This window comes from Streptomyces sp. NPDC030862 (genome assembly GCF_055571835.1).
The window spans coordinates 681,099-737,448 of sequence record NZ_JBVIEN010000002.1; the positions used below are offsets into that span (position 1 = coordinate 681,099).

The 56,350-nt window shown below is 71.9% G+C and carries 56 protein-coding genes, 5 tRNA genes and 1 pseudogene (2 of these 62 only partly in view); 51 read left to right on the forward strand and 11 right to left on the reverse strand.

The features are described 5' to 3' along the window. The 8 genes from ACZ42X_RS07305 to ACZ42X_RS07340 form a co-directional block, all read left to right on the forward strand. Positions 1–140: the 3' portion of a fumarylacetoacetate hydrolase family protein gene (locus ACZ42X_RS07305; RefSeq protein WP_468285217.1), read on the forward strand. The gene continues 649 nt to the left of window position 1, outside the view; only the last 140 of its 789 coding nucleotides appear in the window; its start codon lies off the left edge, out of view; it ends in the stop codon at positions 138–140. After that, positions 133–1,605: a glutamate--tRNA ligase gene (gene gltX, locus ACZ42X_RS07310; RefSeq protein ID WP_468285220.1), complete on the forward strand. Its 1,473-nt coding sequence runs from the start codon at positions 133–135 to the stop codon at positions 1,603–1,605. The genes ACZ42X_RS07305 and gltX overlap by 8 nt, the downstream gene beginning before the upstream one ends. A gap of 26 nt (positions 1,606–1,631) precedes the next feature. After that, positions 1,632–2,360, forward strand: coding sequence for an HAD family hydrolase (locus tag ACZ42X_RS07315; protein ID WP_468285222.1), 729 nt, complete (start codon positions 1,632–1,634; stop codon positions 2,358–2,360). Positions 2,361–2,451: 91 nt separating this feature from the next. Beyond that, positions 2,452–2,523 (forward strand) — tRNA-Gln (locus ACZ42X_RS07320). 21 nt (positions 2,524–2,544) lie between these two features. Then, a tRNA-Glu gene (locus tag ACZ42X_RS07325) sits at positions 2,545–2,617 on the forward strand. Positions 2,618–2,677: 60 nt separating this feature from the next. Beyond that, positions 2,678–2,753 (forward strand) — tRNA-Glu (locus ACZ42X_RS07330). 18 nt (positions 2,754–2,771) lie between these two features. Further along, positions 2,772–2,843, forward strand: a tRNA-Gln gene (locus tag ACZ42X_RS07335). A 24-nt stretch (positions 2,844–2,867) separates the two neighbouring features. Then, a tRNA-Glu gene (locus ACZ42X_RS07340) sits at positions 2,868–2,940 on the forward strand. A 116-nt stretch (positions 2,941–3,056) separates the two neighbouring features. Here ACZ42X_RS07340 and ndgR read toward each other — a convergent pair. Next, positions 3,057–3,773 carry an IclR family transcriptional regulator NdgR gene (ndgR, locus tag ACZ42X_RS07345; protein ID WP_355356330.1) on the reverse strand — a complete coding sequence of 239 codons (717 nt, stop codon included), beginning with the start codon at positions 3,771–3,773 and terminating at the stop codon, positions 3,057–3,059. Positions 3,774–3,959: 186 nt separating this feature from the next. Between ndgR and leuC the strand changes: the two genes are divergently transcribed. The 4 genes from leuC to ACZ42X_RS07365 all read left to right on the forward strand — a co-directional run bounded on the left by leuC (position 3,960) and on the right by ACZ42X_RS07365 (position 7,354). Continuing rightward, positions 3,960–5,384, forward strand: coding sequence for a 3-isopropylmalate dehydratase large subunit (leuC, locus tag ACZ42X_RS07350; protein ID WP_468285225.1), 1,425 nt, complete (start codon positions 3,960–3,962; stop codon positions 5,382–5,384). Positions 5,385–5,390: 6 nt separating this feature from the next. Then, positions 5,391–5,984 carry a 3-isopropylmalate dehydratase small subunit gene (gene leuD / locus ACZ42X_RS07355; RefSeq protein ID WP_468285228.1) on the forward strand — a complete coding sequence of 198 codons (594 nt, stop codon included), beginning with the start codon at positions 5,391–5,393 and terminating at the stop codon, positions 5,982–5,984. Between the two features lie 343 nt (positions 5,985–6,327). Then, positions 6,328–6,555 (forward strand): SCO5555 family protein, encoded by a 228-nt coding sequence (locus ACZ42X_RS07360; RefSeq protein WP_361428138.1) that lies wholly within the window; start codon positions 6,328–6,330, stop codon positions 6,553–6,555. Positions 6,556–6,697: 142 nt separating this feature from the next. Then, positions 6,698–7,354 carry an HU family DNA-binding protein gene (locus tag ACZ42X_RS07365; RefSeq protein WP_468285231.1) on the forward strand — a complete coding sequence of 219 codons (657 nt, stop codon included), beginning with the start codon at positions 6,698–6,700 and terminating at the stop codon, positions 7,352–7,354. A gap of 117 nt (positions 7,355–7,471) precedes the next feature. Here ACZ42X_RS07365 and ACZ42X_RS07370 read toward each other — a convergent pair whose 3' ends face one another. Beyond that, entirely contained in the window at positions 7,472–7,675 is a 204-nt protein-coding gene (locus ACZ42X_RS07370; RefSeq protein ID WP_361428134.1) for a hypothetical protein, read from the reverse strand. Between the two features lie 10 nt (positions 7,676–7,685). Then, complete coding sequence (gene cofC / locus ACZ42X_RS07375; RefSeq protein ID WP_468285234.1) at positions 7,686–8,396, reverse strand: 2-phospho-L-lactate guanylyltransferase; 711 nt, start codon at positions 8,394–8,396, stop codon at positions 7,686–7,688. 123 nt (positions 8,397–8,519) lie between these two features. On the opposite strand from cofC, the gene ACZ42X_RS07380 reads away from it, so the two are divergent. From ACZ42X_RS07380 to ACZ42X_RS07390, 3 genes are all read left to right on the forward strand, one after another. Further along, on the forward strand, positions 8,520–9,272 hold the full coding sequence (locus ACZ42X_RS07380) for a lysophospholipid acyltransferase family protein (protein ID WP_361428130.1): 753 nt from the start codon (positions 8,520–8,522) through the stop codon (positions 9,270–9,272). Then, positions 9,269–10,336, forward strand: a complete 1,068-nt coding sequence (locus ACZ42X_RS07385; RefSeq protein ID WP_468285237.1) for an NAD(P)H-dependent glycerol-3-phosphate dehydrogenase — start codon at positions 9,269–9,271, stop codon at positions 10,334–10,336. Before ACZ42X_RS07380 ends, ACZ42X_RS07385 begins: the two co-directional genes overlap by 4 nt. A gap of 62 nt (positions 10,337–10,398) precedes the next feature. Further along, the gene (locus ACZ42X_RS07390; RefSeq protein ID WP_361428126.1) at positions 10,399–11,547 is read left to right on the forward strand and encodes a D-alanine--D-alanine ligase family protein; all 1,149 of its coding nucleotides are present in this window, start codon (positions 10,399–10,401) and stop codon (positions 11,545–11,547) included. A 57-nt stretch (positions 11,548–11,604) separates the two neighbouring features. Here the strand turns inward: ACZ42X_RS07390 and ACZ42X_RS07395 are convergent, their stop codons facing one another. Both ACZ42X_RS07395 and ACZ42X_RS07400 read right to left on the reverse strand, forming a co-directional pair. Next, entirely contained in the window at positions 11,605–12,117 is a 513-nt protein-coding gene (locus tag ACZ42X_RS07395; protein WP_468285239.1) for a DUF3515 domain-containing protein, read from the reverse strand. A gap of 23 nt (positions 12,118–12,140) precedes the next feature. Then, complete coding sequence (locus ACZ42X_RS07400) at positions 12,141–12,374, reverse strand: Lrp/AsnC family transcriptional regulator (RefSeq protein ID WP_360979368.1); 234 nt, start codon at positions 12,372–12,374, stop codon at positions 12,141–12,143. A 227-nt stretch (positions 12,375–12,601) separates the two neighbouring features. On the opposite strand from ACZ42X_RS07400, the gene ACZ42X_RS07405 reads away from it, so the two are divergent. Then, entirely contained in the window at positions 12,602–13,564 is a 963-nt protein-coding gene (locus tag ACZ42X_RS07405; protein ID WP_064070329.1) for a thiamine-phosphate kinase, read from the forward strand. After that, positions 13,561–14,355 carry a bifunctional hydroxymethylpyrimidine kinase/phosphomethylpyrimidine kinase gene (thiD, locus tag ACZ42X_RS07410; protein WP_468285243.1) on the forward strand — a complete coding sequence of 265 codons (795 nt, stop codon included), beginning with the start codon at positions 13,561–13,563 and terminating at the stop codon, positions 14,353–14,355. The genes ACZ42X_RS07405 and thiD overlap by 4 nt, the downstream gene beginning before the upstream one ends. 118 nt (positions 14,356–14,473) lie before the next feature. On the opposite strand, the gene rpmB is transcribed toward thiD, so the two are convergent. Continuing rightward, positions 14,474–14,659 (reverse strand): 50S ribosomal protein L28, encoded by a 186-nt coding sequence (rpmB, locus tag ACZ42X_RS07415; RefSeq protein WP_064070327.1) that lies wholly within the window; start codon positions 14,657–14,659, stop codon positions 14,474–14,476. Positions 14,660–14,906: 247 nt separating this feature from the next. Here rpmB and ACZ42X_RS07420 point away from each other — a divergent pair, with 247 nt between their 5' ends. From ACZ42X_RS07420 to mutM, 9 genes are all read left to right on the forward strand, one after another. Then, positions 14,907–16,508, forward strand: a complete 1,602-nt coding sequence (locus ACZ42X_RS07420; protein ID WP_468285246.1) for a DAK2 domain-containing protein — start codon at positions 14,907–14,909, stop codon at positions 16,506–16,508. A gap of 78 nt (positions 16,509–16,586) precedes the next feature. After that, positions 16,587–18,785, forward strand: coding sequence for an ATP-dependent DNA helicase RecG (recG, locus tag ACZ42X_RS07425; RefSeq protein WP_468285248.1), 2,199 nt, complete (start codon positions 16,587–16,589; stop codon positions 18,783–18,785). A gap of 69 nt (positions 18,786–18,854) precedes the next feature. Beyond that, complete coding sequence (gene rsmD / locus ACZ42X_RS07430) at positions 18,855–19,439, forward strand: 16S rRNA (guanine(966)-N(2))-methyltransferase RsmD (RefSeq protein WP_468285251.1); 585 nt, start codon at positions 18,855–18,857, stop codon at positions 19,437–19,439. 26 nt (positions 19,440–19,465) lie between these two features. After that, on the forward strand, positions 19,466–19,945 hold the full coding sequence (coaD, locus tag ACZ42X_RS07435; RefSeq protein WP_361428116.1) for a pantetheine-phosphate adenylyltransferase: 480 nt from the start codon (positions 19,466–19,468) through the stop codon (positions 19,943–19,945). A 99-nt stretch (positions 19,946–20,044) separates the two neighbouring features. After that, on the forward strand, positions 20,045–21,130 hold the full coding sequence (locus ACZ42X_RS07440) for an ATP synthase F0 subunit B (RefSeq protein ID WP_468285254.1): 1,086 nt from the start codon (positions 20,045–20,047) through the stop codon (positions 21,128–21,130). Positions 21,131–21,295: 165 nt separating this feature from the next. Next, the gene (locus tag ACZ42X_RS07445; RefSeq protein ID WP_468285675.1) at positions 21,296–21,934 is read left to right on the forward strand and encodes a YceD family protein; all 639 of its coding nucleotides are present in this window, start codon (positions 21,296–21,298) and stop codon (positions 21,932–21,934) included. A gap of 2 nt (positions 21,935–21,936) precedes the next feature. After that, a complete protein-coding gene (rpmF, locus tag ACZ42X_RS07450; protein WP_030496967.1) occupies positions 21,937–22,110 on the forward strand; it encodes a 50S ribosomal protein L32 in 174 nt (57 codons plus the stop codon). 8 nt (positions 22,111–22,118) lie between these two features. Then, a complete protein-coding gene (gene rnc, locus ACZ42X_RS07455) occupies positions 22,119–23,036 on the forward strand; it encodes a ribonuclease III (RefSeq protein WP_468285257.1) in 918 nt (305 codons plus the stop codon). Positions 23,037–23,128: 92 nt separating this feature from the next. Continuing rightward, positions 23,129–24,016, forward strand: coding sequence for a bifunctional DNA-formamidopyrimidine glycosylase/DNA-(apurinic or apyrimidinic site) lyase (mutM, locus tag ACZ42X_RS07460; protein WP_468285260.1), 888 nt, complete (start codon positions 23,129–23,131; stop codon positions 24,014–24,016). 4 nt (positions 24,017–24,020) lie between these two features. On the opposite strand, the gene ACZ42X_RS07465 is transcribed toward mutM, so the two are convergent. Beyond that, positions 24,021–24,866 (reverse strand): CAP domain-containing protein, encoded by an 846-nt coding sequence (locus tag ACZ42X_RS07465; RefSeq protein WP_468285263.1) that lies wholly within the window; start codon positions 24,864–24,866, stop codon positions 24,021–24,023. A 121-nt stretch (positions 24,867–24,987) separates the two neighbouring features. Between ACZ42X_RS07465 and ACZ42X_RS07470 the strand changes: the two genes are divergently transcribed. The 4 genes from ACZ42X_RS07470 (at position 24,988) to ACZ42X_RS07485 (ending at position 31,307) form a co-directional block, all read left to right on the forward strand. Then, positions 24,988–25,269 carry an acylphosphatase gene (locus ACZ42X_RS07470; RefSeq protein ID WP_361428104.1) on the forward strand — a complete coding sequence of 94 codons (282 nt, stop codon included), beginning with the start codon at positions 24,988–24,990 and terminating at the stop codon, positions 25,267–25,269. Between the two features lie 405 nt (positions 25,270–25,674). Continuing rightward, positions 25,675–25,890, forward strand: coding sequence for a hypothetical protein (locus ACZ42X_RS07475; protein WP_361428102.1), 216 nt, complete (start codon positions 25,675–25,677; stop codon positions 25,888–25,890). A 219-nt stretch (positions 25,891–26,109) separates the two neighbouring features. After that, positions 26,110–29,676: a chromosome segregation protein SMC gene (smc, locus tag ACZ42X_RS07480; RefSeq protein ID WP_468285267.1), complete on the forward strand. Its 3,567-nt coding sequence runs from the start codon at positions 26,110–26,112 to the stop codon at positions 29,674–29,676. A gap of 197 nt (positions 29,677–29,873) precedes the next feature. Continuing rightward, positions 29,874–31,307, forward strand: coding sequence for a sugar porter family MFS transporter (locus tag ACZ42X_RS07485; RefSeq protein ID WP_468285269.1), 1,434 nt, complete (start codon positions 29,874–29,876; stop codon positions 31,305–31,307). A gap of 121 nt (positions 31,308–31,428) precedes the next feature. On the opposite strand, the gene ACZ42X_RS07490 is transcribed toward ACZ42X_RS07485, so the two are convergent. Continuing rightward, positions 31,429–31,743 (reverse strand): hypothetical protein, encoded by a 315-nt coding sequence (locus tag ACZ42X_RS07490; RefSeq protein WP_468285272.1) that lies wholly within the window; start codon positions 31,741–31,743, stop codon positions 31,429–31,431. Between the two features lie 145 nt (positions 31,744–31,888). After that, complete coding sequence (locus tag ACZ42X_RS07495) at positions 31,889–33,334, reverse strand: cytosine permease (RefSeq protein ID WP_468285275.1); 1,446 nt, start codon at positions 33,332–33,334, stop codon at positions 31,889–31,891. A 100-nt stretch (positions 33,335–33,434) separates the two neighbouring features. Here ACZ42X_RS07495 and ftsY point away from each other — a divergent pair, with 100 nt between their 5' ends. Further along, positions 33,435–34,661, forward strand: a complete 1,227-nt coding sequence (ftsY, locus tag ACZ42X_RS07500; protein ID WP_468285278.1) for a signal recognition particle-docking protein FtsY — start codon at positions 33,435–33,437, stop codon at positions 34,659–34,661. Positions 34,662–34,718: 57 nt separating this feature from the next. On the opposite strand, the gene ACZ42X_RS07505 is transcribed toward ftsY, so the two are convergent. After that, positions 34,719–35,378 carry a bifunctional DNA primase/polymerase gene (locus ACZ42X_RS07505; protein WP_468285280.1) on the reverse strand — a complete coding sequence of 220 codons (660 nt, stop codon included), beginning with the start codon at positions 35,376–35,378 and terminating at the stop codon, positions 34,719–34,721. Between the two features lie 416 nt (positions 35,379–35,794). On the opposite strand from ACZ42X_RS07505, the gene nsdA reads away from it, so the two are divergent. The 6 genes from nsdA (at position 35,795) to ftsH (ending at position 45,475) form a co-directional block, all read left to right on the forward strand. Then, positions 35,795–37,273, forward strand: a complete 1,479-nt coding sequence (gene nsdA / locus ACZ42X_RS07510) for a transcriptional repressor NsdA (protein WP_468285283.1) — start codon at positions 35,795–35,797, stop codon at positions 37,271–37,273. 341 nt (positions 37,274–37,614) lie between these two features. Continuing rightward, positions 37,615–38,967 (forward strand): ammonium transporter, encoded by a 1,353-nt coding sequence (locus tag ACZ42X_RS07515; protein WP_468285286.1) that lies wholly within the window; start codon positions 37,615–37,617, stop codon positions 38,965–38,967. After that, positions 38,964–39,302, forward strand: coding sequence for a P-II family nitrogen regulator (locus tag ACZ42X_RS07520; protein WP_468285289.1), 339 nt, complete (start codon positions 38,964–38,966; stop codon positions 39,300–39,302). The genes ACZ42X_RS07515 and ACZ42X_RS07520 overlap by 4 nt, the downstream gene beginning before the upstream one ends. A 25-nt stretch (positions 39,303–39,327) precedes the next feature. Further along, positions 39,328–41,757, forward strand: a complete 2,430-nt coding sequence (locus ACZ42X_RS07525) for a [protein-PII] uridylyltransferase (RefSeq protein ID WP_468285292.1) — start codon at positions 39,328–39,330, stop codon at positions 41,755–41,757. Positions 41,758–41,874: 117 nt separating this feature from the next. Then, a complete protein-coding gene (gene ffh, locus ACZ42X_RS07530) occupies positions 41,875–43,428 on the forward strand; it encodes a signal recognition particle protein (RefSeq protein ID WP_468285295.1) in 1,554 nt (517 codons plus the stop codon). Between the two features lie 145 nt (positions 43,429–43,573). Further along, the gene (ftsH, locus tag ACZ42X_RS07535) at positions 43,574–45,475 is read left to right on the forward strand and encodes an ATP-dependent zinc metalloprotease FtsH (RefSeq protein ID WP_468285298.1); all 1,902 of its coding nucleotides are present in this window, start codon (positions 43,574–43,576) and stop codon (positions 45,473–45,475) included. 4 nt (positions 45,476–45,479) lie between these two features. Here the strand turns inward: ftsH and ACZ42X_RS07540 are convergent, their stop codons facing one another. Continuing rightward, positions 45,480–46,355 carry a methyltransferase domain-containing protein gene (locus ACZ42X_RS07540; RefSeq protein WP_468285301.1) on the reverse strand — a complete coding sequence of 292 codons (876 nt, stop codon included), beginning with the start codon at positions 46,353–46,355 and terminating at the stop codon, positions 45,480–45,482. Between the two features lie 441 nt (positions 46,356–46,796). Here ACZ42X_RS07540 and ACZ42X_RS07545 point away from each other — a divergent pair, with 441 nt between their 5' ends. From ACZ42X_RS07545 to ACZ42X_RS07610, 14 genes and pseudogenes are all read left to right on the forward strand, one after another. After that, positions 46,797–47,426: a hypothetical protein gene (locus ACZ42X_RS07545; protein ID WP_361428076.1), complete on the forward strand. Its 630-nt coding sequence runs from the start codon at positions 46,797–46,799 to the stop codon at positions 47,424–47,426. A 155-nt stretch (positions 47,427–47,581) separates the two neighbouring features. Next, positions 47,582–48,025, forward strand: a complete 444-nt coding sequence (gene rpsP, locus ACZ42X_RS07550) for a 30S ribosomal protein S16 (RefSeq protein ID WP_468285304.1) — start codon at positions 47,582–47,584, stop codon at positions 48,023–48,025. Between the two features lie 2 nt (positions 48,026–48,027). Further along, positions 48,028–48,267 carry an RNA-binding protein gene (locus tag ACZ42X_RS07555; RefSeq protein WP_030267150.1) on the forward strand — a complete coding sequence of 80 codons (240 nt, stop codon included), beginning with the start codon at positions 48,028–48,030 and terminating at the stop codon, positions 48,265–48,267. A gap of 113 nt (positions 48,268–48,380) precedes the next feature. Next, a complete protein-coding gene (rimM, locus tag ACZ42X_RS07560; protein ID WP_468285306.1) occupies positions 48,381–48,950 on the forward strand; it encodes a ribosome maturation factor RimM in 570 nt (189 codons plus the stop codon). Beyond that, positions 48,950–49,771: a tRNA (guanosine(37)-N1)-methyltransferase TrmD gene (trmD, locus tag ACZ42X_RS07565; RefSeq protein WP_468285308.1), complete on the forward strand. Its 822-nt coding sequence runs from the start codon at positions 48,950–48,952 to the stop codon at positions 49,769–49,771. The genes rimM and trmD overlap by 1 nt, the downstream gene beginning before the upstream one ends. Before the next feature lie 128 nt (positions 49,772–49,899). After that, positions 49,900–50,250 (forward strand): 50S ribosomal protein L19, encoded by a 351-nt coding sequence (gene rplS, locus ACZ42X_RS07570; protein WP_023586326.1) that lies wholly within the window; start codon positions 49,900–49,902, stop codon positions 50,248–50,250. A gap of 60 nt (positions 50,251–50,310) precedes the next feature. Further along, on the forward strand, positions 50,311–51,084 hold the full coding sequence (gene lepB / locus ACZ42X_RS07575; protein ID WP_468285311.1) for a signal peptidase I: 774 nt from the start codon (positions 50,311–50,313) through the stop codon (positions 51,082–51,084). Continuing rightward, positions 51,077–52,205 (forward strand): annotated as a pseudogene (lepB, locus tag ACZ42X_RS07580) (signal peptidase I); the annotation flags it as partial. The gene lepB (ACZ42X_RS07575) and the pseudogene lepB (ACZ42X_RS07580), both read left to right, overlap by 8 nt. Then, positions 52,168–53,103, forward strand: coding sequence for a signal peptidase I (gene lepB / locus ACZ42X_RS07585; protein ID WP_468285677.1), 936 nt, complete (start codon positions 52,168–52,170; stop codon positions 53,101–53,103). The pseudogene lepB (ACZ42X_RS07580) and the gene lepB (ACZ42X_RS07585), both read left to right, overlap by 38 nt. Before the next feature lie 90 nt (positions 53,104–53,193). Further along, positions 53,194–53,937, forward strand: coding sequence for a signal peptidase I (lepB, locus tag ACZ42X_RS07590; RefSeq protein WP_468285313.1), 744 nt, complete (start codon positions 53,194–53,196; stop codon positions 53,935–53,937). Next, entirely contained in the window at positions 53,930–54,424 is a 495-nt protein-coding gene (locus ACZ42X_RS07595) for an NUDIX hydrolase (RefSeq protein WP_468285315.1), read from the forward strand. Before lepB (ACZ42X_RS07590) ends, ACZ42X_RS07595 begins: the two co-directional genes overlap by 8 nt. A gap of 55 nt (positions 54,425–54,479) precedes the next feature. Beyond that, positions 54,480–54,788 carry a DUF2469 domain-containing protein gene (locus tag ACZ42X_RS07600; protein WP_005311352.1) on the forward strand — a complete coding sequence of 103 codons (309 nt, stop codon included), beginning with the start codon at positions 54,480–54,482 and terminating at the stop codon, positions 54,786–54,788. Between the two features lie 119 nt (positions 54,789–54,907). Continuing rightward, positions 54,908–55,270: a YraN family protein gene (locus ACZ42X_RS07605; RefSeq protein WP_468285317.1), complete on the forward strand. Its 363-nt coding sequence runs from the start codon at positions 54,908–54,910 to the stop codon at positions 55,268–55,270. Position 55,271: 1 nt separating this feature from the next. After that, a protein-coding gene (locus ACZ42X_RS07610; protein WP_468285318.1) for a YifB family Mg chelatase-like AAA ATPase crosses the window boundary here: on the forward strand, positions 55,272–56,350 show its 5' portion. Its footprint extends 535 nt past the window's final position; 1,079 of the gene's 1,614 nt are visible here — the first part of the coding sequence; the start codon lies at positions 55,272–55,274; the stop codon falls past the right edge of the window.

Genomic DNA, 56,350 nt, shown 5'->3' on the forward strand with positions numbered 1-56,350 from the left:
AGGCCATGACGCTGCTCCCCGGCGACGTCATCCTCACGGGCACCCCGGCCGGAGTCGGACCGCTCAACGTCGGCGACGAGGTCGCCGTCACCATCGAAGGCATCGGCACTCTCACCAACAAGGTGATCAAGCGTGGCTAACGCGATCCGCGTACGTTTCTGTCCCTCGCCGACCGGCAACCCCCACGTGGGCCTGGTCCGCACCGCCCTGTTCAACTGGGCCTTCGCCCGGCACCACCAGGGCACCATGGTCTTCCGCATCGAGGACACCGACGCGGCCCGCGACTCGGAGGAGTCCTACCACCAGCTCCTCGACTCGCTGCGCTGGCTCGGCCTCGACTGGGACGAGGGCCCCGAGGTCGGCGGCCCCCACGCGCCGTACCGCCAGTCGCAGCGCATGGAGATCTACCGGGAGATCGCCGACAAGCTGCTCGCCGGCGGCTACGCGTACCGCTGCTACTGCACCGCCACCGAGCTCGACGAGCGCCGCGAGGCCGCCCGCGCCGCCGGCAGGCCCTCCGGCTACGACGGCACGTGCCGCGACCTCACCGCCGAGCAGAAGGCGGCGTACGAGGCGGAGGGCCGCGAGTCGATCGTCCGCTTCCGGATGCCCGACGAGCCGATCACCTTCACCGACCTGGTCCGCGGCGAGCTCACCTTCACCCCGGAGAACGTCCCGGACTACGGCATCGTCCGCGCCAACGGCGCCCCCCTCTACACGCTCGTCAACCCCGTCGACGACGCGCTGATGGAGATCACCCACGTCCTGCGCGGCGAGGACCTGCTCTCCTCCACCCCGCGCCAGATCGCCCTCTACAAGGCGCTGATGGAACTGGGCGTCGCCAAGACCATCCCCGCCTTCGGCCACCTGCCGTACGTCATGGGCGAGGGCAACAAGAAGCTCTCCAAGCGCGACCCACAGGCCTCGCTGAACCTCTACCGGGAGCGCGGGTTCCTCCCCGAGGGCCTGCTGAACTACCTCTCGCTCCTCGGCTGGTCCTTCTCCGCCGACCAGGACGTCTTCACCATCCCCGAGATGGTCGAGAAGTTCGACATCGCGGACGTCAACGCCAACCCGGCCCGCTTCGACCTGAAGAAGGCCGAGGCGATCAACGCCGACCACATCCGCCGCCTGGACGTGAAGGCGTTCGCCGAGGCCTGCGAGCCCTGGCTGCGCGCCCCGCACGCCCCCTGGGCCCCGGAGGACTTCGACCGCGCGGCCTGGGAGGCCATCGCGCCGCACGCCCAGACCCGTCTGACCGTGCTCTCCGAGATCACGCAGAACGTCGACTTCCTCTTCCTCCCGGAGCCCGTCGAGGACGAGGCGTCCTGGCAGAAGGCCATGAAGGAGGGCTCCGACGCCCTGCTGCGCACGGCCCGCGCCAAGCTGGAGGCGGCGGACTGGACCAGCCCCGAGTCCCTCAAGGAGGCCGTCCTCGCCGCCGGCGAGGAGCACGGCCTCAAGCTCGGCAAGGCCCAGGCCCCGGTCCGCGTCGCGGTCACCGGCCGCACGGTCGGCCTGCCGCTCTTCGAGTCCCTGGAGATCCTCGGCAAGGACCGCACGCTGGCCCGCATCGACGCGGCCCTGGCGAAGCTCGGCGCCTGACCCCGTCCCGGCGGTACCGTCGGGACATGCCGATCCGCGCGGTCCTCTGGGACATCGACGACACGATCTTCGACTACGCCAGCGCCGACCGCGCCGGAATGCTGCACCATCTGAAGGCCGAGGGCCTGGTGGACGGATACGACTCCGTCGACCAGGCCCTCGGTCGTTGGAAGGAGCTCACCACGCACCACTGGCGCCGCTTCGAGGCCGGTGGCGTGGCCTTCGAGGACCAGCGCCGGGACCGGGTGCGCGACTTCGTGGGGCGGCCGCTGAGCGACGCCGAGGCCGACGAGTGGTTCCAGCGGTACCTGCGGCACTACGAGGCCGCCTGGGTGCTCTTCCCGGACACCCTGCCCGTGCTGGACGTCCTGGCGGCCGACTACCGCCACGCCGTCCTGTCGAACTCCAGCATCCACAACCAGGACCGCAAGCTGCGGGCCCTGGGCGTGCGCGACCGGTTCGAGGCACTGCTGTGCGCGGTCGAGCTGGGCGTCGCCAAGCCCGCGCCGGAGGCGTTCCACGCCGCCTGCGACGTCATGAACCTGCCGCCCGAGGAGGTGGCGTACGTGGGGGACCAGCCCGACATCGACGCCCGGGGCGCCGTCGAGGCGGGCCTGAAGGGCATATGGCTGGATCGCACGGGGGTCGGCGGGCGGCCCGAGCTGATCAGGATCACCGGCCTCGACCAGCTCCCCGGGCTGCTCCGCAGGCTGCGCGGCGATACCCGTTTTGGAGCCCAGGACACCTTCGGGTAATGTTCTTCCTGCGCCGAGGGGAGCGGGCCGAAAAGCCCGAAACTCCAGAGCGTAACCCGAACAAAACCCTCGCAAGGGGGTTGAGTTTTGGTGGCCTATGGTGTAATTGGCAGCACGACTGATTCTGGTTCAGTTAGTCTTGGTTCGAGTCCAGGTAGGCCAGCTCGCAGAGCTCATCTGCAAAGCCCCCGTTGTGTAGCGGCCTAGCACGCTGCCCTCTCAAGGCAGTAGCGCCGGTTCGAATCCGGTCGGGGGTACAGATCCTTCCCGCGTGACCGCCTGGGTAGCTCCCATGGTCACGATGCAGGATCGCTAGGGCCCCCGTTGTGTAGCGGCCTAGCACGCCGCCCTCTCAAGGCGGTAGCGCCGGTTCGAATCCGGTCGGGGGTACCAACTGGTCTAAACCACCAGTGGCCTATGGTGTAATTGGCAGCACGACTGATTCTGGTTCAGTTAGTCTTGGTTCGAGTCCAGGTAGGCCAGCGGATCGTACAGCGTACAGATCTTGCCCCCGTTGTGTAGCGGCCTAGCACGCCGCCCTCTCAAGGCGGTAGCGCCGGTTCGAATCCGGTCGGGGGTACGCACAGAAGAAGCCCTCCCCAGCAGGGGAGGGCTTCTTCGCGTTCCTGGTGAGAAGGGACAACTCCACCCCACCGCTGCGGCGTTGAAGCGGCGGGGTCGGAGAGGGAAGCAGGATCAGCCGGAGCGGCGCAGCGCCTCGGTCAGGCGGGCGGCCGCGTCGATGACCGCCTGGGCGTGCATACGCCCCGGGTGGCGCGTCAGACGCTCGATCGGGCCCGACACGGACACGGCGGCCACCACGCGGTTCGACGGGCCCCGGACGGGCGCCGAGACGGACGCCACGCCCGGCTCGCGCTCGCCGATCGACTGGGCCCAGCCGCGGCGCCGTACGCCCGACAGGGCCGTCGCCGTGAAGCGGGCGCCCTGGAGGCCGCGGTGCAGCCGCTCCGGCTCCTCCCAGGCCATGAGGATCTGGGCCGAGGAGCCGGCCTTCATGGTGAGCGTGGAGCCGACCGGCACGGTGTCCCGCAGACCGGACAGCCGCTCCGCCGCGGCGACGCAGATGCGCATGTCGCCCTGGCGCCGGTAGAGCTGCGCGCTCTCCCCGGTCACGTCACGCAGATGAGTCAGTACCGGTCCGGCCGTGGCCAGCAGGCGGTCCTCACCGGCCGCGGCGGCGAGCTCCGCCAGCCGCGGTCCGAGGATGAACCGGCCCTGCATGTCCCTCGCCACCATCCGGTGGTGTTCCAGTGCCACGGCAAGGCGATGTGCCGTGGGTCGTGCGAGCCCGGTCGCCGCGACCAGCCCGGCGAGGGTGGCCGGACCGGACTCCAGGGCGCTCAGAACCAGAGCTGCCTTGTCGAGAACGCCGACGCCGCTAGAGTTGTCCATGCAACGATATTCACGTCTCACTCTGTGAAACGCAAGTTCAATTTTCCAGGGAACTTGCGACCCTGTACTCACGGCCCGCGGACCAACGGGTCCCAAGCCGGCGTCCGGCACGTGGAACGGGGTACGGACGCGGGCCCCACAGATCTCTAGAGGTGCCGGCCCAAGACGCCGGCCGGAGGGAAAGCGATGGGTAGGACTCTCGCGGAGAAGGTCTGGGACGACCACGTCGTCCGGCGCGCCGAAGGCGAGCCCGACCTCCTCTACATCGATCTGCACCTGCTGCACGAGGTGACCAGCCCCCAGGCCTTCGAGGGGCTCCGCCAGGCGGGCCGGCAGGTGCGGCGGCTCGACCTCACCATCGCCACCGAGGACCACAACACGCCGACCCTCGACATCGACAAGCCCATCGCCGACCCGGTCTCCCGGGCGCAGCTGGAGACCCTGCGCAAGAACTGCGCCGAGTTCGGGGTCCGCCTGCACCCGCTGGGCGACGTCGAGCAGGGCGTCGTCCACGTCGTGGGACCGCAGCTGGGCCTGACCCAGCCGGGCACCACCGTGGTCTGCGGTGACTCCCACACCTCCACGCACGGCGCCTTCGGCGCTCTGGCGTTCGGCATCGGCACCTCCCAGGTCGAGCACGTGCTGGCCACCCAGACGCTGCCCATGGCCCGCCCGAAGACCATGGCGATCACCGTGGAGGGCGAGCTGCCCGAGGGCGTCACCGCCAAGGACCTGATCCTGGCGATCATCGCCCGGATCGGCACCGGCGGCGGCCAGGGCTACGTCCTGGAGTACCGCGGTTCCGCCATCGAGAAGCTCTCGATGGAGGCCCGGATGACCATCTGCAACATGTCGATCGAGGCCGGCGCCCGCGCGGGCATGATCGCCCCGGACGAGACCACCTTCGCCTACCTGAAGGGCCGCCCGCACGCCCCGCAGGGCGAGGACTGGGACGCGGCGGTCGCGTACTGGAAGACGCTGAAGACCGACGACGACGCCGTCTTCGACGCCGAGGTCGTCATCGACGCCGCCGCGCTGTCCCCGTTCGTCACCTGGGGCACCAACCCCGGCCAGGGCGCCCCGCTTTCGGCGAACGTCCCCGACCCCGCTTCGTACGAAGACGCTTCGGAGCGGCTGGCGGCGGAGAAGGCCCTGGAGTACATGGGGCTGACCGCCGGGCAGGCGCTGCGCGACATCAAGGTCGACACCGTCTTCGTGGGCTCCTGCACCAACGGCCGCATCGAGGACCTGCGCGCCGCGGCGGGCATCCTGGACGGCCGCAAAGTCGCCGACGGCGTACGGATGCTGGTGGTCCCCGGCTCGGTCCGGGTGGCCCTGCAGGCCGTCGAGGAGGGCCTGGACAAGGTCTTCAAGGAGGCCGGCGCCGAATGGCGGCACGCGGGCTGCTCCATGTGCCTGGGCATGAACCCCGACCAACTGGCGCCCGGTGAGCGTTCCGCGTCCACCTCCAACCGCAACTTCGAGGGCAGGCAGGGCAAGGGCGGCCGCACCCACCTGGTGTCGCCGCAGGTCGCCGCCGCCACCGCGGTGCTGGGCCATCTGGCCTCGCCCGCCGACCTGTCCGAAGCCCCCGCGACCGCCGGAGTCTGAGCAACCATGGAAGCCTTCACCACCCACACCGGCCGGGCCGTTCCGCTGCGTCGCAGCAACGTCGACACCGACCAGATCATCCCGGCGCACTGGCTGAAGAAGATCACCCGTGACGGGTTCGAGGACGGGCTGTTCGAGGCCTGGCGCAAGGACCCCGAGTTCGTCCTCAACCGCCCCGAGCGGCAGGGCGCCACCGTCCTGGTGGCCGGCCCCGACTTCGGCACCGGCTCCTCGCGCGAGCACGCCGTCTGGGCGCTGCAGAACTACGGTTTCAAGACCGTCATCTCGTCCCGCTTCGCGGACATCTTTCGCGGCAACTCGCTGAAGAACGGCCTGCTCACGGTCGTCCTCGACCAGAAGGTCGTGGACGCGCTGTGGGAGCTCACCGAGGCCGACCCGCAGGCCGAGATCACCGTCGACCTGCAGGACCGCCAGGTGCGCGCCGAGGGCATCGTCGCCGACTTCGAGCTCGACGAGAACGCCCGCTGGCGACTGCTGAACGGCCTGGACGACATCAGCATCACCCTGCGGGAAGAGTCCGACATCGCGGCGTACGAGGCGAAGCGCCCCGCGTACAAGCCGCGGACCCTCCCGGTCTGACCCACCACGCCCCCTTCCGGTGCCCCCGGCCGATCGACGGCCGGGGGCACCGGTGTGTGCGCCCTCCGGCGGCCCCTCCAGGTTGGCGTGAAAGTGACCTTGCCGGGCAGTGGAATGACGTGCGCGGGGCCATCCGGCTGACACCTCCCGCGTGTGTCGCGGCTTCTCCGGCGCCGCCTTTCCGGTGCGGCGCGGCGCACCCCAACTCCCCCCGTACAAAGGGGGTTTGGCGTCCGGCCCGGGGGTACCCGAATGCCGTCCGGGCAAGCGGTGAAAGGCCGTTGGGGCATGACAGTTACCCCCTACGGAGGCGACAACTCGCCCCAGATGGCACAATCGGTGCATGGAACGCGACAGCCAACTCCAGCTCTACGAGGCGGTCGCAGCCCGACTGAAAGAAGCGCACACCCGCGTGCGCGCACTGCAAGTCCCGGAGGGCGTAAGGATGGCGCTGTCCCGGAAGCTGTTGGCCATCACGGCGGCGGCGAAGCACGATCTCGCAGGCGCCGCACAGCGCCTGGACCGGTTGATGAAGGACCTCGACGAGGGCCGATTCCCTGAAGGTGACTAACACTCCGAACTCCGCAGCCGCCTACTTCGTTGCGGCACTAGGGTGATTAGCCCGTTTCGTGTTTGATTTGCGGTATATATCTGCCTAACGTGCGAAAAAGCTTGAACACTTTCGTTCCGGCAATGTCTCCGAAGGGGAAGACGTGAACAAGGCGCAGCTCGTAGAAGCGATTGCCGACAAGATGGGCGGTCGCCAGCAGGCCGCCGATGCCGTCGACGCGGTGCTCGACGCGATCGTGCGTGCCGTGGTCGCCGGTGACCGTGTCTCGGTCACCGGCTTCGGCTCGTTCGAGAAGGTGGACCGTCCGGCCCGCTACGCCCGCAACCCGCAGACCGGTGAGCGCGTACGGGTGAAGAAGACCTCGGTTCCCCGCTTCCGCGCAGGTCAGGGCTTCAAGGACCTGGTGAGCGGCTCCAAGAAGCTGCCCAAGGGCGGCGAGGTGGCGGTCAAGAAGGCGCCCAAGGGCAGCCTTTCCGGCGCGCCGCCCACCATCGCCAAGGCCGTGGGCAAGAAGGCCGCCGCCAAGAAGACCACCGCCGCCGCGGCGAAGAAGACGGCGGCCGCCAAGAAGGCGACCCCGGCGAAGAAGACCACGGCCACCGCCGCGAAGAAGACCACCGCGAAGAAGGCCCCCGCCAAGAAGACCACCACGGCGGCGGCCAAGAAGGCGACCCCGGCGAAGACCACCGCCGCCAAGAAGACCGCGCCGGCGAAGAAGGCCACCGCGAAGAAGGCCCCCGCCAAGAAGACGACGGCCCGCAAGACCACCGCCAAGAAGACCACCGCCGCGCGCAAGTAAGCGCCGCAGGCCCACCGGGCCCCTCACGCGCCGGGCCGGGCTCCCAGAAGGGGAGCCCGGCCCGCGGTGCGTCGTCGAAGGCCCGGTCGGCCAGGCCCGGACGTCAGGTCCGGTCGGTCAGAACGTCTGCAGTGTGATCAGCGTGATGCGGAGGGAGTCGCCCTCGCCCTCCGTCTCGATCCGTACCCGCTGCCCCGGACGCAGCAGCCGCAGACCGCCGGCGTCGAAGGCCGGGGCGGCGAAGGGCACCGGCGTACCGTCGTCGAGGAGGACGCTGCCGCTGCGGGATTCGGGGTCGTACGTGTACGCGGTGGCCTGCATGGACCGCAGCCTATCCGCCCGCTCGCACGACGCGGGCCGGAGGTTCGCCCACGGGCCAGCGTTCGGCGGTACGCGGGCCCACGCCGAGCTCCAGGGCGGCCCGCAGATCCGCGCCGGTGTCCACGTCCCGGCGTACGGACACCACGCCGGCCGGCGGAATTTCCACCGCGCCCGTCGACAAATGGCGGAGCCTGGACGCGCCGCCGAAAGCCGGGCGCAATTCCATTCCGGGCGCGGCCGCCAGCAATGTCGTACCGATTTCGGCGGCATCCGTCAGAAATGCCCGCGGGAATTGCCCCGCCATTCCCAGGACCCGGCCCAGCTCCGCCGGGCGCAGCGCCGGCAGATCCGCGCTGAGGGCCGCGACCGGAGCGCCGGGGCGCCGCGCGCGGGCCACGTCCGCTCCGTACGCCAGTGCGGCGTTCAGGCCCGCGGCCGGGGTGTCCGGCACCACGGCGGCCCCCAGCGCACCCAGCGCCTCCGCCGCCAGCGGATCGTCCGTGACGACCACCACATCCCGCACCGCCGGACAGGACAGCGCCGCGGCCACCGTGTCCTGCGCGAACGCCAGCGCGAGCCGGGGCCTGAGCAGGGGGCCGACGGCGTCGGCGAGCCTGCTCTTGGCCAGCGGCAGGGGTTTCAGGGGTACGACCAGGGACCAGGGGCCGGTCGGACCGGCCGGTCCGGTGGTGTTCGCGGGGAGCTCTCCGTCCTTGCGCATCGCGCCCATTGTCCACAGCCCGGACGGTCGCTGTCCGAGGCGGGGCGTACGGTGTTCTCGACAGACCAGGGGCCTGGGGCGACACTTGACCCCCGGCAAAGCAGCCCAGAGGAAGGTGTCCGAGTGTCCCGCCGCAGAATCGGCTTCTGGTACCGCCTGGCGGCGGTCATCGCAAAACCACCACTGGTGGTTCTGTTCAAGCGGGACTGGCGGGGAATGGAGCACATTCCGGCCGAGGGCGGATTCATCACCGCGGTCAACCACAACTCCTATCTGGACCCGCTGTCGTACGCCCACTACCAGTACAACACCGGACGGGTCCCGCGTTTCCTGGCGAAAGCCGGGCTCTTCAAGGGCTCCTTCGTCGGCATGATGCTGACCAACACCGGACAGATCCCCGTCTACCGCGAGACGACCAACGCCCTGGACGCCTTCCGCGCCGCCGTCGCCGCCATCGAGCGCGGCGAGTGCGTCGCCTTCTACCCCGAGGGCACCCTGACCCGCGACCCCGACATGTGGCCGATGGCCGGCAAGACCGGCGCCGCGCGCGTCGCCCTGCTGACCAAGGTGCCCGTCATCCCGGTCGCCCAGTGGGGCGCCAACTTGGCGATGCCGCCGTACGCCAAGGAGAAGAAGCTCCGCCTCTTCCCGCGCAAGACGCTGATCGTGCAGGCCGGGCCGCCCGTCGACCTCGACCGGTTCTACGACAAGGAACCCACGCCCGAGGTACTGCGCGAGGCGACCGAGGCCATCATGGCGGCGATCACCTCCCTGCTGGAGGAGGTCCGCGGGGAGAAGGCCCCCGACCAGCCGTACGACCACCGCAAGGCCCGCCTGGAACAGCGGCGCAGGGCCGCAGGGGAGGAAGCGAAGTGACACACCCCGACTCGGCAGGCCCGGCCCCGCGGCAGGCACCCGCCGGTGCGCCGGAGAAGGCGCCCGTCAAGGCGGCCGTCTTCGGAACCGGCTCCTGGGGCACGGCTTTCGGCATGGTCCTCGCCGATGCCGGCTGCGAGGTGACCCTGTGGGGCCGCCGCCGGGAGATCGCCGACGCGATCAACACCACCCGCACCAACCCGGACTACTTCCCGGGCGCCCGGCTCCCCGACTCCGTACGCGCCACCACCGACCCCGCCGAAGCGGCGCACGGCGCCGACTTCGCGGTCCTGGCCATCCCCTCCCAGACCCTCCGCGGCAACCTCGCCGACTGGGCCCCCAAGCTGGCCCCCGGCACGGTCCTGGTCTCCCTGATGAAGGGCATCGAACTGGGCACGGCCAAGCGGATGAGCGAGGTCATCGAGGAGGTCGCCGACGTCTCCCCGGACCGCATCGCCGTGGTCACCGGCCCCAACCTCGCCAAGGAGATCGTCGCCCGGATGCCGGCCGCCGCCGTGGTCGCCTGCCGCGACGAAGCGGTCGCCCGCCGCCTCCAGGCCGCCTGCCACACCCCGTACTTCCGCCCGTACACCAACACCGACGTCATCGGCTGCGAACTCGGCGGCGCCGTGAAGAACGTCATCGGGCTGGCCGTCGGCATCGCCGACGGCATGGGCCTCGGTGACAACGCCAAGGGTTCCCTCATCACCCGGGGCCTCGCCGAGACCACCCGGCTCGGCATGGCCATGGGCGCCGACCCGCTCACCTTCTCCGGCCTCGCCGGCCTCGGCGACCTCGTCGCCACCTGCTCCTCCTCCCTCTCCCGGAACCACACCTTCGGCTTCAACCTCGGCAAGGGCATGACCCTCGAGGAGGCCGCCGCGGCCACCAAGCAGACCGCCGAAGGCGTCAAGTCCTGTGAGTCCGTGCTGGATCTGGCCCGGCGCCACGGCGTCGACATGCCCATCACCGAGACCGTCGTCGGCATCGTCCACGAGGGCAAGCCGCCGATCGTCGCCCTCAAGGAGCTGATGTCGCGCGCCGCCAAGCCCGAGCGGCGCTGACCCGAACAGACGGCCACTCGGTCGCTGACGCGGGGGGAGGGAGCAGGTACGCTCATCGCGATATGAGCAGCGAGAACCTCCCCACCAGCCCCGGGCGCAAGCCGCGCGTGGCCGTCGTCTTCGGCGGCCGCAGCTCCGAGCACGCCATCTCCGTCGTCACCGCCGGCGCCATCCTGCGCGCCATCGACCGGAGCAAGTACGACGTGCTGCCCATCGGCATCACCACGGACGGCCGCTGGGCGCTGACCGCCGACGAGCCGGAGCGGATGGCCATCGCCGACCGCGCGCTGCCGAGCGTCGCCGACCTCACCGAGTCGGCCGAGGGCACGGTCGTCCTCCCGGTCGACCCCGGCAGCCGCGAGGTCGTCTACAGCGAGCCGGGCGCCGTGCCCAAGGCGCTCGGCGACGTCGACGTGGTCTTCCCGATGCTCCACGGCCCGTACGGCGAGGACGGCACGCTCCAGGGCATGCTGGAGCTCTCCGGGGTGCCCTACGTCGGCGCCGGCGTGCTCGCCTCGGCCGTCGGCCAGGACAAGGAGTACATGAAGCGGGTGTTCCAGTCGTACGGGCTGCCCGTCGGCCCGTACGAGGTGATCCGCCCCCGCGAGTGGGCGCAGGACCCCTCCGCCGCCCGCGACAGGATCCTCCGCTTCGCCGACGAGCACGGCTGGCCGCTGTTCGTGAAGCCCGCCCGGGCCGGCTCCTCCTTCGGCATCACCAAGGTCGACGACCCCTCCCGGCTCGACGAGGCCATCGAGGAGGCGCGGCGCCACGACCCCAAGATCCTCGTGGAGGCGCTGCTCACCGGCCGCGAGATCGAGTGCGGCGTGCTGGAGTTCGAGGACGGCCCGCGCGCCAGCGCGCCCGCCTGGATCCCGCCGGTCACCGACCACGAGTTCTACGACTTCGAGGCCAAGTACATCGACTCGGCCTCCGGTGTGGTGCCCGCCCCGATCACCCCGGAGCAGACCGCCGAGGTGCAGCGGCTCGCGATCGCCGCGTTCGAGGCGGTCTCCTGCGAAGGCCTGGTCCGCGCGGACTTCTTCCTCACCGACGACGGCGAGTTCGTCATCAACGAGATCAACACGATGCCCGGCTTCACGCCGATCTCGATGTACCCGCGCATGTGGGAGGCGAGCGGCGTGGGCTACCAGGAGCTGATCGACCGGCTGATCCAGGCCGCGCTGAACCGCTCGACCGGCCTGCGCTGACCGTTCCGCGTGAGCGGGCCACGCTGACCGGCCCGGGGCAGGAGCCCGCCGGGCGCCTCACAGGCTCGGCGGGACGGCCTTCTTCACCGGCGCGGCGAAAGCCGCCAGCGGGCCGGCGTCGTGCACGTACCGCTCGTCCAGCGACACCTCCACGTACGCCTTGCGGTACGTGGAGGTGAAGCGCGGCCCGGTGCCCTCGCGCGACTCCAGCAGCCAGTTCACGCCGTCCGCCTCGACCCCCTGCGCCTTGTAGTCGCTCATCCTGGCGGGCCGCGGGACGCCGCAGCGCAGTACGATCGCCCCGTCCCCCCATCCGGCGGTCAGCTCCGAATCCGGCTCCGGATCACTCCGGTCGAGTCCGGCGACGGTCGCGGGCAGCTCCTTGTCCAGCGCCCGGCAGACGGCCGCCTCCTCCGCCGACGGGCGGGGAACCGCGACCGACGGCCCGGCGTCGTCGCCGAAGGCGGAACAGCCCGCGGAGGCCAGCAGGACTGCGGCGGCGGCGACGGCCGCCAGGGCGCCGCGGACGGCGGTGACGGACGGGGAGGGCGAGGACCGGTGTCGAGACATCACCGGCCAAGGGTAGACGGGGGCTAGAGATGCACGACCGGACAGGTCAGAGTGCGGGTGATGCCCTCGACTTGCTGGACCTTCGCGACGACCATGCGGCCGAGCTCGTCGACCGTGTCGGCCTGGGCGCGCACGATCACGTCGTACGGGCCCGTCACGTCCTCGGCCTGGATCACCCCCGGGATCTTGGAGATGGTCTCGGCGACCGTCGACGCCTTGCCCACCTCGGTCTGAATAAGGATGTACGCCTGAACCACGGAACCTCCAGGGCGGCCACGAGGATCTTGTGGAAAGAGAAAGGGACGCCACGGTACCGCGTCGCCGCGGGCCGCGGGGAGACCTGCGCGGCCGGTGGCGTGCACGGTCGGCGTACAGGCACGGAACAGTTGACGGTCTACTTGACCTACGTGACGGTACCGAGAGCGACGACGGGCCGCGACCCGTCGCACGGTGCGTCCACGACGACATGGAGAGGTGAACCTCGGTGAAGGGCACTGTCGGAGAGCTCGGCGAGTTCGGGCTCATCAGGGAGCTCACCTCCCGGCTCACCTCCACCCCGGCGGTACGGATCGGGCCGGGCGACGACGCCGCGGTCGTGGCCGCGCCCGACCGGCGCGTGGTGGCCAGCACGGACATCCTGCTGGAGGGACGGCACTTCCGCCGCGACTGGTCCACCGCCTACGACGTCGGCCGCAAGGCCGCCGCGCAGAATCTGGCGGACATCGCAGCCATGGGCGCCGTACCGACCGCGCTGCTGCTCGGCCTGGTCGTGCCCGCCGAACTCCCGGTGACCTGGCCCACCGAGCTCATGGACGGCCTGCGCGACGAGTGCCAGGTGGCGGGCGCGGCGGTGGTCGGCGGCGACGTCGTCCGCGGCGACACCATCACCGTCTCCATCACCGCCCTCGGCGACCTGCGCAACCACGAGCCGGTCACCCGCGGCGGCGCGCAGCCCGGGGACGTCGTCGCGTACACCGGCTGGCTCGGCTGGTCGGCGGCCGGCTACGCGGTCCTCTCGCGCGGCTTCCGTTCGCCGCGCGCCTTCGTCGAGGCGCACCGGCGGCCCGAACCGCCCTACCACGCGGGCCCCGCGGCGGCCGGGCTCGGCGCCACCGCCATGTGCGACGTCAGCGACGGTCTGATCGCCGACCTCGGTCACATCGCCGAGGCCAGCAAGGTCCGCATCGACCTGCGCTCCGGGCTCATCGACATCCCGACCCAGATGAACGACATCGGGCAGGCCGTCGGCGTCGACCCCATGCAGTGGGTCCTCACCGGGGGCGAGGACCACGCCATCGTCGCCACCTTCCCGCCGGACGTGAAGCTGCCCGCGCGTTGGAAGGTGATCGGCGAGGTGCTCAACCCGTCCGCCCTGCCCCAGGTGACCGTCGACGGCGCCCCGTGGCACACCCAGGGCGGCTGGGACCACTTCGGGGAGGGCGAGTGACCCGCCGCGCCCTCCCGAACGTCCTGACCGTCGCCGGCTCCGACTCCGGCGGCGGCGCCGGCATCCAGGCCGACCTGAAGACCATGCTGGCGCTCGGCGTCCACGGCATGAGCGTGATCACCGCCGTCACCGCGCAGAACTCCCTGGGCGTGCAGGGCGCCTGGGAGCTGCCCGTGGAGGCGGTCCGCGCCCAGTACCGCAGCGTCGTGGACGACATCGGTGTCCAGGCCGTGAAGACCGGCATGCTGGCGTCCGCGCCCCTGGTGGACGCGGTGGCGGAGCTGCTGGCCGGGACGGACGCGCCCGTGGTGGTCGACCCGGTGGGGGTCTCCAAGCACGGGGACTCCCTGCTGGCGGCCTCCGCGCTCGATTCCGTACGGACGAGGCTGCTGCCCGTCGCGACGGTGGCGACGCCGAACCTGGACGAGGTCGCCCAGCTCACCGGCGTGACCGTGGAGGGCGAGGACGACCTGCGGCGGGCCGCCGCGGCGGTACTGGAGTACGGGCCGCGCTGGGCGCTGATCAAGGGCGGTCACCTCTCCGGTGACGCCGTGGACCTGCTCACGGACGGCTCCGAGGAGCACTGGCTGCGCGCGCCCCGGCACGACAACCGGCACACCCACGGCACGGGCTGCACGCTCGCCTCGGCGGTGGCGGCGGGCCTGGGCAAGGGCCTCGCGGTGCCGGAGGCCGTACGGGCCGCGAAGGAGTACGTGACCGGCGCCATCGCGGCCGGGTTCGCGCTGGGCGGCGGCATCGGCCCGGTCGACCACGGGTGGCGCCTGCGCTGACGTCCCGCGGGTACGGCAGCGGGTACGGCAGCGGGTACGGCAAAAAGCCGGTCCACCGAGGTGGACCGGCTTTTCAAGGCAACCGCAGAGGCTGCGCTACGACGACACGTCGCCGGTATTAGCGCGAGACCTTGCCGGCCTTGATGCACGAGGTGCAGGCGTTGAGCCGCTTCGGCGTCCCACTGACCACGGCACGCACGCGCTGGATGTTCGGGTTCCAGCGACGGGACGTACGGCGGTGCGAGTGCGAGATGTTGTTGCCGAAGCCCGGCCCCTTGCCGCAGACGTCGCAGTTGGCAGCCACGGGTCACTCCAAAGACTTCAGATGCACTTACAGTGAAATCCGGCGAGCCGGAATCAGATCTGGTGACTGAAGTGGCGTTGCCGGGGGTACGGCCCGATTTTCATCGGGCAACCGGAGCAGCATACAACGGCCGCTTCGGTACAACGAAACTACCACGGCCCGCCCGGCCCCCGCGTGGGGCCCGGGTGCCGGACGGGGTCTACCCTGCGGTGCAGCCCCAGGCCCTTAGCCAAGGAGGACCGCCCCGGTGCCGCAGACTCTCGACTCCACCGTGGTGCGTACCTGGTGCTCACTCGCGCTGCACGCGCTGGGCCGGGAGCGCGAGGAGATCGACGCGATCAACGTCTATCCGGTCGCCGACGGGGACACCGGCACCAACCTCTACCTCACCGTCGAATCCGCCTCCCAGGCGGTGGACGCCGTCTTCACCGCCATCGCCGCGCCCGACTTCGCCGACGCCGTACGGGCCATGGCGCACGGCGCGCTGATCGGGGCGCGGGGCAACTCCGGGACGATCCTGGCGCAGCTGCTGCGCGGCATGAGCGAGGTACTGGCCGAGGGCCGTGACGGGGATCACCTGGCACGGGCGCTGCGCCTGGCGGCCGCCTCCGCGCGGCAGGCCGTGGCCCATCCGGTCGAGGGCACCATCCTCAGCGTGGCCTCCGCGGCGGCGGACTCGACCGTTCCGGACGGCGCGGACGTGGTGGCGGTGGCGCGCGCCGCGTACGAGGGGGCGCGCACGGCGCTGGAGCGCACACCCACGCAGCTCGCCGTGCTGGAGCGCGCCGGAGTCGTGGACGCGGGCGGGCGCGGGCTGGTCACGGTGCTGGGAGCGCTGGTCGAGGCGGTCTCGGGCCAGCCGGTGCGGGAGCGGCCGTCCACGCGACCGGTACGGGCGCCGAGGGCGGCCGTGGCCGCACCCGACGAGCCCTGCGGCGACGGCGGGCCCGCCTTCGAGGTCATCTACCTGCTGGAGGCCGACGACACGGCCGTGGCACGGCTGCGCGACCGGCTGGACGCGCTCGGCGACTCGCTCGTCGTCGTCGGCGGCGACGGCCTGTGGAACGTCCACGTCCACGTCGACGACGCGGGCGCGGCCGTGGAGGCCGGCGTCGAGGCGGGACGCCCGTACCGGATCCGGATCACCCACTTCGGTACGCCCGGCACCCAGGCGCCCCAGGAGCGCGCGGGGCGCGCCGTCGTCGCCGTCCTGCCCGGCGAGGGCCTCGCGGCGCTCTGCGCCGAGGCGGGCGCCACGACCGTACTGGCCCGGCCCGGCGAACCGCCCGCCAGCGGGGAGCTCCTCGACGCCATCCGCCGGGCCCACGCGCGCGAAGTGGTCCTCCTGCCGAACGACGCCGAGCTCCGGCACACCGCCGCGGCCGCCGCCGAACAGGCCCGCGCGCAGGGCATCCGGGTCGCGCTCGTCCCGACCCGCGCCGCCGTCCAGGGCATCGCCGCCCTCGCCGTCCACGAACCGGACCGCCGCTTCGACGAGGACGTGGTCGCGATGACCGCCGCCGCGGGCGCCACCCGCTACGGCGAACTGGCCGTCGCCGAGCACCGCTCCTTCACCTCGGCGGGCGTCTGCCAGGCCGGTGACGTCCTCGGCCTCATCGACGGCGACGTGGCGGTCATCGGCCACGACGTGGCCGCCACGGCCGAGACGGTCCTGGACCGGATGCTCTCGGGGGGCGGCGAACTGGTCACCCTGGTCGTCGCCGAGGACGCCCCAGACTCCCTCGCCCGCCGCCTGGAGACCCACGTCCGCGAAACGCACCTGGCGGTCGACACGGTCACCTACTCCGGCGGCCCGCAGGCCCCGCTGCTGCTGATCGGCGTCGAATAGCCCGCGCACAGCGCCCGGACCGCGCCGAACAGCGCGTCCGTCCACAGGTGTGCCCGGCTGTCAGTGCCGTGGTGTGCAATGGGAGACGTGTCAGCCCTCGACGAACCACTGAAGAAACAGCTCGGCGCCGCCACCGCCAAGGTGATGGCCGAGCACCTCGACCTGCACACCGTCGGCGACCTGCTGCACCACTACCCGCGGCGGTACGCCGAGCGCGGCGAGCTCACCACCCTCGCCGACCTGCCGCTGGACGAGCACGTCACCGTGGTGGCCCGCGTGGCCGACGCGCGCCTGCTGACCTTCAACGGCGCCAAGGGACGCGGCCAGCGGCTCGAAGTCACCATCACCGACGGCAGCGGCCGCCTCCAGCTGGTCTTCTTCGGCAAGGGCGTCCACAAGCCCCACAAGGACCTGCTGCCGGGCACCCGCGCGATGTTCGCCGGCAAGGTCTCCGTCTTCAACCGCAAGACGCAGCTCGCCCACCCCGCGTACGAACTGCTGCGCGGCGAGGAGGGCGAGAGCGCCGTGGACAGCTGGGCGGGGGCGCTCATCCCGATCTACCCCGCCACCACCAAGCTGGAGTCCTGGAAGATCGCCAAGGCGGTCGACGCCGTCCTGCCCAGCGCGGCGGAGGCCCTCGACCCGCTGCCGCCCCGGCTGCGCGAGGGACGCGGGCTCACCGCCCTGCCGGACGCCCTGCGCAAGATCCACCGGCCGCGCACCAAGGCGGACGTCGCCGAGGCCCGCGACCGCCTCAAGTGGGACGAGGCGTTCGTCCTCCAGGTCGCCCTCGCCCGCCGCCGGTACGCCGACACCCAACTGCCCGCCGTCGCCCGCAAACCGGCGCCCGGCGGGCTGCTGGACGCCTTCGACGCCCGGCTGCCGTTCACGCTCACCGAGGGCCAGGAGAAGGTCTCCCGCGAGATCTTCGACGACCTGGCCACCGAGCACCCCATGCACCGCCTCCTCCAGGGCGAGGTCGGCTCGGGCAAGACGATGGTCGCCCTGCGCGCCATGCTCGCCGTCGTCGACGCGGGCGGCCAGGCGGCCATGCTGGCCCCCACCGAGGTCCTCGCCCAGCAGCACCACCGCTCCATCACGGAGATGATGGGCGACCTCGCGGAAGCGGGGCTGCTGGGCGGCTCCGACCAGGGCACCAAGGTCGTGCTGCTCACCGGCTCCATGGGCGCCGCGGCCCGCCGCCACGCGCTGCTGGACCTGGTCACCGGCGAGGCCGGCATCGTCATCGGCACCCACGCCCTGATCGAGGACAAGGTCCAGTTCCACGACCTGGGCCTCGTCGTCGTCGACGAGCAGCACCGCTTCGGCGTCGAACAGCGCGACGCCCTGCGGGGCAAGGGCAAGCAGCCCCCGCACCTGCTGGTCATGACCGCCACGCCCATTCCCCGCACGGTCGCGATGACCGTCTTCGGCGACCTGGAGACCTCCGTCCTCGACCAGCTCCCGGCCGGCCGCTCCCCGATCGCCAGCCACGTCGTCCCGGCGGCCGACAAGCCGCACTTCCTGGCCCGCGCCTGGGAGCGGGTCCGCGAGGAGGTGGAGAACGGCCACCAGGCGTACGTCGTCTGCCCCCGGATCGGCGACTCCCTCGACGAGGCGGCCCAGCCCAAGAGGAAGTCCCCCGAGGACGACGCGGAGAAGCGGCCCCCGCTCGCCGTCCTGGAGGTCGCCGACCAGCTCGCCAAGGGCCCGCTCGCCGGACTGCGCGTCGAGGTGCTGCACGGCAGGATGGCCCCCGACGACAAGGACGCCGTCATGCGCCGCTTCGCCGCGGGCGAGGCCGACGTCCTGGTCGCCACCACCGTCATCGAGGTCGGCGTCAACGTCCCCAACGCCACCGCCATGGTCATCATGGACGCCGACCGCTTCGGCGTCTCCCAGCTCCACCAGCTGCGCGGCCGCGTCGGCCGCGGCTCCGCCCCCGGCCTGTGCCTCCTCGTCACCGACATGCCGGAGGCCAGCCCCGCGCGCCAGCGCCTCGCCGCCGTCGCCTCCACCCTCGACGGCTTCGAGCTCTCCCGTATCGACCTCGAACAGCGCCGCGAGGGCGACGTCCTCGGCCAGGCCCAGTCCGGTGCGCGCTCCAGCCTGCGCATGCTCGCCGTCATCGAGGACGAGGAGATCATCGCCGCTGCCCGCGAGGAGGCCGCCGCGGTCGTCGCCGCCGACCCGGACCTGGAGCACCTGCCCGAGCTGCGCACGGCGCTCGACGCGCTGGTCGACAAGGAGCGGGAGGAGTTTCTGGAGAAGGGCTGACCCGTGCACATGCGGCCCGAGCCCATATCGTGGAGACACAGACCACCAGGGACGACGACAAGGACCGAGATGACCCGCGTGATCGCCGGCGTCGCCGGCGGACGCCGCCTGGCGGTGCCCCCGGGCCAGGGCACCCGCCCCACCTCCGACCGGGCGCGCGAGGGCCTCTTCTCCACCTGGGAGGCGCTCCTCGGCACGCTCGACGGCATCCGGGTCGCCGACCTGTACGCCGGCTCCGGCGCCGTCGGCCTGGAGGCGCTCTCACGCGGCGCGGCCCACGCCCTGCTCGTCGAGGCCGACGCCCGGGCCGCCCGCACCCTCCGGGAGAACGTCCGCGGTCTGGGCCTGCCCGGCGCCGAGGCCCGCCACGGCAAAGCCGAACAGATCGTGACGGGACCGGCGCCGACGACGCCGTACGACGTCGTCTTCCTCGACCCGCCCTACGCCGTCGCCGATGGCGATCTTGGGGAGATACTCCTCACACTCCGCGCGCAGGGCTGGCTCGCGGACGATGCGCTCGTCACCGTGGAGCGCAGCACCAGAGGCGGGGAATTCCCCTGGCCGGACGGTTTCGAGCCGCTGCGGTCCCGTCGCTACGGCGAGGGAACGTTTTGGTACGGTCGCGCCGCCTCTCCGTGCGAAGACGCACGATGACCGGACCTGGGAGCGAGGGACTTCAGTTGCGCCGCGCAGTCTGTCCGGGGTCGTTCGACCCCATCACCAACGGACACCTCGACATCATCGCCCGCGCCTCCAAGCTGTACGACGTCGTGCACGTCGCGGTGATGATCAACCAGTCCAAGAAGGGCCTGTTCACCGTCGAGGAACGGATGGACCTCATCCGCCAGGTGACGAGCGACTACGGGAACGTCAAGGTCGAGTCCCACCACGGCCTGCTCGTCGACTTCTGCAAGGAACGCGACATCCCCGCGATCGTCAAGGGCCTGCGCGCGGTCAGCGACTTCGACTACGAGCTCCAGATGGCCCAGATGAACAACGGCCTCTCGGGCGTCGAGACCCTCTTCGTGCCGACCAACCCGACCTACAGCTTCCTCTCCTCCTCCCTGGTCAAGGAGGTCGCCGCCTGGGGCGGTGACGTCTCGCACCTGCTGCCCCCGGTGGTCCACGAGGCCCTCGTGCGGCGCCTGCGCGGGCAGTGAGCGACTGACGTCCCGTCACCCGCTGTCGGGGCCGTGCCCTCTGGCCGTACAGTCGACCCGTCCGTCTCCAACCCGGCTGTAGAGAGTGGCGAGCACACGGTGGACGTGCAGAAGAAGCTCGACGAGATCGTCGAGACGGTCAGGAACTCCCGTTCCATGCCCATGTCGGCCTCCTGCGTGGTCAACCGCGCCGAGCTGCTCGCGATGCTCGAAGAGGTCCGCCAGGCCCTGCCCGGCTCCCTGGCCCAGGCCCAGGAGCTGATCGGCGGCCGTGAGCAGCTGGTCGAGCAGGCCCGCGCCGAGGCCGAGCGGATCATCGAGGCCGCCCACGCCGAGCGCGGCTCGCTGATCTCCGACACCCAGATCGCCCGGCGGTCCCAGGAGGAGGCCGACCGCATCCTCGCCGAGGCCCGCCGCGAGGCCGAGGAGATCCGCGCCGAGGCCGACGAGTACGTCGACTCCAAGCTGGCCAACTTCGAGGTCGTCCTCACCAAGACCATCGGCTCCGTCGACCGCGGCCGCGAGAAGCTCCTCGGACGGGGCCCGGGCGTCGACGCGCAGGGGTTCGGCGACGACGACGCCCCGGAGTACAGCGCCGACCCGCAGACCCTCATCCACCGCGCCGACGAGTACGTCGACGCCAAGCTCGGCGCCTTCGAGGCGGTCCTCTCCAAGACCCTGGAGGCCGTCGGCCGCGGCCGTCAGAAGCTGCACGGCCGGATCGCCACCGACGAGCTCGGCGCCCACATGGCGGCGCAGGACGCGGCCGGCTTCCCCCAGCAGCGGCACACCAGCGACGCGGACTACCTGGCCGGCCTCGCCGAGCTGGCCGACCCCGAGCCGGCCCGCCGGCAGCCCGTCGCGGCCTCCACCGCCTCCGCGGCCGCCACGCCGCCCGTCCCGGCGGCCCCGGCCCTGACGCCCGACCCGTATACGTACGTGCCCGAGAGCGCCCCCCAGGAGGCGTACGGCTACCCGCAGCAGGACCCCTACGCCGGCTACCAGCAGCAGGGTGGCTACGACCAGGGCTACGCCGACCCGTACGCGTACGGGCAGCAGCCCCAGCACCAGCCGCAGCCGGTGCCGGAGAGCGGCCAGCAGGCCGCGGCGCTCGACGAGACCAGCTTCTTCGACACGAGCATGATCGACATGGAGCAGCTGCGCCGCTACGAGCAGGGGCGCTGAGCGGCCCGCGCATCCGGAGCGGACGGCCCCGGATTGGGCTGTGAGCGAAGCGTCAAGTATCCTGGCTCTTCGGTCGCGAGTACATCCGCGATTCGGCGTGCCCGCGTCGGCGTCAGTCTTGATGCCGGGCCGCCCCCCAGACGATTTCCGAAAGCAGGAAGAGCCCTGAGTACGCGCCTCGACCACCGCAACCCCCTCGTGTTCGACACGCACGAGCTGGGGCGGCGTCCTGGTGCCCTCCAGCGGCTCTCCCGCTCGGTCCAGGCCCCCGCCGACCTCGGGATCGCCGAGGTCATCGGCGTGCCCGAAGGCTCGCCGGTCGAGCTGGAGCTCCGCCTCGAGTCCGTCATGGAAGGGGTGCTCGTCACGGGCACCGCCCGTGCACGCGCCGAGGGGGAGTGCGTAAGGTGTCTGGAGCCGCTGCACCAGGACGTTGTGGCGGACTTCCAGGAGATGTTCTCGTACCCCGACACCGATGACCGGGGCCACCGCAAGGCGGCCGCGGACGACGATGCCGAGGACGACGAGGACATGACCCCCCTCGAGGACGGCATGTTCGACCTCGAGCCCGTGCTGCGTGACGCGGTGGTGCTCGCACTGCCGCTGCAGCCGGTGTGCCGGGAGGACTGTGCCGGCCTGTGCCCCGACTGCGGGCTCAGCCTGAACGACGACCCGGACCACCACCATGACGCCGTCGACATCCGTTGGGCGGCACTGCAGGGACTCGCCGGTTCACTCGGGACCGGGGAGAAGGACAACATGAGCGGCGCCGAACCGGGCGTCGACGAGAAGCAGGAGAAGTAGCCGTGGCTGTTCCGAAGCGGAAGATGTCGCGCAGCAACACGCGCCACCGCCGGTCGCAGTGGAAGGCTGCGGTCCCCACCCTGGTTTCGTGTGAGCGTTGCCAGGAGCCGAAGCAGCAGCACATCGCGTGCCCCAGCTGCGGCACGTACAACAAGCGCCAGGTCCTCTCGGTCTGAGCGGGCTGGTGAGAGGCACCGTGTCTAGCCACAAAACGGCGGATGACGCCAAGAAGCAGGCGGAGAACACGGCCTCGTCCCACACGCTTCTGGAAGGGCGGCTCGGGTATCAGCTCGAGTCCGCCCTTCTGGTGCGTGCGCTGACCCACCGCTCGTACGCGTACGAGAACGGCGGTCTGCCCACCAACGAGCGGCTGGAGTTCCTCGGGGACTCCGTGCTCGGCCTGGTGGTCACGGACACGCTGTACCGCACCCACCCCGACCTGCCCGAAGGCCAACTGGCCAAGCTGCGGGCCGCGGTGGTCAATTCGCGTGCACTGGCGGAGGTCGGCCGCGGCCTCGAACTGGGCTCCTTCATCCGGCTGGGCCGGGGTGAAGAGGGCACCGGGGGCCGGGACAAGGCTTCCATCCTCGCCGACACCCTCGAAGCGGTGATCGGTGCGGTCTATCTCGACCAGGGCCTCGAAGCGGCGTCCGAGCTGGTGCACCGGCTCTTCGACCCGCTGATCGAGAAGTCCTCGAACCTCGGCGCCGGCCTGGACTGGAAGACCAGCCTCCAGGAGCTGACCGCGGCCGAGGGCCTCGGCGTTCCGGAGTACCTGGTCACCGAGACCGGACCGGACCACGAGAAGACCTTCACTGCTGCTGCCCGCGTCGGTGGTGTCTCGTACGGCACCGGCACCGGCCGCAGCAAGAAGGAAGCGGAGCAGCAGGCCGCGGAGTCCGCCTGGCGGGCCATCCGGGCCGCCGCGGACGAGCGGGAGGCGGCGGCGAAGGCCGCGGCCGAAGCCGGCACGGATTCCGCCTCCGGCGGCTCCGGCACCGGCCGCGACTCCGTTTCCGGCTCTGTCTCCGGCTCCGAAGAGGCCGCCGACACCTCTTCGGTCCCCGAAGCCGCGCACACCGCGGACTCGGCCACGGCCTGAGCCGCTGCTCGCTTCTGCCCCCGTCGCACCGTTTCCGCGGTGCGGCGGGGTTTCCCCGTATCCCCCTCCACATCGCCCACCGGAGGTGCCCCGTGCCCGAGCTGCCCGAGGTCGAGGTCGTACGACGTGGCCTGGAGCGCTGGATCAGCGGGCGGACCGTCCGCGAGGTGGAGGTCCTGCACCCCCGTGCCGTCCGGCGGCACCTGGCGGGCGGCGAGGACTTCGCGGCCCGGCTGAAGGGGCAGCGCTTCGGTGTCGCACGGCGGCGCGGGAAGTACCTGTGGCTGCCGCTGGAGGAGACCGACGCGTCCGTGCTCGGACACCTGGGCATGAGCGGCCAGCTGCTCGTCCAGCCCGAGGACGCCCCGGACGAGAAGCACCTGCGGATACGCGTCCGCTTCACGGATTCGGATAGCGGCTCCGCCGCGGGCGCCCTCGGCACCGAGCTGCGCTTCGTCGACCAGCGCACCTTCGGCGGGCTCTCGCTCCACGAGAACACCCCCGAGGGGCTGCCCCAGGCCATCGCGCACATCGCCCGCGACCCGCTCGACCCCGAGTTCGACGAGGCCGCCTTCCACACCGCGCTGCGCCTGCGCCGTACGACGGTGAAGCGGGCCCTGCTCGACCAGTCGCTGATCAGCGGCGTCGGCAACATCTACGCGGACGAGGCGCTGTGGCGCTCCCGCCTCCACTACGACCGGCCCACCGCCACCCTCACCCGCCCCCGCTCGGCCGAGCTCCTCGGCCACGTACGGGAGGTGATGACGGCCGCGCTCGCCGTCGGCGGCACCAGCTTCGACAGCCTGTACGTCAACGTCAACGGCGAGTCCGGCTACTTCGACCGCTCCCTGGACGCCTACGGCCGCGAGGGCGAGCCCTGCCGCCGCTGCGGCACCCCGATGCGCCGCCGCCCCTGGATGAACCGGTCCAGCTACTTCTGCCCGCGCTGCCAGCGCCCGCCGCGCGCCGTGGCGCCGTAGCGGCTCAGAAGCCGAAGTCCTGCGTCCACCACGGGCCGCCCTCGGCGAAGTGCACGCCGACGCCGAGCGTCGTGTAGTCGCAGTTGAGGATGTTGGCGCGGTGGCCGTCGCTGTTCATCCAGGACTCCATCACCGCCTGGGCGTCGGACTGGCCGCGGGCGATGTTCTCGGCGGCGAGGCCGGACACGCCGGCCTGCGCGGCACGGTCCCAGGGGGAGTCCCCGTCGGGGTCCGTGTGCGAGAAGAAGTTCCGCTGCGCCATGTCGAGGCTGAACGCCCCCGCCAGCGAGGCCAGCTCGGCGTTGGGGCGGACCGGGCTGCAGCCGACCTGGGCGCGCTCGGCGTTGACGAGGCTCAGCACGGCGGCCTCGGCGGCCCGCTCCTTGCTCGCCACGCGGGCCGTCGTCGACTCGACGGTCCGCTGGGGCGTCGCCGTGGCCGTACGGGAGGGGCTCGCGCTCTTCGGCGTGGCCCGCTGCGTGGACGCCGACGGCTCCGGGGCCTTCGCGCGCTTCGACGGCGTGGCCGACGGCTTCGTGGGGCTGGGGGTGGGCGTGGGCTTCGCCGTGGGCGTCTTCGACGGCGTCTGCGGGCGCTCGGCGCTCCGGCTCGGGCTCGGGGAGGCCGGTGCGCGGCCGGTGGGCGTGGCGCTCGCCTCGCCCTGGGTCCGCAGCTCCGGGGCCCCGGTGCGGATGTGCTCGGCGGACGGGCCGCCGCCCACCTTGTACGTGTCGCCGCCCGGCAGCAGCCCGGAGGCGACGGCGACGGCGCCCACCGCCACCGCGGCGGAGGCGCCGAGCAGACCGGTGCGTACGGGGACCACGGCCCGCTTCTTCCGGTGGCGTCCCATCTGCTCTGCCTTCCTGATGACTAACTCACCCGTATGGGTGACGCTCATTGCGTCGGGACTGTACGCCATGACGCGTGGGGGAGAAGTGCCGCTTGAGTAATTCGCCGGTTAGCGTGCAGCCATGAATGATCACGTAAGGCTCACCGCCTGGGTGCGCGGCCGCGTACAGGGAGTGGGCTTCCGCTGGTTCACCAGGGCAAACGCATTGCGCATCGGTGAGCTCACCGGATTCGCCCTGAACCTCGAAGACGGGAGGGTCCAGGTGGTGGCCGAGGGGCCGAGTGAGAATTGCCACCAATTGCTGGAGTGGCTCGGCTCCGGCGACACACCCGGCCGTGTTGACGGAGTCACTGAGATCTGGGACACGCCACGCGGCGGTTACGACGGCTTCGAGGTCCGCTGACGATCTTGGTCCGGGGGTGCCGGGGGGCGCCGGGAACCCCCCGCACGGCCCCCGGCACGCAGTGCCGCGCGTTCCCCCGTGCGGGGAAAAGCCCCTGGTGGTTGCCAAGAACGGCGCCGCATGCCAGGCTGCGCGGGAAACGATGATCGACACGCCCCCGAGGGCACCGTGCGCGAGGCGCCGCCGCAGCATCCGCGGCCGCAGACCCCCCGGTTGGCCCTTGATGCGGGGCGTGATCGTGTTGACCGTCAAACTTTTTGGTGAGACTCTGGAAGCCCCGCGCACCTTAGCTGTTTGGCAGTGGGAACCGCAGCGGCACCATCTTCTGCTGCCGGACACCGCGGGTGCGAACCCTCACGACCCACACCGCTTCGGTCGGTCACTCAGTGTGGAGGACCATCCATCATGGCAAAGGCGCTTCTCGGTTATGTCGGCGGTTCCGACCCGCGACTTCTCGCCGAGATGCGGCGGCTTCAGCAGCGCGTCCAGGACCTGGAATCCGAGCTCGTACGGATCCAGTCCGAGAACGACGCGCTGAACGCAGCTGCCGCGCACAGCGGCGAGTCGCTGCTCGACGGCATCGACATCGACGTATCGAAGGCGGAGCCTGCGCTCACCTGACCACAGCCCCCACGGGCAGGTGAGAAACACTCTCCCTAGATATGCAAGGGACGCTCCTGCGGCGTCCCTTCTTTCTTTTCCGCTCCCGCCCCATGGGGCCCACCAGCCACATGGACCTCGGGTTCCCCATGTTCATCTGCCGTATCCCCGCTCCTTACGGTCTGGTCTGCCCTTCGTGTTCATGGGTCAAACGAAGGACGCCCGGTAGAGTCCGGGGGCGTGCACCTCAAGGCCCTGACCCTGCGTGGTTTCAAGTCGTTCGCCTCCGCCACCACCCTGCGGTTCGAACCGGGCATCACGTGTGTCGTGGGGCCGAACGGTTCCGGCAAGTCCAATGTGGTGGACGCCCTTTCCTGGGTCATGGGCGAACAGGGCGCCAAGTCGCTGCGCGGCGGAAAGATGGAGGACGTCATCTTCGCCGGCACCACCGGGCGGCCGCCGCTGGGTCGCGCCGAGGTGTCCCTCACCATCGACAATTCCGATGGCGCGCTCCCCATCGACTACGCGGAAGTCACCATTACGCGGATCATGTTCCGCGGCGGCAGCAGCGAATACCAGATCAACGGCGACACCTGCCGGTTGCTGGACATCCAGGAACTCCTCTCGGACTCCGGTATCGGCCGGGAAATGCACGTGATCGTCGGGCAGGGCCAGCTCGACTCCGTCCTGCACGCGGACCCCATGGGGCGGCGGGCGTTCATCGAGGAGGCCGCGGGCGTCCTCAAGCACCGCAGGCGCAAGGAGAAGGCGCTGCGGAAGCTCGACGCGATGCAGGCCAACCTCGCCCGGGTCCAGGACCTCACCGACGAGCTGCGGCGCCAGCTCAAGCCGCTCGGGCGGCAGGCGGCCGTGGCACGGCGGGCCGCCGTCATCCAGGCCGACCTGCGCGACGCGCGGCTCCGGCTCCTCGCCGACGACCTCGTAGGCCTCCGGGAGGCACTGCGGACGGAGCTCGCCGACGAGGCCGCGCTCAAGGAGCGCAAGGAGCGGGCCGAGGCCGAGCTCAAGACCGCCCTCGCCCGCGAGGCCGACCTGGAGGACGAGGTGCGCCGCCTCGCCCCGCGGCTCCAGCGCGCCCAGCAGACCTGGTACGAACTGTCGCAGCTCGCCGAGCGGGTACGCGGGACCATCTCGCTGGCCGACGCCCGCGTGAAGAGCGCCACCGCACCCCCCGTGGAGGAGCGGCGCGGCCGCGACCCCGAGGACCTGGAGCGCGAGGCCGCCCGCGTCCGCGAGCAGGAGGCGGAGCTGGAGGCCGCGCTGGAGGCGGCGCAGCGGGCCCTGGAGGACACCGTCGCGCACCGCGCCGAGCTGGAGCGGGAGCTCGCGGCGGAGGAACGGCGCCTGAAGGACGCGGCGCGGGCCATCGCCGACCGGCGCGAGGGCCTGGCCCGGCTGTCCGGGCAGGTGGGCGCGGCCCGGTCGCGCGCCGCCGCCGCCCAGGCCGAGATCGACCGGCTGGCCGCCGCCCGCGACGAGGCCCGCGAGCGCGCGGCCGCCGCCCAGGAGGAGTACGAGGCGCTCCAGGCCGAGGTCGACGGCCTCGACGCGGGCGACGCCGAACTCGCCGAGCGCCACGAGGCCGCCAAGCGTGAGCTCGCCGACGCGGAGGCCGCGCTCACCGCCGCCCGCGAGGCCGCCACCGCGGCGGAACGCAAGCGCGCCGCCACCCAGGCCCGCCACGAGGCCCTCGCCCTCGGGCTGCGCCGCAAGGACGGCACCGGCGCCCTGCTCGCCGCCGGCGACCGGCTGGCCGGGCTGCTGGGCCCGGCGGCCGAGCTGCTCACCGTCACGCCCGGCCACGAGGTCCCGGTCGCCGCAGCCCTGGGGGCCGCCGCCGACGCCCTCGCGGTCCGCGACCCCGCGACGGCCGCCGACGCCATCCGCCTGCTGCGCAAGCAGGACGCGGGCCGGGCGGCCCTGCTGGTCGCCGGGGCGCCCGCGTCCGCGCCCGAGCCCCCGGTGCCCGGCGGGACGCGGGTGGCCGATCTCGTACAGGGCCCCGAAGGGCTCGTCGCCGCCGTGCGCAGGCTCGTGCGCGGCATGGTGGTCGTCGGAACCCTGGAGGACGCCGAGGACCTGGTCGCGGCACACCCCGAGGCGGTCGCCGTCACCGCCGAGGGCGACGTCCTCGGGGCGCACTTCGCGCAGGGCGGCTCGGCCGGGGCGCCCAGCCTCCTGGAGGTCCAGGCCTCCGTCGACGAGGCCGCAGCCGAGCTGGCCGAGCTGGCCGTACGGTGCGAGGAGCTCGCCGCCGCGCAGACCGAGGCGGCCGAGCGGCGCCGCGCCGCGGCCGCCCGCGTGGAGGAGCTGGGCGACCGGCGCCGGGCCGCCGACCGCGAGAAGTCCCAGGTCGCGCAGGCCCTCGGGCGGCTCGCCGGCCAGGCCCGGGGCGCCGCGGGCGAGGCCGAACGGACCGCCGCGGCCGCCGCCCGCGCGCAGGAGGCCCTGGAGAAGGCGACCGAGGAGGCCGAGGAGCTCGCCGAGCGGCTGGCCGTCGCCGAGGAGGCAGCCCCCTTCGGGGACAGAGGGGAGGAGGAGCCCGACACCTCCGTACGCGACCGGCTCGCCGCCGACGGCGCCAACGCCCGCCAGACCGAGATGGAGGCCCGCCTCCAGGTCCGTACGCACGAGGAGCGGGTCAAGGGCCTGGCCGGCCGCGCCGACTCCCTCGACCGGGCCGCCCGCGCCGAACGCGAGGCCCGCGCCCGCGCCGAGCAGCGCCGCGCCCGGCTGCGCCACGAGGCCGAGGTCGCCACGGCCGTCGCCTCCGGCGCCCGCCAGCTCCTCGCACACGTCGAGATCTCCCTCGTACGGGCCGAGCGGGAGCGGGCCGCCGCCGAGTCCGCCAAGGCGGCGCGCGAGCGGGACCTGGCGGCCGCCCGGGCCCGGGGCCGCGACCTCAAGGGCGAGCTCGACAAGCTCACGGACTCGGTCCACCGGGGCGAGGTGCTCGGCGCCGAGAAGCGGCTGCGGATCGAACAGCTGGAGACCAAGGCGCTCGAGGAGCTGGGTGTGGAGCCGGCCGTCCTCATCGCCGAGTACGGCCCCGACCAGCCGGTGCCGCCCTCCCCGCCCGCCGAGGGCGAGGAGCTGCCCGACGACCCCGAGCATCCGCGCAACCAGCCCCGGCGTTTCGTCCGCGCCGAACAGGAAAAGCGCCTGAAGACCGCCGAACGGGCGTACCAGCAGCTCGGGAAGGTGAACCCGCTCGCCCTGGAGGAGTTCGCGGCGCTGGAGGAGCGCCACCAGTTCCTCTCGGAGCAGCTTGAGGACCTGAAGAAGACGCGTGCCGACCTCCTTCAGGTGGTGAAGGAGGTGGACGTACGCGTCGAGCAGGTCTTCACGGAGGCGTACCGGGACACGGCCCGCGAGTTCGAAGGCGTCTTCTCCCGCCTCTTCCCCGGCGGCGAGGGACGGCTCGTCCTGACCGACCCCGACAACATGCTGACCACGGGCGTGGACGTCGAGGCCCGCCCGCCGGGCAAGAAGGTCAAGCGGCTGTCGCTGCTGTCCGGCGGCGAGCGGTCGCTCACCGCGGTCGCCCTCCTCGTGTCGATCTTCAAGGCCCGGCCCAGTCCGTTCTATGTGATGGACGAGGTCGAGGCGGCGCTCGACGACACCAACCTGCAGCGGCTGATCCGGATCATGCAGGAGCTCCAGGAGAGCTCACAGCTGATCGTGATCACGCACCAGAAGCGGACCATGGAGGTCGCGGACGCCCTCTACGGCGTCTCCATGCAGGGCGATGGCGTGTCCAAGGTGATCAGCCAGCGCCTTCGGTGAGTTGCCTTCAAGTCCTGAACGCAAGCCGACACGCCGTCTGCTCAAGTTCACAGACCTTCAACCCTTGACTTAGAAACTTGAAGGCATAGTCTCTGCAACGTTGCTTTTACCTTCAAGTGGTGGGCGGCGTCATGTTGTGCGCCACTGGAAGGGCTCGCCCCCCATGCTCGGCGACGCTGCCGGGCCCAGGAGTTCACGTGACCAGCACCGCCCAGCCACCCGCCGCGCAGCCACCCGCGTCGGGCGCCCGCGAGGCCCACCCCGACCACCTCGGCCATGTCATCTTCATCACGGCCGCCGCCGCGATGGGCGGCTTCCTCTTCGGCTACGACAGCTCCGTCATCAACGGCGCCGTCGAGGCGATCCGCCACCGGTACGAGATCGGCTCCGGCACCCTCGCTCAGGTCATCGCGATCGCCCTGATCGGCTGCGCCATCGGCGCCGCCACCGCGGGCCGGATCGCCGACCGCATCGGACGCATCCGCTGCATGCAGATCGCCGCGGTGCTCTTCACCGTCAGCGCCATCGGCTCCGCACTGCCCTTCGCGCTGTGGGACCTCGCCATGTGGCGCGTGATCGGCGGCTTCGCCATCGGCATGGCCTCGGTCATCGGCCCCGCCTACATCGCGGAGGTCGCGCCGGCCGCGTACCGGGGACGGCTCGGCTCCTTCCAGCAGGCCGCCATCGTCATCGGCATCGCCGTCTCTCAGCTCGTCAACTGGGCCATCCTCAACATGGCCGACGGCGACCAGCGCGGCGAGATCGCCGGCATCGAGGCCTGGCAGTGGATGCTCGGCGTCATGGTCATCCCGGCCGTGCTGTACGGCCTGCTCTCCTTCGCGATCCCCGAGTCGCCGCGCTTCCTGATCTCCGTCGGCCGCCACGACCGCGCCAAGGAGGTCCTCGCCGAGGTCGAGGGCAAGGGCGTCGACCTGGACGCCCGCGTCGCCGAGATCGAGACGGCCATGCGCCGCGAGCACAAGTCGAGCTTCCGGGACCTGCTCGGCAGCCGCTTCGGCTTCCTGCCCATCGTCTGGGTCGGCATCGGCCTCTCCGTCTTCCAGCAGCTCGTCGGCATCAACGTCGCCTTCTACTACTCGTCCACGCTGTGGCAGTCGGTCGGCGTCAACCCGGAGAGCTCGTTCTTCTACTCCTTCACCACGTCGATCATCAACATCATCGGCACCGTGATCGCGATGGTCCTGGTCGACCGCGTGGGCCGCAAGCCGCTCGCCCTCGTCGGCTCCGCCGGCATGGCGATCGCCCTCGCCTTCGAGGCCTGGGCCTTCTCCGCGGACCTGGTCGGCGGCAAGCTCCCGGAGACCCAGGGCATCGTCGCCCTGATCGCCGCCCACCTCTTCGTGCTCTTCTTCGCCCTGTCGTGGGGCGTGGTCGTCTGGGTCTTCCTCGGCGAGATGTTCCCCAACCGCATCCGCGCCGCGGCCCTCGGCGTCGCCGCCTCGGCGCAGTGGATCGCCAACTGGGCCATCACCGCGAGCTTCCCGTCCCTGGCGGACTGGAACCTCTCCGGCACGTACGTCATCTACACGATCTTCGCCGTGCTCTCCATCCCCTTCGTACTCCGGTACGTCAAGGAGACCAAGGGCAAGGCGTTGGAGGAGATGGGCTAAACCCCGCTGCCCCTCTCCTCACCCACGAGACTGCCCCGGCCCGCCCTGCGAAGGGTGAGCCGGGGCAGTACGCGTGGGGCGCTGCCGGAGTGGGGTGAGGTGATCGCTCGCAGCCGTGCGGCTACACCTCCCCGCCCGTCAATGTGCCGATCACGTCCACACCGCCCATCTCGTGCAAGGCGCTCGGCAGTCCCAGGGTGCCGCATTGGTTGCCTGGACTGCCGGCGGGCAAGGCGACACCGAGGCCGGTGATGATGCCGCTGTGCTGCGTTGTGGCGCCACCGGCACGAGGGCCACCGATGTTGGCGCAGGCGTTGTCGAAGGCCGCGTTGCCGAAGCCGATGACGGAGGTAGCGCTTGCGGGTGCGGCGATGCCGAGGGCACTGCCGGCGGCGGTGAGCAGCGCCAGCGCGCCAGTGACGTGGACACGGTTCATACACCGCCAACGCGTACCAGTACGGGCAGGACACGGGAGTCACCCCGCCCCACGCCTTGACTCGGGGGCATGGAGATGCCCCTTCGCCGGAAACACATCCGGCGAAGGGGCACAGGCGAAACAGCACTCGGCGCGGCGCCAGGGCTCAGGCCGAGACCGCGGCCCGCTCGGGCTCGTCCGGCGCCTCGACGGGAGCCGCCGCGGCCGCGCGCGGCAGCACGGCGTACAGCACCGCCGCCACCACGATCGTCACCAGCCAGCCCAACCCGTTGCGGCCGATCCAGGAGTCCGCGAGCGGCCCGGCGAACCAGTCGACCTTCGTGAAGGCCAGGCCCACCAGCAGCGCCACCGCCCACGCCGCCATGGCCTGCGGGGCGAAGCCGCCCCGGTACCAGTAGGCGCTGGTGCGCGTGGTGTCCATCAGGGCCTCGCCGTCGTACGAACGGCGGCGCAGCATGTCGACGCCGAAGACGCCGATCCACGCCGAGAACGCCACCGCCAGCAGCGTCAGGAAGGAGATGAACGAGCCGATGAAGCTGGTCGCCACCACCATCAGCAGGAAGCCGAAGACCAGCGAGATGACGGCGTTCACGCTGACCGCCCAGGCGCGCGGGACGTTGATGCCGAGCGTCTGGGCCGTGAAACCGGCCGAGTACATCGACATCGAGTTGATCAGCAGCATGCCGATGAGGGCGATGATCAGGTACGGCACCGAGATCCAGGCCGGCAGCAGCTCGCCGATGAACGACACCGGGTCCTGTGCGGACGCCAGGTCCGGCGTGGACACCGCCATCACCGCGCCCATCAGCACCATCGGCAGCACCACGATCCCGGCGCCGCCGACGGTGGAGCCGACCACGGCCCGGTTCGACGCCGTACGCGGCAGGTAGCGGGTGAAGTCCGGACCGGAGGGCACCCAGCTGATGCCGCCCGCCGCGATGGTGCCGATGCCCGCGATCAGCATCGCCGTCGACCCGGCCGGCTTGTCGAAGACCGCGCCCCAGTCGGTGTTGGCGACGAGGTAGACCAGCACCAGCACGGAGAAGGCGCCGAAGAGGTACGTGGACCAGGTGCTGCACACCCGCAGCGCGTTGATGCCGAGCCCCGACACCACGAACGTGGCGGCGACGAAGAACAGCAGCGTGACGACGATCAGCGGCGTGCTGCTCTTCACACCGAACAGCAGGTCCAGCACGGTCAGCACGGCGTACGCGCCGGTGACCGCGTTGATCGTCTCCCAGCCCCAGCGGGCCACCCAGATGAGCGAGCCGGGGAAGAGGTTGCCGCGCTGGCCGAAGACCGCCCGCGACAGCGCCATGCCGGGCGACCCGCCGCGCTTGCCCGCGATCGAGATGAGGCCGACGATCCCGTACGACAGGAGGGGCGCGGCGAGCGCGACGACCAGGACCTGCCAGATGTTCAGGCCGTTGAAGACGATCAGGCCGGCGCCCATGGTGAGCAGCAGCACACTGATGTTCGCGGCGACCCAGGTGGGGAACAGCTCCCGGACGTGTCCGGTGCGTTCCCCGTCGGGGACGGGTTCGAGGCCGCGGGTCTCTATCGCGCCTTCGGATTCGGAGGCGTGGGGCATGGATCAGCTCCGTGCGAGAGGTGGGGGATTCACGACATCGTACATTCACCCCAAAAGCTCCAGATAGGGGCCTACGGCCCTGGGGGATACTGGTCGCGTTATGGAAATCCTCATCCTTGCTGTAGTCATCGCTCTGGTCGCGGTCGGCGCGATCAGCGGCCTCGTGGTCAGCAGCCGCAAGAAGAAGCAGCTGCCTCCGCCCCAGGCGCCGTCGTCCACGCCGACCATCACCGCTCCGCCCGCCGAGCCGCACGTCGGCGAGGAGGCGGAGACACCGCGGGAGGAACCGCGCCGCACCATCGAGGAGGTGGACCTCCCCACGGCCGAAGAGGCGCTCGAAGCGCCGGCGGCCGTCGAGGACCCGCTCGTCGCGGCGCCGCCCGCGCCCGAGATCGAGGTCCCGGAGCCCACCGCGGGCCGGCTGGTCCGGCTGCGCGCCCGGCTGGCCCGTTCGCAGACCTCCCTCGGCAAGGGGCTGCTCACCCTGCTGTCCCGGGAGCACCTCGACGAGGACACCTGGGAGGAGATCGAGGACACCCTCCTCACCGCGGACGTCGGCGTCGCGCCCACCCAGGAGCTGGTGGAGCGGCTGCGCGAGCGCGTCAAGGTGCTCGGTACGCGGACGCCGGCCGAGCTGCGCACGCTGCTGCGCGAGGAGCTGCTCACCCTGGTCGGCACGGACTTCGACCGCTCCCTGAAGACGGAGAGCGACCTCGACACCCCGGCCGTCGTGATGGTCGTCGGCGTGAACGGCACCGGCAAGACCACGACCACCGGCAAGCTCGCGCGTGTGCTGGTCGCGGACGGCCGCTCGGTCGTCCTGGGCGCGGCGGACACCTTCCGCGCGGCCGCCACCGACCAGCTCCAGACCTGGGGTGACCGGGTCGGCGCCCGTACGATCCGCGGCCCCGAGAACGGCGACCCGGCGTCGGTCGCGTTCGACGCGGTCAAGGAGGGCATCGCGGAGGGCGCCGACGTCGTCCTGATCGACACGGCGGGCCGGCTGCACACCAAGACGGGCCTGATGGACGAGCTCGGCAAGGTCAAGCGCGTCGTCGAGAAGCACGGCCCGGTGGACGAGGTCCTGCTGGTCCTCGACGCCACCACCGGCCAGAACGGCCTGGTGCAGGCGCGCGTCTTCCGCGAGGTCGTCGACATCACCGGCATCGTCCTGACGAAGCTGGACGGCACGGCCAAGGGCGGCATCGTCGTCGCGGTCCAGCGCGAGCTGGGCGTCCCGGTGAAGCTCATCGGCCTCGGCGAGGGCCCGGACGACCTGGCCCCCTTCGAGCCGGAGGCGTTCGTCGACGCGCTCATCGGCGACTGACCCCAGCGCGGGGTCCGGGGCTCGGGGTTCATCCCCCGGGCCCCCCCTTTTTTGGCGTCAGCCCGCCGAGCGGTGGCAGATGTACGCCAGCGTCCCCAGCAGCAGCCGCGCCTGCGGCGGCGCCCCCGCGTCGAGCGCCGGCGGCCGCAGCCACCGGGCGGGACCCAGTCCCGCGTGGTCGGACGGCGGGGCCGTGATGTACGCGCCGGGGCCCAGGCACTGCAGGTCGAGGTCCGCGTCGTCCCAGCCCATCCGGTACAGCAGCTCGGGCAGCTCCGCCGCCGCGCCGGGCGCCACGAAGAACTGCGCGCGCCCCGTCGGGGTGGCGCACACCGGCCCCAGCGGCAGGCCCATCCGCTCCAGGCGGACCAGCGCCCGACGGCCCGCCGGCTCGGCGACCTCCAGTACGTCGAACGTCCGCCCCACGGGCAGCATCAGCGCGGCGCCGGGGAACCGGGACCACGCCTCGGTGACGGTGTCGAGCGTCGCGCCCGCCGGCACCTCGGGCGCGAAGTCGAGGGGGTGCGCCCCCGGGGCCGTACAGGCCGGGTCGCCGCAGGAGCAGCGGCCGGAGGCGGCGCGGGCGCCCGGGACCACGTCCCAGCCCCACAGGCCGGTGTACTCCGCCACCACGGTGCACTCCGCGGTGCGCATGCCGCGACGCCGGATGTCGCGGATGCGGGTGCGGGTCCGGGTCGAGCCGATCGTGAAGCCCATGCCCCCTCCAACGGGTGAACTCGCCGGTGGTTACGACCCGGAGTCTTCTCGTGACGCTGCGTCGCCGCCATGCCCCTACGGGTGGCGCGCGGAGGCATCGAGGGTCGTGCGAGCCGTCACGCGCGCCGTGCGGTGCGACGATCCGCCGGCTCCTGGTCGTCGTGCGTCAAGTGAATCGCGCCTGGAGCGTGGCGAGTTCATTCGAAGGGGTGGCGAATGGTGGCGTTTATGGAAACGACCTCGCCTGATCGGTGATCGTAGGATTACTTTCGGTACATGAAACCGGGGTGGTGGCCGTTCCTCTTGGGTATGCCGGGGGCAAGCCGGTTCCGCGTTTCGTACGCGGACGGTCGCGATCGACGGCATTCTGACAACGGTTCGCGCGACAAGCGACGACAGCGGATGGGGGCGTTCCAGTGGGCGGCAGCGGCGCAGACGGTACGAATGCCGGCAAGCGCCCGAACGAGCAACTGAGCTCGTGGTTCGTGCGCAGCGGCTGGTCCAAGGGCGAGCTCGCGCGCCAAGTGAACCGCCGGGCGCGCCAGATGGGCGCACACCACATCAGCACGGACACCTCGCGCGTACGGCGCTGGCTCGACGGCGAGCAGCCGCGCGAGCCCATTCCGCGCATCCTCTCCGAGCTGTTCTCCGAGCGGTTCGGCACGGTCGTCGCCGTCGAGGACCTCGGCCTGCGCACCGCCCACCAGTCACCCTCGGTGTCCGGCGTCGACCTGCCCTGGGCGGGACCCCAGACCGTCGCCCTGCTCAGCGACTTCTCCCGCAGCGACCTCATGCTCGCCCGCCGCGGCTTCCTCGGCACGTCCCTCGCCCTGGCCGCCGGCCCCGCCCTCATCGAGCCCATGCAGCGCTGGCTCGTCCCGACCCCCGCCGGTGACACCGGCGGCCGCACCGAGCAGTCCGGCGGAGCGCGCCGCCCCACCCGGCTGTCCACACCGGAACTGGACCTGCTGGAGTCCACCACCGCCATGTTCCGCCAGTGGGACGCCCAGTGCGGCGGCGGACTGCGCCGCAAGGCGGTCGTCGGCCAGCTCCACGAGGTCACCGACCTCCTGCAGGAGCCGCACCCCGCCGCCACCGCCCGCCGCCTCTTCACCTGCGCCGCCGAACTGGCCGAGCTCGCCGGGTGGATGAGCTACGACGTCGGCCTCCAGCCCACCGCCCAGAAGTACTTCGTGCTCGCGCTGCACGCCGCCAAGGAAGCCGGCGACAAGCCCCTCGGCTCGTACATCCTCTCCTCCATGAGCCGCCAGATGATCCACCTCGGGCGGCCCGACGACGCGCTGGAACTCATCCACCTCGCCCAGTACGGCAGCCGCGACTGCGCCACCCCGCGCACCCAGGCCATGCTGTATGCGATGGAGGCCCGCGCGTACGCCAACATGGGCCAGCCCAGCAAGTGCAAGCGCGCGGTACGGATGGCCGAGGACACCTTCGCCGACGCGGGCCTCGACGGCGAGCCCGAGCCCGACTGGATCCGCTTCTTCTCCGAAGCCGAGCTCAACGGCGAGAACGCCCACTCCTACCGCGACCTCGCCTATGTGGCCGGCCGCAGCCCCACGTACGCCTCCCTCGCCGAGCCCGTGATGCAGCGCGCCGTCGAGCTGTTCCGCAAGGACGACGAGCACCAGCGGTCGTACGCGCTCAACCTCATCGGCATGGCCACCGTGCACCTGCTCAAGCGCGAGCCCGAGCAGTCCACCGCCCTCGCCGAGCAGGCCCTGCACGTCGCCAAGCGGGTCCGGTCGGAGCGGGTCAACACCCGGCTGCGCAAGACCGTCGACACCGCGGCCCGCGACTTCGGCGACGTACCGGAAGTCGCCCGGCTCACCGAGAAGCTCACCGCCCAGCTCCCCGAGACCGCCGAAGCGGTCTGACCGCGCGAGCCATCCAGACCCCGGCCGCGACCGTCACCCCTGTACAGCCCGACTCGGCTCCCTCACGCCAGGTCAACAGGGTGACCGTCGCGGCCGGTCCCGCGCCGTGCCGGGCCCCGTACCCCGCCGTGCCCGCACGGTACCCGCGTTACATTCCCGTGACCCCGCGCTTCACCGCCGCGTAACACGCAGGGGCTCTTCGTCACTGCGGCGAAACATCGTGCGGCATCGACCGAAACCGCGCTGCGCCAACCTCGGTGCTCATAACCGGCCACCCCTCATAGCCGTGTAGCCACCACCGGCACCGCCCCGCACAGGCCGACCGAGACGAGGAGACGCCGATGCCCCCAGGCATCACGACCCTTGCCGCAGACGCACCCACGCTGTCTGCCGCGAACACCGGGTTCATGCTCATCTGTTCCGCCCTGGTGATGCTGATGACACCGGCCCTCGCCTTCTTCTACGGAGGCATGGTCCGGGTGAAGTCCACCCTCAACATGCTGATGATGAGCTTCATCAGCCTCGGGATCGTCACGATCCTGTGGGTGCTGTACGGCTTCAGCATCGCCTTCGGCACCGACTCCGGCTCCCTCATCGGGTGGTCGTCCGACTACGTCGGCCTCAGCGGCATCGGCATCACCGAGCTCTGGGACGGCTACACCATCCCGGTGTACGTCTTCGCCGCCTTCCAGCTGATGTTCGCGATCATCACCCCCGCGCTGATCAGCGGCGCCCTCGCCGACCGCGTGAAGTTCACCGCCTGGGCGCTGTTCATCGCCCTCTGGGTCACCGTCGTCTACTTCCCCGTCGCCCACTGGGTCTGGGGCGCCGGCGGCTGGCTCTTCGAGATGGGCGTCATCGACTTCGCGGGCGGCACCGCCGTCCACATCAACGCCGGCGCCGCCGCCCTCGGCGTGATCCTCGTCATCGGCAAGCGCGTCGGCTTCAAGAAGGACCCGATGCGCCCGCACAGCCTCCCGCTGGTCATGCTCGGCGCCGGGCTGCTGTGGTTCGGCTGGTTCGGCTTCAACGCCGGCTCCTGGCTCGGCAACGACGACGGCGTCGGCGCCGTGATGTTCCTCAACACCCAGGTCGCCACCGCCGCCGCCATGTGCGCCTGGCTCGCGTACGAGAAGATCCGCCACGGCGCCTTCACGACCCTCGGCGCCGCCTCCGGCGCGGTCGCCGGACTCGTCGCCATCACCCCGGCGGGCGGCTCCTGCTCCCCGCTCGGCGCGATCGCCATCGGCGCCATCGCCGGTCTGCTCTGCGCCATGGCCGTCGGCCTGAAGTACACGTTCGGCTACGACGACTCCCTCGACGTCATCGGCGTCCACCTCGTCGGCGGCGTGGCCGGCTCGCTGCTCGTCGGCTTCTTCGCCACCGGCGGCGTCCAGTCCGACGCCAAGGGCCTCTTCTACGGCGGCGGCCTGGAGCAGCTCGGTAAGCAGGCCGTCGGCGTCTTCGCCGTCCTCGCCTACTCCCTGATCGTCTCCGCGCTGCTCGCCTTCGTCATCGACAAGGTGATGGGCATGCGGGTCAGCGAGGATGACGAGGTCTCCGGCATCGACCGCGTCGAGCACGCCGAGACGGCGTACGACTTCAGCGGCGCCGGCGGCGGAACCGGCTCGCGCAAGCCCGCCCCGGCCACGGAGACCCTTCCCGTAGTGGAGAACAAGAAGGTGGACGCATGAAGCTGATCACGGCGGTCGTCAAGCCGCACCGGCTCGACGAGATCAAGGAGGCCCTCCAGGCCTTCGGGGTCCAGGGACTGACGGTGACCGAGGCCAGCGGCTACGGCCGCCAGCGCGGCCACACCGAGGTCTACCGGGGCGCCGAGTACACCGTCGACCTCGTCCCCAAGATCCGCGTCGAGGTCCTCGTCGAGGACGACGACGCCGAACAGCTCATCGACGTCATCGTCAAGGCCGCCCGCACCGGCAAGATCGGCGACGGAAAGGTGTGGAGCGTCCCCGTCGACACCGCCGTCCGGGTCCGCACCGGCGAGCGCGGCCCCGACGCCCTGTAGAACACGCCTTCCAAGGAGCCCCTGGGTGACGAGCACCGACGATGTGAAAGCCGACGACTCGGGACCCAGCGGCTACGCGGCGGCCCGGCTGCACCTCCTCACACGGGAGGCGCGGTCCGGGCCGCCGCGCCGCACCGCCCTCTCCCGCCTCACCGACGACTGGCTCACCGGCCTGTTCGCCCCGGCGGCCCCCGCGCGCGGCGTGGCGCTCGTCGCCGTCGGCGGGTACGGGCGCGGCGAGCTGTCCCCGCGCAGCGACCTCGACCTGCTCCTCCTCCACGACGGCACCGCCGACCCCGCCGCCATCGCCGCGCTCGCCGACCGGATCTGGTACCCCGTCTGGGACCTCGGCCTCGCCCTCGACCACTCCGTACGCAGCCTCGCCGAGGCCCGCAAGACCGCCGCCGAGGACCTCAAGGTCCAGCTCGGCCTCCTCGACGCCCGCCACCTCGCCGGCGACCTCGGCCTCGTCACCGCCCTGCGCACCGCCGTCCTCGCCGACTGGCGCAACCAGGCCCCCAAACGCCTCCCCGAACTCGACGCGCTCTGCCGCGAGCGCGCCGAACGCCAGGGCGAGCTCCAGTTCCTCCTCGAACCCGACCTCAAGGAAGCCCGCGGCGGCCTGCGCGACGCCACCGCCCTGCGCGCCGTCGCCGCCTCCTGGCTCGCCGACGCCCCCCGCGAAGGGCTCGCCGAAGCCCGCCGCACCCTCCTCGACACCCGCGACGCCCTCCACCTCGTCACCGGACGGGCCACCGACCGGCTCGCCCTCCAGGAGCAGACCCAGGTCGCCGCCGCCCTCGGCCTGCCCGACGCCGACGCCCTGCTCCGCAGCGTCTACGAAGCCGCCCGCACCCTCTCGTACGCGGGCGACGTCACCTGGCGCGAGGTCAACCGCGTCCTGCGCGCCCGGGCCGTACGCCCCCGGCTGCGCGCCCTCCTCGGACGGCAGCCCGCCGTGCGCTCCCCGCTCGCCGAGGGCGTCGTCGAGATGGACGGCGAAGCCGTCCTCGCCCGCACCGCCCGCCCCGAACGCGACCCCGCCCTGCCCCTGCGCGCCGCCGCCGCGGCCGCCCAGGCGGATCTGCCCCTCTCCCCGTACGCCGTACGCCGCCTGGCCGCCGCCACCAAGCCGCTGCCGGTGCCGTGGCCCGCCGAGGCCCGCGAGGCGCTCGTGACCCTGCTCGGCGCGGGGGAGTCCACCGTGCCCGTATGGGAGGCCCTGGAGGCGGAGGGCGTCATCAGCCGCCTGCTGCCCGAATGGGAGCGGGTCCGCTGCCGCCCGCAGCGCAACCCCGTCCACACCTGGACCGTCGACCGGCACCTCGTCGAGACCGCCGTACGCGCCTCCGCCATGGCCCGCCGCGTCGGGCGCCCCGACCTCCTCCTGGTCGCCGCCCTCCTCCACGACATCGGCAAGGGCCTGCCCGGCGACCACTCGGTCGTGGGCGAGCCCCTCGCCCGCGACATCGCCGCCCGCATCGGCTTCGACCCCCACGACACCGCCGTCGTCGCCACCCTCGTACGCCACCACCTCCTGCTCGTCGAGACCGCCACCCGCCGCGACCTCGACGACCCCGCGACCGTCGACTCCGTCGCCGCGGCCGTCGGCTCCGCGTCCACGCTGGAGCTCCTGCATGCCCTCACCGAGGCCGACGCGCTCGCCACCGGACCGGCCGCCTGGTCCTCCTGGCGGGCCTCCCTCGTCGCGGACCTGGTCAAGCGGGTCGCCGGCGCCCTCGCGGGGGAGGCACCCCCGGCCCCGGAACCCGCCGCGCCGGGCGCCGAGGAGGAACGCCTCGCCGTGGAGGCCCTGCGCACCGGGGAACCCGTCCTCACGCTGCACGCCGACAGCCCGGCCGACGGCGACGCACCCGAACCCGTCGGCGTCGAGCTGCTCATCGCCCTCCCCGACCGGCCAGGCGTGCTGCCCGCCGTGGCCGGCGTCCTCGCCCTGCACCGCCTCACCGTCCGCTCCGCCGACCTCCGCGCGATCGACCTGCCGACGGAGGTCGGCGGCGGCGGGGCGGTCCTCGTCCTGAACTGGCGCGTCGCCGCCGAGTACGGCTCCCTGCCGCAGGCCACCCGGCTGCGCGCGGACCTCGTCCGCGTCCTGGACGGCTCCCTCGACATCCGCTCCCGCCTCGCCGAACGCGAGGCCGCCTACCCCCGCCGCCACGGCGCCACGGCCCCGCCGGCCCGCGTCACGGTCGCCCCGGCCGGCTCCGCGCTGGCCACGGTCATCGAGGTCCGCGCCCACGACGCCCCGGGCCTGCTGCACCGCATCGGGCGGGCGCTGGAGTCGGCGGCGGTACGGGTGCGCAGCGCGCACGTCTCGACGCTGGGGGCGAATGCGGTGGACGCCTTCTACGTCACGGACGCCGCCGGCGCCCCGCTTCCTGCGGAGGAGGCGGCGGAGGTGGCCCGCACCGTGCAATCGGCGCTGCGCGCCTAGCCCCCGTACCGTCGCCGACAGTGGCTCCGCAACGGGGCTGCTACGGATCGGCTCGGGCCCGATACCCTTGGGTTCGACCGTCCGCCCGACTCCGAGACCCGAGGATCCGCGACCACCGTGTTCGATACCCTCTCCGACCGCCTTGCCGCGACATTCAAAAACCTCCGGGGCAAGGGCCGCCTGTCCGAGGCGGACATCGACGCCACCGCCCGCGAGATCCGGATCGCGCTGCTGGAAGCCGACGTGGCGCTGCCCGTCGTCCGTGCCTTCATCAAGCAGATCAAGGAGCGGGCCCTCGGCGCGGAGGTCTCGCAGGCGCTGAACCCGGCGCAGCAGGTCATCAAGATCGTCAACGAGGAGCTCATCGGCATCCTCGGTGGCGAGACCCGCCGTCTGCGGTTCGCCAAGAACCCGCCCACCGTGATCATGCTCGCGGGTCTCCAGGGTGCCGGTAAGACCACCCTCGCCGGAAAGCTCGGCCTCTGGCTCAAGGGCCAGGGCCACTCGCCGCTGCTCGTCGCGTGTGACCTCCAGCGGCCGAACGCCGTCAACCAGCTCGCCGTCGTCGCCGAGCGCGCGGGCGTCGCCGTGTACGCGCCCGAGCCGGGCAACGGCGTCGGTGACCCGGTGCAGGTCGCCAAGGACTCGATCGACTACGCGAAGACCAAGCTCCACGACATCGTCATCGTCGACACCGCGGGCCGCCTCGGTATCGACCAGGAGCTGATGCAGCAGGCCGCGGACATCCGCGACGCGGTCTCGCCCGACGAAGTCCTCTTCGTCGTCGACGCCATGATCGGTCAGGACGCGGTCAACACCGCCGAGGCCTTCCGCGACGGCGTCGGCTTCGACGGCGTCGTGCTGTCCAAGCTCGACGGCGACGCCCGCGGTGGTGCCGCCCTGTCGATCGCGCACGTCACCGGCCGCCAGATCATGTTCGCCTCCAACGGCGAGAAGCTGGACGACTTCGACGCGTTCCACCCGGACCGCATGGCGTCCCGCATCCTCGGCATGGGTGACGTCCTCTCGCTGATCGAGAAGGCCGAGCAGACCTTCAGCCAGGAAGAGGCCGCCAAGATGGCCTCCAAGCTGGCGAGCAGCAAGGGCAAGGACTTCACCCTCGACGACTTCCTGGCCCAGATGGAGCAGGTCCGGAAGATGGGCTCCATCTCCAAGCTGCTCGGCATGCTGCCGGGCATGGCGCAGATGCGGGACCAGATCAACAACATCGACGAGCGGGACGTCGACCGCACGGCCGCGATCATCAAGTCGATGACGCCCGGCGAGCGCCAGGACCCGACGATCATCAACGGCTCGCGCCGCGCCCGTATCGCCAAGGGCTCCGGTGTCGACGTCAGCGCGGTGAAGAACCTGGTGGAGCGGTTCTTCGAGGCCCGCAAGATGATGTCCCGCATGGCGCAGGGCGGCGGGATGCCGGGCATGCCGGGGATCCCCGGCATGGGCGGCGGCCCCGGCCGTCAGAAGAAGCAGCAGAAGCAGGCCAAGGGCAAGCGCAAGAGCGGCAACCCGATGAAGCGGAAGGCCGAGGAGGCGGCCGAGGCCGCCCGCCGCGAGCAGGCGGCCCAGCAGGGCGGCGCCTTCGGCCTGCCGCCCGGCCAGCCGGGCAAGGACTTCGAGCTCCCGGACGAGTTCAAGAAGTTCATGGGCTGATCACGGTCTGACGGCCGCGTACGACGGCTGAGCGGAAGGGGCGTCCACCAGGTGGTGGGCGCCCCTTCGGTCTCTTCGCCGTACGCCCGCCACGGCCCGCTCCGTCCGTAATGCCGCATGCGCGGTGGTCTCGCATGATGGCAGCGTGGCCAATTCCGTACCCCCACGCGACCGCACCGACCAGCCCTGGCGCTCCGAGGGCGCGCCTCCGCCACCGCCGCCGCGCCGGAAGATGCCCGGCGGGTGGATCGCGCTCATCCTCGCCGCGGTGGCCGTGTTCGTCCTCACCAACCTCGCCCTGTCGTACTTCGGCGACGGCGACGGGAAGACCATCTCGTACACCGAGTTCAGCCGGCAGGTCACCGACGGCAAGGTCACCAAGATCTACTCCAAGGGTGACGCCATCGAGGGCGAGCTGGAGAACGGCCAGCGGTTCACCACCCAGCGGCCGGCCTTCGCCGACGACGACCTCTGGTCCGCACTGACCAAGCAGAAGGTCACGGTGACCGCCGAGCCGGTGGTCGAGAGGCCCAGCTTCGTCGCCAACCTGCTGCTCTCCCTCGCGCCGATCCTCCTCCTGGTCCTGCTGTGGGTGTTCATCTCGCGGCGGATGAGCGCGGGGCTGGGCGGCGCCGGGGGCATGCTCGGCCGCAAGGCGCCGCCGAAGCCGGTCGAGGTCACGGCCGGGCAGCGCACGACCTTCGCCGACGTCGCCGGCATCGACGAGGTCGAGGGCGAGCTCAACGACGTGGTCGACTTCCTGAAGAACCCGGACGCGTACTGGCGCATGGGCGCCAAGATGCCGCGCGGTGTGCTGCTCGCGGGCCCGCCGGGCACCGGCAAGACGCTCCTCGCGCGGGCGGTGGCCGGTGAGGCGGGGGTGCCGTTCTTCTCGGCGTCGGCCTCCGAGTTCATCGAGATGATCGTCGGCGTCGGCGCCTCGCGGGTACGGGAGCTGTTCAACGAGGCCCGCAAGGTCGCCCCCGCGATCATCTTCATCGACGAGATCGACACCATCGGGCGCGTACGCGGCGGCTCCGCCGCCATGGGCGGGCACGACGAGCGCGAGCAGACGCTGAACCAGATCCTCACCGAGATGGACGGCTTCTCCGGCTCCGAGGGCGTCATCGTCATCGCGGCCACCAACCGCGCCGACGTCCTCGACCCGGCCCTGACCCGGCCCGGCCGCTTCGACCGGATCGTCCACGTCAGCCCGCCCGACCGGGGCGGCCGCGAGGCGATCCTCCGGATCCACACCCGCGACATCCCGCTCGCCGAGGACGTCGACCTGGCCCGCGTCGCCCGTACGACCCCGGGCATGACCGGCGCCGAGCTGGCCAACCTCGCCAACGAGGCCGCCCTGATCGCGGTCAAGCGCCGCCGCCCGCGCGTCACCCAGACGGACCTCTCCGAGGCCCTGGAGAAGGTCCAGCTCGGTGCCGAGCGCGCGCTGGTCATGCCGCTGGAGGAGCGCCGCCGCACCGCGTACCACGAGAGCGGCCACGCGCTCCTCGGCATGCTCCAGCCCGGCGCGGACCCGGTCCGCAAGGTCACCATCGTGCCGCGCGGGCGCGCCCTCGGCGTGACCCTGTCGACGCCGGACGCCGACAAGTACGCGTACACGGAGGACTACCTGCGCGGCCGGATCATCGGCGCACTAGGCGGGATGGCGGCCGAACACGTCGTCTTCGGGGTCGTCACGACCGGCTCGGAGAGCGACCTGGAGCAGGTCACCAACATCGCCCGCGGGATGGCGGGCCGCTGGGGCATGAGCGATCGGGTCGGCAGGCTCAGCGCGATCCCGGGCGACGCGCAGCAGGCGTACGGACTCTCCGCCGCGCCCGCGACCCTGGACGCGGTGGCCCACGAGATGCGCCGCATCGTCGACGAGTGCTACGAACGCGCCTGCCAACTCCTCCAGGAGCACCGCCCCAAGCTGGACGCGCTGGCGGCGGCGCTCCTGGAGAACGAGACGCTGGAGGAGGCCGAGGCGTACCGTGCGGCCGGCATCCCCCGCCTCGCCAAGGCGCACACGGGGGAGGACTGACGGTTCAGGGCGTCCTGGCCACCAGGTAGCGGAAGACGTTCGGCATCCACACCGTGCCGTCGGGCCGCACGTACGGGTGGAGGGCCTCGGTGACCTCCTTCTCGACGGTCTCCTGGTCGGAGGCCTCCACGGCGGCGTCGAACAGGCCCGTCGAGAACAGGCCGCGGACGGCGCTCTCGATGTCGGCGTACCCGAAGGGGCAGGCCACCCGTCCCGAGCCGTCGGGATTCAGCCCCGCCCGCGCGGCCACGTCCTCCAGGTCGTCGCGGTTCGCCGGACGCCAGCCGGCCCGGGTGCGCAGCCGCTCGGTGAGCCGTCCCGCGACCCGCAGCACGGTGGAGGTGGCGCACCGCTCCGGCGGGCCCCAGCCCGCCAGCACCACGGCACTGCCCCGCTCCGCCAGCCGTACGCCGCTGACCAGAGCGGGCACCAGCCCTTCGGAGTCCCCGGCGGTGCAGCCGATGGGTTGGAAGGCGGTGATGAGGTTGTACGCCGGACGGGTGGGGTCCGCTGCTTCGGCGGGCCCGCCGTACAGGAGCCTCGTCTCGCCGCAGCGCGGGGCGTCGTGCGTCCCGGGGGCGTGCGCCCCCGTGTCGGGCAGCAGCCGCTCCCTGGCCAGCTCCACGCGCGCGTGGTCCGTGTCGCAGCCCGTGACCTGCGCGCCGCGGGAGGCGGCCATCAGCAAGGCGAGCCCCGAGCCGCAACCGAGACCCAGCAGCCGCGTCCCGGTGCCGACCTCCAGGTGCTGGTACACCGCTTCGTAGAGCGGGACGAGCATCCGCTCCTGGATCTCCGCCCAGTCGCGGGCTCGGCCGGGCCCGTCCGTCGCCGGAGGAGCCGAAGCCGGGTGGGGGTGGTGCTGGACGAGCATAGGTGTCATCGAAAGCGCCCCAATCCGCCGAGAGGTCCATCTGTGCGTCTGTGCCCTGATTGACAGCCCCCGTGTGCGTGCGCGCGCACTCCCCGACGCCCAGGGAACTCCGCATCCGCCCCCGGTGTCCAGGGGTCGGGACGCAATGCTTGCGTGCCCCGGGCGTGCGCCCCCGAGTCGGCACGAACTTCTCTCATAGTGGGGGCGGCGAGCGAATCCCGCCATGGCAACGGGCCGGTGCCGCGCGCCCCCGCGCGCCGGAGTACTGTCACACCGCGGCCGCCCTCCGCGAGCACTCCGCGCCGGGGTGTGGGCGCGGGGGCGTGCGCGGCGCTACGTACCACCTTGGTGCGAGCTGTGAGCCTTCTCCGTACATCGGCGCACTGGCCCTCGTCAGGACGCATCAACGGCAACTGACGGGTACGTGCAAATTATTTGGGATGCCCCGGAATGGAACCCACAGGCACTCCGGCTCGTTGTCACGACGTGAGCACGACACCACCTGTTCTCGCCGCAGAGCTGGCACAGGCGTGGGCCGACATTCAGCGGCACCACCCCGAGCTGCCCGATCTCGCCGCGCCCGAATCCCTGATCGGAGAGTCGTCGTCCGCCTGTGGCGCCGAGCTCTCGTTCGAACGACTGCTCCATGAGGCAGTCCACGGCATCGCCGCCGCCCGAGGAGTCCGCGACACCTCGCGCGCCGGCCGCTACCACAACCGCAGATTCCTGGCGATCGCCGAGGAGATGGGCCTCGACCACCCGGACGAGCCGCACCCGAGCAGCGGCTTCTCGCTGGTCACGCTCAGCCCCGAGGCCAAGCGCCGGTACCGTCCGACGATCGAGCGGCTCCAGCGTGCCCTGAAGGCCCACACGGCCGCCACGGCCGCCGACACCAAGCGCTCCTTCCGGGGGCCGGCCGCGCGGCACGGCTCCTCCGGCGGCGGCGTGCGGGTCAAGGCGGTCTGCGACTGCGGGCGGAACGTCCGCGTGGTCCCCTCGGTCCTCGCGCAGGCGCCGATCGTCTGCGGCGGGTGCGGGAAGCCGTTCCGCATTCCCGAAGCGGTGGGCGCGGCGAGCTGACCCCGCATGGTGTGGCACAATGGCTAGCTGTACTCGACAGTCGAACAGGACCCCTCTCTCCTCCGGCTGACGCGTCCATCGGGCACCCGAGTACCGCAACCCCACGTGGCATCTCGTCGTGCCCAACCACGTCAAGACCAGGAGACACCACACCCGTGGCAGTCAAGATCAAGCTGAAGCGTCTGGGCAAGATCCGTTCGCCTCACTACCGCATCGTCGTCGCCGACTCCCGTACCCGCCGTGACGGCCGGGCCATCGAGGAGATCGGCCTGTACCACCCGGTGCAGAACCCGTCGCGCATCGAGGTCGACTCGGAGCGTGCGCAGTACTGGCTGTCCGTCGGCGCCCAGCCGACCGAGCCGGTCCTCGCGATCCTGAAGCTCACCGGCGACTGGCAGAAGGTCAAGGGCCTGCCGGCCCCGGAGAAGCCGCTGCTCGCCCCGGCGACCAAGGAAGACAAGCGCGCCTCCTTCGACGCCTTCGCGAAGGCGATCGAGGGCGACGAGGCGAAGGGTGAGGCCATCACCCCGAAGGCCAAGAAGGCCGACAAGAAGGCGGACGAGGCGGACGCCGCGTCCACCGAGTCGACCGAGGCCTGAGCATGCTCGAGGAGGCTCTCGAGCACCTCGTGAAGGGCATTGTCGACAACCCCGACGACGTGCAGGTCGCCTCGCGCAACCTGCGCCGCGGGCGCGTGCTGGAGGTCCGGGTCCACCCCGACGACCTCGGCAAGGTGATCGGCCGCAACGGCCGCACCGCTCGCGCTCTGCGTACCGTCGTGGGGGCCCTCGGCGGTCGTGGCATCCGGGTCGACCTCGTCGACGTGGACCAGGTCCGCTGAACAAGTTGGCTGTTTTGCATTAGATGCACCGGCACGGGCCGGGGAGGGCTACGGCCCACCCCGGCCCGTGTTCGTGTGGTACGCCGCGTGTACGTCGTTTGGAGAGGTGAGCAGTGCAGCTGGTAGTCGCACGGATCGGCCGCGCCCACGGGATCAAGGGCGAGGTCACCGTCGAGGTGCGGACGGACGAGCCGGAGCTGCGGCTCGCGCCCGGCGCCGTACTGGCCACGGACCCGGCCTCCGCCGGACCGCTGACCATCGAGACCGGCCGGGTGCACAGCGGCCGGCTGCTGCTCCGCTTCGAGGGCGTACGCGACCGCAACGCCGCCGAGGCGCTGCGCAACACCCTGCTGATCGCCGAGGTGGACCCGGACGAGCGGCCGGAGGAGCCCGACGAGTACTACGACCACCAGCTCATCGACCTGGACGTCGTCCTCGCCGACGGCACCGAGGTCGGCCGCATCACCGAGATCTCGCACCTGCCGTCCCAGGACCTGTTCGTCGTGGAGCGGCCCGACGGCAGCGAGGTCATGATCCCGTTCGTCGAGGAGATCGTCACCGACATCGACCTCGCCGAGCAGAAGGCGGTCATCACCCCGCCGCCCGGCCTCATCGACGACCGGGCCGAGATCGCCTCGTCGCGCGACGCGGCCGAGCCCTCCGGCAAGGAGGACTGGGCCTGATGCGGCTCGACGTCGTCACGATCTTCCCCGAGTACCTGGACCCGCTGAACGTCTCGCTCGTCGGCAAGGCCCGTGCGCGCGGCGTCCTCGACGTCCACGTACACGACCTGCGCCAGTGGACGTACGACCGCCACCACACGGTCGACGACACCCCGTACGGCGGCGGCCCCGGCATGGTCATGAAGACCGACCCCTGGGGCGAGGCCCTGGACGACACGCTCGCCGCCGGGTACGAGGCGGGCGCCCACGGCCCCGCGCTGGTCGTGCCCACGCCCAGCGGGCGGCCCTTCACCCAGGAGCTCGCCGTCGAGCTGTCCGAGCGCCCCTGGCTGGTCTTCACACCCGCCCGGTACGAGGGCATCGACCGGCGCGTCATCGACGAGTACGCCACCCGGATACCGGTGTACGAGGTCTCCATCGGCGACTACGTCCTGGCGGGCGGCGAGGCCGCCGTCCTGGTGGTCACCGAGGCCGTGGCCCGGCTGCTGCCGGGTGTCCTGGGCAACGCCGAGTCCCACCGCGACGACTCCTTCGCCCCCGGCGCCATGGCCAACCTCCTGGAAGGCCCCGTCTACACCAAGCCGCCCGAGTGGCGCGGGCGCGGCATCCCCGACGTCCTGCTCAGCGGCCACCACGGGAAGATCGCCCGCTGGCGGCGGGACGAGGCGCTGCGGCGAACCGCCGCGAACCGGCCCGAGCTCATCGAGCGGACCGACCCGGCCGCGTTCGACAAGAAGGACCGCGAGACGCTCTCCCTGCTGGGCTGGGCACCGGAGCCGGATGGCCGATTTTGGCGCAGGCCCGGCGGCGTGGAAGAATAGGCGGCTGCTGTACGTCCGAGCGGCGCCCCTGCCACAGGGGGACACGCGCCGGCCCGACGGTACGGCTCATCAACCCCATCTCTAGTTGCCGCTGATGACCTGTGGCATCAGCGAGGAAGCAGACAACCATGTCTCACGTGCTTGACGCCGTCAACGCCGCGTCCCTGCGGACCGATGTGCCGGCGTTCCGTCCCGGTGACACCGTGAACGTCCACGTTCGCGTCATCGAGGGCAACCGCTCCCGTATCCAGCAGTTCAAGGGTGTCGTCATCCGCCGTCAGGGCTCGGGCGTCTCCGAGACCTTCACGGTCCGCAAGGTCTCCTTCTCCGTCGGCGTCGAGCGCACCTTCCCGGTGCACAGCCCGATCTTCGAGAAGATCGAGCTCGTGACCCGCGGTGACGTCCGTCGCGCCAAGCTGTACTACCTCCGTGAGCTGCGCGGCAAGGCCGCGAAGATCAAGGAGAAGCGCGAGAACTGAGCCCCGGCTCAGCTCCGTCGTTCGGGCGTCCACAGGAGGGCCGGATAGCATCTGGCCCCGATGGACACCGAAGCACAGCACACCGAGCGCGACTCTTCCTCCGATGCGGAGGAGGGGTCGCGCTCCGTGCGTTCCGGCGAGCGCGAGGGGCGCGGCGGGGGCCCGTGGCGGACGCCCGGGCTGATCGGCGTCGCCTGCGCCGTGTTCCTGCTGCTGTTCAGCCACTTCGTGGTGCAGCCCTTCCAGATCCCCAGCAGCTCCATGGAACCCACCCTCCAGGTCGGGGACCGGGTGCTGGTGAACAAGTTGGCGTACCGTTTCGGTTCCGAGCCCCAGCGCGGGGACGTGGTCGTCTTCGACGGCACCGGGTCCTTCGTACGCGAGGCACCGGAGGAGAACCCGCTCACGGCGCTGCTGCACGCGGCGGGGGCGGCCCTCGGCCTGACCGAGCCCGCCGAGACCGACTATGTGAAGCGCGTGGTCGGCGTGGGGGGCGACCGCGTGAAGTGCTGCGACAAGGGGGGAAGGGTCGAGGTGAACGGCGTACCGGTGAGCGAGGGGTATCTGCACCCCGGCGACGCACCCTCCCAGGTGCCCTTCGACATCGTCGTGCCACAGGGGACCCTGTGGGTCATGGGCGACCACCGCAGCCAGTCGCGCGACTCCCGCGACCACCTCGGCGAACCGGGCGGCGGCGTGGTCCCGGTGGAGAAGGTGATCGGCCGCGTGGACTGGATCGGCTGGCCCTTCGGCCGCTGGTCGTCGATCGAGCCGACCCCGGCCTTCCGCGACGTTCCCGGCGCGGCGCATCCGGCAGGCGGGGGCCATGGGTAACCGGGCCAGGCGCGGCGGCCACCGGGCCGATACGCGGCTGCCCACCGGCTCGCGGCCCACGGACGGCGCCCGCGCCCTGCCCGGACGCGCGGAGCGGCGCAAGCTCGCCCGGCGCGTGAAGCGGCGCAGGCGCAGGTCCGCGGTGAAGGAGATACCACTCCTCATCACCGTGGCGCTGGTCATCGCCCTGGTACTGAAGACCTTCCTGGTGCAGGCCTTCGTGATCCCTTCGGGATCGATGGAGCAGACGATCCGGATCGACGACCGGGTGCTCGTCGACAAGCTCACGCCCTGGTTCGGGTCCAAGCCGCAGCGCGGGGACGTCGTGGTCTTCAAGGACCCCGGCGGCTGGCTCCAGGAGGAGAACGCTCCGAAGAAGGACGACCCGGTCGTCGTCAAGCAGGTCAAGCAGGCCCTCACCTTCATCGGGCTGCTCCCGTCCGACGACGAGCAGGACCTGATCAAGCGGGTCGTCGCGGTCGGCGGGGACACCGTCAAGTGCTGCGACGCGGACGGCCGCGTCACCGTCAACGGCGTACCGCTGAACGAGCCGTACCTGCACCCCGGAAACGTTCCCTCGACCATCACGTTCGACGTGAGGGTGCCGGAGGGGCGGCTGTTCGTCATGGGTGACCACCGCTCCAACTCGGCGGACTCGCGGTTCCACCTGGACGAGGCGTTCCAGGGCACGGTGTCGGAGGAGGAGGTGGTGGGGACGGCGTTCGTCATCGCCTGGCCGTTCGACCACTGGCGCCGGCTGGAGGAGCCGGGGACGTTCGCCTCCGTCCCGGACGGGCGGGGATCAGGGGTTCCCGGGGGCTTGGCGGACTCGGGGTAGTGGGGGGCACGGGGGAGCCGGGCTGAGTCGGGGGCACGGGGGCACGGGGGAGTCGGGGGACTCGCGGGGCGGGACTGCGATGTCGCTCGGCGCTTCGCATAGTGTGTCCTCTCAGATTCTGAACGGAACGAACGGAACCATCCGGCTCCCGAGCCCTGCGGAACTCCCGCTCGTTATGGGAGTGGTGGGCCCACCCCTGCTGTGGGGCGGGCGGTTGCACGGAGTGAGGAGTGGATGTGGGGGATTTGGCGGTCGGCGCACGATCCGGACACGACGGGCCGGAGGAGAGGCCGGAGCAGCCCTCCGCGTCCTCTGCCGCAGGGCCTTCCGGGTCGGGCGGGGAGCCCTCCCCCGGAACCGGGCACGCTGAGGGCCCCCCGGCGGACGCGGCGCACGCGGACGGCGGCACGGGTGACGACGGGCCGAAGAAGCCCCGCTCCTTCTGGAAGGAGCTGCCCCTGCTGATCGGTATCGCGCTGCTGCTGGCGCTGCTGATCAAGACCTTCCTGGTGCAGGCCTTCTCGATCCCGTCCGACTCGATGATGAACACGCTGCAGCGCGGCGACCGGGTCCTGGTCGACAAGCTCACCCCGTGGTTCGGCTCGGAGCCCGAGCGCGGCGAGGTCGTGGTCTTCCACGACCCGGGCGGCTGGCTGGAGGGCGAGCCGACGCCGGAGCCGAACATCCTCCAGGAGTTCCTCAGCTTCATCGGGCTGATGCCCTCCTCGGAGGAGAAGGACCTGATCAAGCGGGTCATCGCGGTCGGCGGCGACACGGTGGAGTGCAAGAAGGGCGGCAAGGTCGTCCTCAACGGCAAGCCGCTCGACGAGACGGCGTACATCGCGCCCGGCTCCACGCCGTGCGACGACGAGCCGTTCGGGCCGATCAAGGTGCCCCAGGACCGCATCTGGGTCATGGGTGACAACCGGCAGAACTCGCTGGACTCCCGCTACCACCAGGAGCTGCCCGGCAATGGCACGGTCGCCACCGAGCGGGTCGTCGGGCGGGCGATCGTGGTGGCCTGGCCGCTCGACCGCTGGTCCACGCTGCCGGTGCCCGACACCTTCGAGCAGCCGGGCCTGAGCGCGGCCGCCGCGGCGGCCGTCGGGCCGGGTGCCCTCGGGCTCGCGGGCGCGCTGCCGGTCGTGCTGTGGCGCAGGAAGCGGCGTACCGCCGCCTGAGGCGTACGGCCTGAGGCGTACCGCCTGGTAGGGCACCGCGGGTAGGGTTCCGTCCCAGATCGTCGATCTCCGAACGTGGGGAGCGCTGGGATGAGCCGAACGCGACGTGAGCGAACGGACGACGGCCGCGGCCGTCTCGGCAGTGTGCTGTCGGGACTGGTCGTGGCCGTCGGCTGTGTGCTCTTCCTCGGCGGATTCGCCTGGGGAGCGGTCCAGTACCAGCCGTACACCGTGCCGACGGACTCCATGTCGCCGACCGTCACCGCCGGGGACCGGGTGCTGGCGCAGCGGATCGACGGCGCCGAGGTGCGGCGCGGTGACGTCGTGGTCTTCACCGACTCGACGTGGGGCGATCTGCCGATGGTCAAGCGGGTGGTCGGCGTCGGCGGCGACAAGGTCGCCTGCTGCGGCGCGGACGGCCGGCTGACCGTGAACGGCACGTCGATTGAAGAACCGTATCTGCGGTCGCAGGCGGCCGCCTCGTCGCCGTTCTCCGTGACCGTTCCCGAGGGGCGGCTCTTCCTGCTCGGCGACGAGCGCATGGGCTCGCAGGACTCGCGCGTACACCTCCAGGACCCTGCCCGGGGGTCGGTGCCGCGCAGCGCGGTCAGCGCCCGGGTGGACGCGGTGGCGTGGCCGGCCGAAGGCATGGTGGAGCGGCCGCGGGCGTTCGCCGCGCTGCCCGGGGGCGTATCACGGCCGGGGCCGGTGGTGCTGGTGGTGGGCGCGGTGGTGGCCGGTGCGGTGCTGATCCTCGCCGGTGCGGCGTACGGGCCGGTCGCGGGGCTGCTGTCGCGGCGCCGGACCCGGGCGGGGGCGGTCGCCCGTGGGTGAGGCCGCACGCAGGGTCGCGCGGGTGGTGCTGCTCGACCCCGACGACCGGATCCTGCTGCTGCACGGGTACGAGCCGGACGACCCCGCCGTGACCTGGTGGTTCACACCGGGGGGCGGGGTGGAGGGCGACGAGACCCGCGAGGAGGCCGCCCTGCGGGAGCTGGCCGAGGAGACCGGGCTCACGGACGTGGAGCTGGGGCCGGTGGTGTGGCAGCGGTTCTGCTCCTTCCCGTTCGCCGGGCGGCGCTGGGACCAGGACGAGTGGTACTACCTCGCCCGTACGCGGCGGCCGGCGGCGGCGGTGGCCCTGGCGGACCCCACGGAGCTGGAGGCGCGCAGTGTCACGGGGCTGAGGTGGTGGACCTCCGCCGAACTGTCGGCGGCCCGTGAGACGGTGTACCCGACACGCCTCGCCGAGCTGCTGCGCACGCTGCTCGTCGAGGGGCCCCCGAGTGCGCCGGTGGTCCTGGCTCCGGAAATCGTCTAGGGGTGCAGGTGACTGGCGCACAATGGGGGGACGCACGGCTGAAGGGGAACATGCCATGAGCGCCGAGGACCTCGAGAAGTACGAGACCGAGATGGAGCTGAAGCTCTACCGGGAGTACCGCGATGTCGTCGGTCTGTTCAAATACGTGATCGAGACCGAGCGTCGCTTCTACCTCACCAATGACTACGAGATGCAGGTGCACTCGGTGCAGGGCGAGGTGTTCTTCGAAGTGTCGATGGCGGACGCGTGGGTCTGGGACATGTACCGGCCGGCGCGGTTCGTCAAGCAGGTACGGGTGTTGACGTTCAAGGACGTGAACATCGAGGAGCTCAACAAGAGCGATCTGGAGCTGCCCGGCAGCTGAGTCCCGGGATGCCTGCTCACCGGTGTGGGTGAGCAGGTTGTCCACAAGCGTTCGGTTATCCACCAAGATCCAATAGTCCGGCGCCGACCCGTCACAGTCGGTGCCGGAGGTGGTGCCGAATGAACGCGACGGGGGCACTGGGCGCGTACGGCGAAGGGCTGGCGGTGCGCCGGCTGAGCGAGTCCGGGATGGCCGTGCTCGCACGGAACTGGCGGTGCGGACGGACCGGGGAGATCGACATCGTCGCCCGGGACGGTGACACGGTGGTCGTCTGCGAGGTCAAGACCCGTAGGGCGGGCGACTACCAGCACCCCATGGCGGCGCTCACGCCCGTCAAGGCGGAGCGCCTCAGACGGCTCGCCGCCTGCTGGCTTGACCGGCACGGCGGCCCGCCGCCCGGCGGGCTGCGCATCGACCTGATCGGCGTGCTGCTGCCCCGGCGCGGCGCCCCCGTGGTCGAGCACGCGCGGGGGGTGGCCTGACATGGGCTTCGCGCGTACGTGCTCGGTGGCGCTGGTCGGCGTCGAGGGAGTCGTGGTCGAGGTCCAGGCGGACCTGGAGCCCGGCGTGGCGGCGTTCACGCTGGTCGGACTGCCCGACAAGAGCCTCTCGGAGAGCCGCGACCGGGTGCGGGCCGCCGTCGTCAACTCCGGCGCCGAGTGGCCCCAGAAGAAGCTCACGGTCGGGCTCAGCCCGGCCTCCGTACCCAAGAGCGGTTCCGGCTTCGACCTGGCCGTCGCCGCGGCGGTGCTCGGCGCCGCCGAGCGCATCGACCCCCGGACCATCGCCGACCTCGTCCTCATCGGCGAGCTGGGCCTGGACGGCCGGGTCAGACCCGTACGCGGCGTCCTGCCGGCCGTGCTCGCCGCCGCCGAGGCCGGCTACCGGCAGGTCGTCGTACCGGAGCGGACCGCCGGGGAGGCCGCGCTGGTCCCGGGCGTCTCGGTACTCGGCGTGCGCACCCTGCGCCAGCTCATCGCCGTGCTCGCGGACGAGCCGGTGCCCGAGGAGGACCCCGACGAGGAGGGGCGGCCCGACGCCATGCTCGCCGGGCTCCTGGTACCCGGCGCCGGGGTCGGCACGGGGCTCGCGCCCGACCCGGCCGACGCCCCCGACCTCGCGGACGTCGCCGGACAGCGGCCCGCGCGCCTGGCCCTGGAGGCCGCGGCGGCCGGCGGGCACCACCTGCTGCTCTCCGGGCCACCGGGCGCGGGCAAGACCATGCTCGCCGAGCGGCTGACCGGCGTGCTGCCGCCGCTGACCCGGCAGGAGTCCCTGGAGGTGACCGCCGTCCACTCGGTGGCCGGCATCCTCCCGCCCGGCGAGCCGCTGGTGCGCAGGGCGCCGTACTGCGCCCCGCACCACTCGGCGACGATGCAGTCCCTCGTGGGCGGCGGCAACGGGCTGCCGAGACCGGGCGCGGTCTCGCTCGCTCACCGCGGGGTGCTCTTTCTGGACGAGGCGCCGGAGTTCTCCGGCAAGGCGCTCGACGCGCTGCGCCAGCCGCTGGAGTCGGGGCACGTGGTGGTCGCCCGCAGCGCGGGCGTGGTGCGGCTGCCCGC

Bases quoted from the DNA above. Each gene is read 5' to 3' on its own strand.
- ACZ42X_RS07540 (WP_468285301.1), bottom strand. From the start codon at position 46,355: ATGACACCTATGCTCGTCCAGCACCACCCCCACCCGGCTTCGGCTCCT.
- trmD (WP_468285308.1), top strand. From the start codon at position 48,950: ATGCGGCTCGACGTCGTCACGATCTTCCCCGAGTACCTGGACCCGCTG.
- ACZ42X_RS07490 (WP_468285272.1), bottom strand. From the start codon at position 31,743: ATGAACCGTGTCCACGTCACTGGCGCGCTGGCGCTGCTCACCGCCGCC.
- ACZ42X_RS07545 (WP_361428076.1), top strand. From the start codon at position 46,797: ATGGAACCCACAGGCACTCCGGCTCGTTGTCACGACGTGAGCACGACA.
- rplS (WP_023586326.1), top strand. From the start codon at position 49,900: ATGTCTCACGTGCTTGACGCCGTCAACGCCGCGTCCCTGCGGACCGAT.
- leuC (WP_468285225.1), top strand. From the start codon at position 3,960: ATGGGTAGGACTCTCGCGGAGAAGGTCTGGGACGACCACGTCGTCCGG.
- lepB (WP_468285311.1), top strand. From the start codon at position 50,311: ATGGACACCGAAGCACAGCACACCGAGCGCGACTCTTCCTCCGATGCG.
- leuD (WP_468285228.1), top strand. From the start codon at position 5,391: ATGGAAGCCTTCACCACCCACACCGGCCGGGCCGTTCCGCTGCGTCGC.
- ACZ42X_RS07465 (WP_468285263.1), bottom strand. From the start codon at position 24,866: ATGGGACGCCACCGGAAGAAGCGGGCCGTGGTCCCCGTACGCACCGGT.
- ACZ42X_RS07360 (WP_361428138.1), top strand. From the start codon at position 6,328: ATGGAACGCGACAGCCAACTCCAGCTCTACGAGGCGGTCGCAGCCCGA.
- rsmD (WP_468285251.1), top strand. From the start codon at position 18,855: ATGACCCGCGTGATCGCCGGCGTCGCCGGCGGACGCCGCCTGGCGGTG.
- ftsY (WP_468285278.1), top strand. From the start codon at position 33,435: ATGGAAATCCTCATCCTTGCTGTAGTCATCGCTCTGGTCGCGGTCGGC.
- cofC (WP_468285234.1), bottom strand. From the start codon at position 8,396: ATGCGCAAGGACGGAGAGCTCCCCGCGAACACCACCGGACCGGCCGGT.
- ACZ42X_RS07395 (WP_468285239.1), bottom strand. From the start codon at position 12,117: ATGTCTCGACACCGGTCCTCGCCCTCCCCGTCCGTCACCGCCGTCCGC.
- ACZ42X_RS07475 (WP_361428102.1), top strand. From the start codon at position 25,675: ATGGCAAAGGCGCTTCTCGGTTATGTCGGCGGTTCCGACCCGCGACTT.
- ACZ42X_RS07370 (WP_361428134.1), bottom strand. From the start codon at position 7,675: ATGCAGGCCACCGCGTACACGTACGACCCCGAATCCCGCAGCGGCAGC.
- ACZ42X_RS07600 (WP_005311352.1), top strand. From the start codon at position 54,480: ATGAGCGCCGAGGACCTCGAGAAGTACGAGACCGAGATGGAGCTGAAG.
- ACZ42X_RS07555 (WP_030267150.1), top strand. From the start codon at position 48,028: ATGCTCGAGGAGGCTCTCGAGCACCTCGTGAAGGGCATTGTCGACAAC.
- lepB (WP_468285313.1), top strand. From the start codon at position 53,194: ATGAGCCGAACGCGACGTGAGCGAACGGACGACGGCCGCGGCCGTCTC.
- ACZ42X_RS07315 (WP_468285222.1), top strand. From the start codon at position 1,632: ATGCCGATCCGCGCGGTCCTCTGGGACATCGACGACACGATCTTCGAC.
- ndgR (WP_355356330.1), bottom strand. From the start codon at position 3,773: ATGGACAACTCTAGCGGCGTCGGCGTTCTCGACAAGGCAGCTCTGGTT.
- ACZ42X_RS07495 (WP_468285275.1), bottom strand. From the start codon at position 33,334: ATGCCCCACGCCTCCGAATCCGAAGGCGCGATAGAGACCCGCGGCCTC.
- ACZ42X_RS07515 (WP_468285286.1), top strand. From the start codon at position 37,615: ATGCCCCCAGGCATCACGACCCTTGCCGCAGACGCACCCACGCTGTCT.
- recG (WP_468285248.1), top strand. From the start codon at position 16,587: ATGGGAGACGTGTCAGCCCTCGACGAACCACTGAAGAAACAGCTCGGC.
- ACZ42X_RS07505 (WP_468285280.1), bottom strand. From the start codon at position 35,378: ATGGGCTTCACGATCGGCTCGACCCGGACCCGCACCCGCATCCGCGAC.
- ACZ42X_RS07520 (WP_468285289.1), top strand. From the start codon at position 38,964: ATGAAGCTGATCACGGCGGTCGTCAAGCCGCACCGGCTCGACGAGATC.
- ACZ42X_RS07470 (WP_361428104.1), top strand. From the start codon at position 24,988: ATGAATGATCACGTAAGGCTCACCGCCTGGGTGCGCGGCCGCGTACAG.
- ACZ42X_RS07605 (WP_468285317.1), top strand. From the start codon at position 54,908: ATGAACGCGACGGGGGCACTGGGCGCGTACGGCGAAGGGCTGGCGGTG.
- ACZ42X_RS07390 (WP_361428126.1), top strand. From the start codon at position 10,399: ATGAGCAGCGAGAACCTCCCCACCAGCCCCGGGCGCAAGCCGCGCGTG.